This is a genomic window from Nocardioides fonticola (genome assembly GCF_039536805.1).
Classification (GTDB): Bacteria; Actinomycetota; Actinomycetes; order Propionibacteriales; family Nocardioidaceae; genus Nocardioides; species Nocardioides fonticola.
This window is the reverse complement of the sequence record NZ_BAAAZH010000008.1, coordinates 1-55,681: the sequence shown is the minus strand read 5'-3', so window position 1 is coordinate 55,681 and position 55,681 is coordinate 1. Positions and strand designations below refer to the sequence as shown.

59 protein-coding genes and 1 riboswitch (1 of these 60 cut by a window edge) are annotated in these 55,681 nt (G+C 72.8%); of the genes, 36 read left to right on the top strand and 23 right to left on the bottom strand.

The window, feature by feature from the left end:
• Together ABD671_RS04495 and ABD671_RS22310 are read left to right on the top strand one after the other, a co-directional pair.
• On the top strand, positions 1 to 576 hold the 3' portion of the coding sequence (locus tag ABD671_RS04495; RefSeq protein ID WP_344732044.1) for a GNAT family N-acetyltransferase. 6 nt of this gene lie to the left of the window's left edge; 576 of the gene's 582 nt are visible here — the last part of the coding sequence; its start codon lies beyond the left edge, outside the window; its stop codon occupies positions 574 to 576.
• Positions 577 to 651: 75 nt separating this feature from the next.
• On the top strand, positions 652 to 726 hold the full coding sequence (locus ABD671_RS22310) for a 50S ribosomal protein bL37 (RefSeq protein WP_369759046.1): 75 nt from the start codon (positions 652 to 654) through the stop codon (positions 724 to 726).
• Between the two features lie 2 nt (positions 727 to 728).
• On the opposite strand, the gene ABD671_RS04490 is transcribed toward ABD671_RS22310, so the two are convergent.
• From ABD671_RS04490 to ABD671_RS04470, 5 genes are all read right to left on the bottom strand, one after another.
• Entirely contained in the window at positions 729 to 1,799 is a 1,071-nt protein-coding gene (locus tag ABD671_RS04490) for an acyltransferase family protein (protein WP_344732043.1), read from the bottom strand.
• Positions 1,800 to 1,839: 40 nt separating this feature from the next.
• Complete coding sequence (gene rsrA / locus ABD671_RS04485) at positions 1,840 to 2,124, bottom strand: mycothiol system anti-sigma-R factor (protein ID WP_344732042.1); 285 nt, start codon at positions 2,122 to 2,124, stop codon at positions 1,840 to 1,842.
• Positions 2,121 to 2,789 (bottom strand): sigma-70 family RNA polymerase sigma factor, encoded by a 669-nt coding sequence (locus tag ABD671_RS04480; protein ID WP_344732041.1) that lies wholly within the window; start codon positions 2,787 to 2,789, stop codon positions 2,121 to 2,123. Before ABD671_RS04480 ends, rsrA begins: the two co-directional genes overlap by 4 nt.
• Before the next feature lie 168 nt (positions 2,790 to 2,957).
• Positions 2,958 to 3,620, bottom strand: a complete 663-nt coding sequence (locus ABD671_RS04475) for an alpha/beta hydrolase family protein (protein WP_344732039.1) — start codon at positions 3,618 to 3,620, stop codon at positions 2,958 to 2,960.
• A complete protein-coding gene (locus tag ABD671_RS04470; protein WP_344732038.1) occupies positions 3,617 to 4,396 on the bottom strand; it encodes an SOS response-associated peptidase in 780 nt (259 codons plus the stop codon). The genes ABD671_RS04475 and ABD671_RS04470 overlap by 4 nt, the downstream gene beginning before the upstream one ends.
• Positions 4,397 to 4,735: 339 nt before the next feature.
• On the opposite strand from ABD671_RS04470, the gene ABD671_RS04465 reads away from it, so the two are divergent.
• The 6 genes from ABD671_RS04465 (at position 4,736) to ABD671_RS04440 (ending at position 10,769) form a co-directional block, all read left to right on the top strand.
• Entirely contained in the window at positions 4,736 to 6,214 is a 1,479-nt protein-coding gene (locus ABD671_RS04465; protein WP_344732037.1) for a sigma-70 family RNA polymerase sigma factor, read from the top strand.
• A 102-nt stretch (positions 6,215 to 6,316) separates the two neighbouring features.
• Positions 6,317 to 6,835, top strand: a complete 519-nt coding sequence (locus ABD671_RS04460) for a DoxX family protein (RefSeq protein ID WP_344732036.1) — start codon at positions 6,317 to 6,319, stop codon at positions 6,833 to 6,835.
• Positions 6,836 to 6,908: 73 nt separating this feature from the next.
• A complete protein-coding gene (aroA, locus tag ABD671_RS04455; protein ID WP_344732035.1) occupies positions 6,909 to 8,195 on the top strand; it encodes a 3-phosphoshikimate 1-carboxyvinyltransferase in 1,287 nt (428 codons plus the stop codon).
• A gap of 10 nt (positions 8,196 to 8,205) precedes the next feature.
• On the top strand, positions 8,206 to 9,246 hold the full coding sequence (gene rsgA, locus ABD671_RS04450; protein ID WP_344732034.1) for a ribosome small subunit-dependent GTPase A: 1,041 nt from the start codon (positions 8,206 to 8,208) through the stop codon (positions 9,244 to 9,246).
• Positions 9,247 to 9,358: 112 nt separating this feature from the next.
• Complete coding sequence (gene hisN / locus ABD671_RS04445) at positions 9,359 to 10,249, top strand: histidinol-phosphatase (protein WP_344732033.1); 891 nt, start codon at positions 9,359 to 9,361, stop codon at positions 10,247 to 10,249.
• 85 nt (positions 10,250 to 10,334) lie between these two features.
• Entirely contained in the window at positions 10,335 to 10,769 is a 435-nt protein-coding gene (locus tag ABD671_RS04440) for a CBS domain-containing protein (RefSeq protein WP_344732032.1), read from the top strand.
• Positions 10,770 to 10,782: 13 nt separating this feature from the next.
• On the opposite strand, the gene ABD671_RS04435 is transcribed toward ABD671_RS04440, so the two are convergent.
• Genes ABD671_RS04435 through ABD671_RS04415 form a run of 5 tightly spaced genes read right to left on the bottom strand, consistent with a single transcriptional unit; the run spans position 10,783 to position 14,920 of the window.
• Positions 10,783 to 11,769 carry an ROK family protein gene (locus ABD671_RS04435; RefSeq protein ID WP_344732030.1) on the bottom strand — a complete coding sequence of 329 codons (987 nt, stop codon included), beginning with the start codon at positions 11,767 to 11,769 and terminating at the stop codon, positions 10,783 to 10,785.
• Positions 11,766 to 12,707, bottom strand: a complete 942-nt coding sequence (locus ABD671_RS04430) for an ROK family glucokinase (RefSeq protein ID WP_344732029.1) — start codon at positions 12,705 to 12,707, stop codon at positions 11,766 to 11,768. The genes ABD671_RS04435 and ABD671_RS04430 overlap by 4 nt, the downstream gene beginning before the upstream one ends.
• Before the next feature lie 16 nt (positions 12,708 to 12,723).
• The gene (locus tag ABD671_RS04425; protein ID WP_344732028.1) at positions 12,724 to 13,266 is read right to left on the bottom strand and encodes a hypothetical protein; all 543 of its coding nucleotides are present in this window, start codon (positions 13,264 to 13,266) and stop codon (positions 12,724 to 12,726) included.
• The gene (locus tag ABD671_RS04420; protein ID WP_344732027.1) at positions 13,263 to 14,471 is read right to left on the bottom strand and encodes an ArsA family ATPase; all 1,209 of its coding nucleotides are present in this window, start codon (positions 14,469 to 14,471) and stop codon (positions 13,263 to 13,265) included. Before ABD671_RS04420 ends, ABD671_RS04425 begins: the two co-directional genes overlap by 4 nt.
• Positions 14,472 to 14,479: 8 nt before the next feature.
• Positions 14,480 to 14,920: an SRPBCC family protein gene (locus ABD671_RS04415; protein WP_344732026.1), complete on the bottom strand. Its 441-nt coding sequence runs from the start codon at positions 14,918 to 14,920 to the stop codon at positions 14,480 to 14,482.
• Positions 14,921 to 15,073: 153 nt separating this feature from the next.
• Between ABD671_RS04415 and ABD671_RS04410 the strand changes: the two genes are divergently transcribed.
• From ABD671_RS04410 to ABD671_RS04365, 10 genes are all read left to right on the top strand, one after another.
• Complete coding sequence (locus tag ABD671_RS04410) at positions 15,074 to 16,864, top strand: AMP-dependent synthetase/ligase (protein WP_344732025.1); 1,791 nt, start codon at positions 15,074 to 15,076, stop codon at positions 16,862 to 16,864.
• 337 nt (positions 16,865 to 17,201) lie between these two features.
• On the top strand, positions 17,202 to 17,930 hold the full coding sequence (gene cpaB, locus ABD671_RS04405; protein ID WP_344732024.1) for a Flp pilus assembly protein CpaB: 729 nt from the start codon (positions 17,202 to 17,204) through the stop codon (positions 17,928 to 17,930).
• Positions 17,931 to 17,936: 6 nt separating this feature from the next.
• Positions 17,937 to 19,166, top strand: a complete 1,230-nt coding sequence (locus ABD671_RS04400) for a CpaE/TadZ family protein (RefSeq protein WP_344732023.1) — start codon at positions 17,937 to 17,939, stop codon at positions 19,164 to 19,166.
• 4 nt (positions 19,167 to 19,170) lie between these two features.
• Positions 19,171 to 20,688, top strand: a complete 1,518-nt coding sequence (locus tag ABD671_RS04395) for an ATPase, T2SS/T4P/T4SS family (protein WP_344732022.1) — start codon at positions 19,171 to 19,173, stop codon at positions 20,686 to 20,688.
• A complete protein-coding gene (locus ABD671_RS04390) occupies positions 20,688 to 22,640 on the top strand; it encodes a type II secretion system F family protein (protein ID WP_344732021.1) in 1,953 nt (650 codons plus the stop codon). The genes ABD671_RS04395 and ABD671_RS04390 overlap by 1 nt, the downstream gene beginning before the upstream one ends.
• A gap of 2 nt (positions 22,641 to 22,642) precedes the next feature.
• Complete coding sequence (locus ABD671_RS04385) at positions 22,643 to 23,566, top strand: type II secretion system F family protein (protein ID WP_344732020.1); 924 nt, start codon at positions 22,643 to 22,645, stop codon at positions 23,564 to 23,566.
• Between the two features lie 97 nt (positions 23,567 to 23,663).
• Entirely contained in the window at positions 23,664 to 25,304 is a 1,641-nt protein-coding gene (locus tag ABD671_RS04380; protein WP_344732019.1) for a sensor histidine kinase, read from the top strand.
• A 46-nt stretch (positions 25,305 to 25,350) separates the two neighbouring features.
• Positions 25,351 to 25,995, top strand: coding sequence for a response regulator (locus ABD671_RS04375; protein WP_344732018.1), 645 nt, complete (start codon positions 25,351 to 25,353; stop codon positions 25,993 to 25,995).
• Between the two features lie 220 nt (positions 25,996 to 26,215).
• Complete coding sequence (locus tag ABD671_RS04370; protein WP_344732017.1) at positions 26,216 to 26,431, top strand: Flp family type IVb pilin; 216 nt, start codon at positions 26,216 to 26,218, stop codon at positions 26,429 to 26,431.
• Positions 26,432 to 26,491: 60 nt separating this feature from the next.
• On the top strand, positions 26,492 to 26,710 hold the full coding sequence (locus tag ABD671_RS04365) for a Flp family type IVb pilin (protein ID WP_344732016.1): 219 nt from the start codon (positions 26,492 to 26,494) through the stop codon (positions 26,708 to 26,710).
• A gap of 216 nt (positions 26,711 to 26,926) precedes the next feature.
• Here the strand turns inward: ABD671_RS04365 and ABD671_RS04360 are convergent, their stop codons facing one another.
• The 5 genes from ABD671_RS04360 to ABD671_RS04340 form a co-directional block, all read right to left on the bottom strand.
• Positions 26,927 to 28,210, bottom strand: coding sequence for a M48 family metallopeptidase (locus tag ABD671_RS04360; RefSeq protein ID WP_344732015.1), 1,284 nt, complete (start codon positions 28,208 to 28,210; stop codon positions 26,927 to 26,929).
• The gene (locus ABD671_RS04355; protein ID WP_344732013.1) at positions 28,207 to 29,418 is read right to left on the bottom strand and encodes a hypothetical protein; all 1,212 of its coding nucleotides are present in this window, start codon (positions 29,416 to 29,418) and stop codon (positions 28,207 to 28,209) included. The genes ABD671_RS04360 and ABD671_RS04355 overlap by 4 nt, the downstream gene beginning before the upstream one ends.
• 91 nt (positions 29,419 to 29,509) lie before the next feature.
• A complete protein-coding gene (locus ABD671_RS04350; protein WP_344732012.1) occupies positions 29,510 to 30,493 on the bottom strand; it encodes a C40 family peptidase in 984 nt (327 codons plus the stop codon).
• Positions 30,494 to 30,518: 25 nt separating this feature from the next.
• Positions 30,519 to 30,659, bottom strand: a riboswitch (cyclic di-AMP (ydaO/yuaA leader).
• Between the two features lie 159 nt (positions 30,660 to 30,818).
• Positions 30,819 to 31,025: a hypothetical protein gene (locus ABD671_RS04345; protein WP_344732011.1), complete on the bottom strand. Its 207-nt coding sequence runs from the start codon at positions 31,023 to 31,025 to the stop codon at positions 30,819 to 30,821.
• 83 nt (positions 31,026 to 31,108) lie between these two features.
• Complete coding sequence (locus tag ABD671_RS04340) at positions 31,109 to 32,449, bottom strand: NYN domain-containing protein (RefSeq protein WP_344732010.1); 1,341 nt, start codon at positions 32,447 to 32,449, stop codon at positions 31,109 to 31,111.
• A gap of 142 nt (positions 32,450 to 32,591) precedes the next feature.
• On the opposite strand from ABD671_RS04340, the gene ABD671_RS04335 reads away from it, so the two are divergent.
• The 3 genes from ABD671_RS04335 (at position 32,592) to ABD671_RS04325 (ending at position 36,176) form a co-directional block, all read left to right on the top strand.
• Positions 32,592 to 34,364 (top strand): DEDD exonuclease domain-containing protein, encoded by a 1,773-nt coding sequence (locus ABD671_RS04335; protein ID WP_344732009.1) that lies wholly within the window; start codon positions 32,592 to 32,594, stop codon positions 34,362 to 34,364.
• Positions 34,365 to 34,445: 81 nt separating this feature from the next.
• Entirely contained in the window at positions 34,446 to 34,724 is a 279-nt protein-coding gene (locus tag ABD671_RS04330) for an Lrp/AsnC family transcriptional regulator (RefSeq protein ID WP_344732008.1), read from the top strand.
• Between the two features lie 9 nt (positions 34,725 to 34,733).
• Entirely contained in the window at positions 34,734 to 36,176 is a 1,443-nt protein-coding gene (locus ABD671_RS04325) for a hypothetical protein (protein ID WP_344732007.1), read from the top strand.
• Between the two features lie 57 nt (positions 36,177 to 36,233).
• Here the strand turns inward: ABD671_RS04325 and trpD are convergent, their stop codons facing one another.
• Together trpD and ABD671_RS04315 are read right to left on the bottom strand one after the other, a co-directional pair.
• Positions 36,234 to 37,268: an anthranilate phosphoribosyltransferase gene (gene trpD, locus ABD671_RS04320; protein ID WP_344732006.1), complete on the bottom strand. Its 1,035-nt coding sequence runs from the start codon at positions 37,266 to 37,268 to the stop codon at positions 36,234 to 36,236.
• A gap of 4 nt (positions 37,269 to 37,272) precedes the next feature.
• Positions 37,273 to 37,698 (bottom strand): Rv3143 family two-component system response regulator, encoded by a 426-nt coding sequence (locus ABD671_RS04315; RefSeq protein WP_344732005.1) that lies wholly within the window; start codon positions 37,696 to 37,698, stop codon positions 37,273 to 37,275.
• A 206-nt stretch (positions 37,699 to 37,904) separates the two neighbouring features.
• Between ABD671_RS04315 and ctaE the strand changes: the two genes are divergently transcribed.
• From ctaE to ABD671_RS04290, 5 genes are all read left to right on the top strand, one after another.
• Positions 37,905 to 38,543 carry an aa3-type cytochrome oxidase subunit III gene (ctaE, locus tag ABD671_RS04310; protein ID WP_486348165.1) on the top strand — a complete coding sequence of 213 codons (639 nt, stop codon included), beginning with the start codon at positions 37,905 to 37,907 and terminating at the stop codon, positions 38,541 to 38,543.
• A 49-nt stretch (positions 38,544 to 38,592) separates the two neighbouring features.
• On the top strand, positions 38,593 to 39,468 hold the full coding sequence (qcrC, locus tag ABD671_RS04305) for a cytochrome bc1 complex diheme cytochrome c subunit (RefSeq protein ID WP_344732004.1): 876 nt from the start codon (positions 38,593 to 38,595) through the stop codon (positions 39,466 to 39,468).
• The gene (gene qcrA / locus ABD671_RS04300) at positions 39,465 to 40,541 is read left to right on the top strand and encodes a cytochrome bc1 complex Rieske iron-sulfur subunit (protein WP_344732003.1); all 1,077 of its coding nucleotides are present in this window, start codon (positions 39,465 to 39,467) and stop codon (positions 40,539 to 40,541) included. The genes qcrC and qcrA overlap by 4 nt, the downstream gene beginning before the upstream one ends.
• Positions 40,538 to 42,253 carry a cytochrome bc1 complex cytochrome b subunit gene (gene qcrB, locus ABD671_RS04295; RefSeq protein WP_344732002.1) on the top strand — a complete coding sequence of 572 codons (1,716 nt, stop codon included), beginning with the start codon at positions 40,538 to 40,540 and terminating at the stop codon, positions 42,251 to 42,253. The genes qcrA and qcrB overlap by 4 nt, the downstream gene beginning before the upstream one ends.
• A gap of 128 nt (positions 42,254 to 42,381) precedes the next feature.
• On the top strand, positions 42,382 to 43,572 hold the full coding sequence (locus ABD671_RS04290; protein ID WP_344732001.1) for a hypothetical protein: 1,191 nt from the start codon (positions 42,382 to 42,384) through the stop codon (positions 43,570 to 43,572).
• 63 nt (positions 43,573 to 43,635) lie between these two features.
• Here ABD671_RS04290 and ABD671_RS04285 read toward each other — a convergent pair whose 3' ends face one another.
• The 4 genes from ABD671_RS04285 to ctaC all read right to left on the bottom strand — a co-directional run bounded on the left by ABD671_RS04285 (position 43,636) and on the right by ctaC (position 48,081).
• A complete protein-coding gene (locus tag ABD671_RS04285; protein ID WP_344732000.1) occupies positions 43,636 to 44,850 on the bottom strand; it encodes a L,D-transpeptidase in 1,215 nt (404 codons plus the stop codon).
• Positions 44,851 to 45,053: 203 nt separating this feature from the next.
• Complete coding sequence (locus ABD671_RS04280) at positions 45,054 to 45,470, bottom strand: cytochrome c oxidase subunit 4 (RefSeq protein WP_344731999.1); 417 nt, start codon at positions 45,468 to 45,470, stop codon at positions 45,054 to 45,056.
• Positions 45,470 to 47,215: an aa3-type cytochrome oxidase subunit I gene (gene ctaD, locus ABD671_RS04275; protein WP_425574878.1), complete on the bottom strand. Its 1,746-nt coding sequence runs from the start codon at positions 47,213 to 47,215 to the stop codon at positions 45,470 to 45,472. The genes ABD671_RS04280 and ctaD overlap by 1 nt, the downstream gene beginning before the upstream one ends.
• Positions 47,212 to 48,081 (bottom strand): aa3-type cytochrome oxidase subunit II, encoded by an 870-nt coding sequence (gene ctaC / locus ABD671_RS04270; RefSeq protein ID WP_344731998.1) that lies wholly within the window; start codon positions 48,079 to 48,081, stop codon positions 47,212 to 47,214. The genes ctaD and ctaC overlap by 4 nt, the downstream gene beginning before the upstream one ends.
• A 91-nt stretch (positions 48,082 to 48,172) precedes the next feature.
• Between ctaC and ABD671_RS04265 the strand changes: the two genes are divergently transcribed.
• Positions 48,173 to 49,330: a cysteine desulfurase family protein gene (locus ABD671_RS04265; protein ID WP_344731997.1), complete on the top strand. Its 1,158-nt coding sequence runs from the start codon at positions 48,173 to 48,175 to the stop codon at positions 49,328 to 49,330.
• Positions 49,327 to 49,584, top strand: a complete 258-nt coding sequence (locus tag ABD671_RS04260; RefSeq protein WP_344731996.1) for a sulfurtransferase TusA family protein — start codon at positions 49,327 to 49,329, stop codon at positions 49,582 to 49,584. Before ABD671_RS04265 ends, ABD671_RS04260 begins: the two co-directional genes overlap by 4 nt.
• A 192-nt stretch (positions 49,585 to 49,776) precedes the next feature.
• Here ABD671_RS04260 and ABD671_RS04255 read toward each other — a convergent pair whose 3' ends face one another.
• Positions 49,777 to 50,709, bottom strand: a complete 933-nt coding sequence (locus ABD671_RS04255) for a carbohydrate kinase family protein (RefSeq protein WP_344732216.1) — start codon at positions 50,707 to 50,709, stop codon at positions 49,777 to 49,779.
• Positions 50,710 to 50,782: 73 nt separating this feature from the next.
• On the bottom strand, positions 50,783 to 51,127 hold the full coding sequence (locus tag ABD671_RS04250; RefSeq protein WP_344731995.1) for a helix-turn-helix domain-containing protein: 345 nt from the start codon (positions 51,125 to 51,127) through the stop codon (positions 50,783 to 50,785).
• Positions 51,128 to 51,219: 92 nt separating this feature from the next.
• On the opposite strand from ABD671_RS04250, the gene ABD671_RS04245 reads away from it, so the two are divergent.
• The 8 genes from ABD671_RS04245 to ABD671_RS04210 all read left to right on the top strand — a co-directional run.
• Positions 51,220 to 51,408, top strand: coding sequence for a helix-turn-helix domain-containing protein (locus ABD671_RS04245; RefSeq protein ID WP_344731994.1), 189 nt, complete (start codon positions 51,220 to 51,222; stop codon positions 51,406 to 51,408).
• The gene (locus ABD671_RS04240; protein WP_344731993.1) at positions 51,405 to 51,830 is read left to right on the top strand and encodes a hypothetical protein; all 426 of its coding nucleotides are present in this window, start codon (positions 51,405 to 51,407) and stop codon (positions 51,828 to 51,830) included. Before ABD671_RS04245 ends, ABD671_RS04240 begins: the two co-directional genes overlap by 4 nt.
• The gene (locus tag ABD671_RS04235; protein ID WP_344731992.1) at positions 51,827 to 52,423 is read left to right on the top strand and encodes a hypothetical protein; all 597 of its coding nucleotides are present in this window, start codon (positions 51,827 to 51,829) and stop codon (positions 52,421 to 52,423) included. Before ABD671_RS04240 ends, ABD671_RS04235 begins: the two co-directional genes overlap by 4 nt.
• A 379-nt stretch (positions 52,424 to 52,802) precedes the next feature.
• Entirely contained in the window at positions 52,803 to 53,177 is a 375-nt protein-coding gene (locus tag ABD671_RS04230) for a hypothetical protein (RefSeq protein ID WP_344731991.1), read from the top strand.
• Positions 53,178 to 53,188: 11 nt separating this feature from the next.
• Entirely contained in the window at positions 53,189 to 53,602 is a 414-nt protein-coding gene (locus ABD671_RS04225) for a VVA0879 family protein (RefSeq protein WP_344731990.1), read from the top strand.
• Positions 53,602 to 55,113 (top strand): ParB/RepB/Spo0J family partition protein, encoded by a 1,512-nt coding sequence (locus ABD671_RS04220; RefSeq protein ID WP_344731989.1) that lies wholly within the window; start codon positions 53,602 to 53,604, stop codon positions 55,111 to 55,113. Before ABD671_RS04225 ends, ABD671_RS04220 begins: the two co-directional genes overlap by 1 nt.
• Positions 55,110 to 55,472, top strand: coding sequence for a hypothetical protein (locus ABD671_RS04215; RefSeq protein ID WP_344731988.1), 363 nt, complete (start codon positions 55,110 to 55,112; stop codon positions 55,470 to 55,472). The genes ABD671_RS04220 and ABD671_RS04215 overlap by 4 nt, the downstream gene beginning before the upstream one ends.
• Positions 55,469 to 55,681: hypothetical protein (locus ABD671_RS04210; RefSeq protein ID WP_344731987.1), on the top strand; the 213-nt coding region annotated here is incomplete at its 3' end. The genes ABD671_RS04215 and ABD671_RS04210, both read left to right, overlap by 4 nt.

Sequence of the window (55,681 nt, the reverse complement as noted above, 5' to 3'; positions counted from 1 at the left end):
GCCCCGATCGACGGGACGACGACCGGGCCCGACGTCGGCGGGCTCGTCGTCCGCCGGGTCCGCGAGGCCGAGCACGCCGCCGTCGGCGCCATCACGGTGGCGGCCTACGCCGACTTCACCGCCGGCCCCGAGGACCCCTACCTCGACCGGTTGCGCGACACCGGTCGCCGCGACCGGGAGGCGGAGGTCTGGGTGGCCCTCGATGCCGCCGGTGCGCTGCTCGGCTCGGTGACGCTGTGCCCGCCGGGCTCGAGCTGGCGGGAGGTCGCGGCCTCCGACGAGGGTGAGTTCCGCATGCTCGCCGTCGACCCGGGCGCGCAGGGCGGGGGCGCCGGGCGTGCTCTCGTGCACCACGCCCTCGCGCGCTTCCGCGCCGACGGTGCCCGCTCGGTGGTGATCTCCAGCCTGCCGACGATGACCACGGCCCACCGCCTCTACGCGGCCACCGGGTTCGCGCGGGTGCCCGAGCGCGACCACAGCCCGATGCCCGGCATCGCCCTGTGGGCCTTCGAGCACGTGCTGCGGCCGACGACGGCGGACGCGATTTCCGACCTGCACGCCGGTCTGGGAGACTGACCCTCGGCCTTCCGCCGGTTCGGTCGTACCCGCGCCGTCCGGCAGGCGCCGACATCGAACACGGAGGAGACCACCATGGGCAAGACCGGCCGCAAGCGTCGCGCTCGCAAGAAGAAGGGCGCGAACCACGGCAAGCGCCCCAACGCCTGAGCTCAGGCGCCCGCCGGGATCCCCCGGCGTCCGCTCGGACCCCCGACCTCCTGGTCGGGGGTTCGCGCATTCCCGGGCCGTCCGCGCCCCTGTAGGAACGGCGCCTCGACGAGCCGCCAGGACAGTTCCGCGAGCACGAACGAGGCGGCCACCAGCGCCACCGCGACCGGCCAGTGCGCCGAGCCGTGCACCCGCGGCAGCACGAGCACCAGCAGCGGGTGGTGCCACAGGTAGAGCGCGTAGGAGCGGCGTCCGACGTGCTCCAGGACGACCGAGCGGCGGCACGGCCGGGCGAGGATCGCGCCGAGCGTGGCCGTGACCGCGATCCACGGCGCCGCCACGAGCGCGACGACGCTGTACCGGTCGACGAACGCCGACCCCACGCACGCCAGCGCGGCGAGTGCCGTCACCACGGCGAGGGGGCGTCGCCACCGTGCCGCGACACGCTCGACACCGAGCAGCGCCAGCAGGCAGCCGGCGAGCAGCGCACTGGCCCGGGTGTCGGTGCCCGCGTAGATGCGGCGGGGCGCGGCGTCGTCGAGGGCCAGATGCACGGTCTGGGCGAGGGAGAGCGCCAGCAGCACCCCGGCGACCACGACCACCCGGCGTCGTCCGCGCGCGGCCGCCAAACCGGCGGCCACCAGCAGCGGCCAGGCCAGGTAGAACTGCTCCTCGACCGCCAGGGACCAGGTGTGGTGCAGGCCGCCGAGGTTGATGCCGGTCGCCGCGGGCCAGTTGTTGACGAACACCAGCGCGCCGAGCACGGTCGCCGGCCGGGCGACCAGCGGATCGCGGGTCAGCAGCCCGGCCACCGACATCGCCGCCAGGAACACCACCAGCGCAGGCAGCAGCCGTCGCGCACGGCGTCCCCAGAAGGCGCGCAGGTCGATGCGGCCGGCGGCGTCGTGCTCGGCCAGCAGCAGCCGGGTGATCAGCCACCCCGAGAGCACGAAGAAGACCGTGACGCCGATCGTTCCCGGGCTGCTCAGATGGGGCAGGCGCAGGTGGTCGAGCACCACGAGCAGGACCGCGAGACCCCGGAGGGCATCGAGATCGGGACGACGTGCGCTCACCCCCTCCCCATCGGCGGCCCGACGGGAGAGGTGAGGCGGGTCAGGACTCGCGGATGCGGACCTGGACCTCGCGGATGCGCAGCAGCACGCGCTGGCGCAGCTCGTCGGGCGCCGGCTCGCTGCACGAGCGGGCGACGATCTGCTTCACCGTGCGCTGGAGGTCGTACTTCGCCAGGCAGGGGTTGCAGGAGTCGAGGTGCAGCTGGACGGCCGCGCAGTCGGCCTCGTCGAGCTCGTTGTCGATGAAGTAGACGATCTGGTCGAGGTAGTCGGCGCAGTCGGAGGGCGCCGTGGCCCCGGCGTGGTCGTGCTCGTGCGTGGTCACGCGTCGGCCTCCTTGTCGGTGCTCGCCGGGATGAGGTCGTTGGCCCGGGCGTAGTCGGAGAGGAGGTCGCGCAGCTGACGGCGGCCGCGGTGCAACCGCGACATGACCGTGCCGATCGGGGTCTCCATGATCTCGGCGATCTCCTTGTAGGCGAAGCCCTCGACGTCGGCGAGGTAGACCGCCAGCCGGAACTCCTCGGGCAGGCGCTGCAGGGCGTCCTTGACCTGGGAGTCGGGCAGGTGCTCGAGCGCCTCGGTCTCGGCGGACTTCAGTCCGGTCGAGGTGTGCGACTCGGCGCGGGCCAGCTGCCAGTCCTCGACGTCCTCGGACATCGACTGCTGCGGCTGCCGCTGCTTCTTGCGGTAGTTGTTGATGAAGGTGTTGGTGAGGATGCGGTACAGCCAGGCCTTGAGGTTGGTACCCGGCTTGAACTGGTGGAAGGAGGAGAACGCCTTGGCGAACGTCTCCTGCACGAGGTCCTCGGCATCGGCGGGGTTGCGGGTCATCCGCATCGCGGCCGAGTAGAGCTGGTCGAGGTAGGGCAGGGCGTCGCGCTCGAAGCGCAGCGACCTCTCCTCCTCGGTCTCAGCCTCGTCGACGCGCACCTCGGCGTCCGGGTCGATCAGGAGGTCGGCCGGGTCGAGGTCGGTGGCGTGGTCGGTCATCGTGGTCAAGCCTACGGCCTCCTTCGTCGAGGGGGACGTCGCGGACGGGCCCGACGGGCCCGCGGCGGGGCGCAGCGCGCTTCCGCTCTCGGTCCTCTCCAGCAGTGCCATCACGCCAGGCACAACCCCCGGCGGCCGCCGGGGATTCCCGACGACGTCGCGACCGCCTCAGATCGACCCGACGAACTCGCCGACGGCCGTCGCCACGAGCTCGAGGACGGCGTCCTGGTCGGGGACGGCGCGGGCGCCCACCTTGAGGCCGTGATCGGCGCCGGGCACGGTCACCAGCCGGTGGCCGGCGGGCAGGTCGGGGAACTCCTCGGGACGGCCGAAGGGGTCGCGCTCGCCCTGCACGACCAGGGTCGGCACGCCCGAGCCGAGCAGTTCGGGCAGCCGCGAGCTCTCGGGCTTCCCGGGCGGGTGCAGCGGGAAGGCCAGCGCCACGCAGGCGGCGGCCCCGAGCGCGGACGCCGTGCGGCAGGCCGAACGCGCCCCGGCCGAGCGTCCGCCGACGACGAGGCGCACACCCGGCAGCAGCGCACCGACGCGGGCCGCAGCTGCGGTGAAGCCGACGTCGAGGGTGGCCGGTGGCGCGGCGACCGGACGACCGGCCACCCGCCACGGCTGCTCGAAGCGGGCCACGACGACGCCGCGGGCGGGCAGTGCCGCGGCGAGGGCCTCGAGGTCGCGGGTGTCGACGCCGTTGCCCGCGCCGTGGCTCACCAGGAGGACGGCGGACGGCGCTCGTGGGCCGGTCGGTCGATCGAGGTGGAGGCGACCGGGCCCGACCGGGGTCTCGACCTCGATCTCCGCGGTCGGCGGGCGCGTCACCGCACGACCTCGGCCCGCACGTCGTCGGGGACGCCCTCCAGCGGCAGCGGGGCGAGCAGCTCGGGCCCGTTGTTGCGCACGCTGTTGACCGCGGTGGAGACCGGGAAGGCCTCGAGCACGCCCGGCGCCGCGGGCGCGAGCAGGTCGAGCAGCTCGGCACCGGAGACCCGCGGGTCGAGCCACCGCTCGCGGGCCTCGGGGGTGACCATCAGCGGCATGCGGTCGTGGATGTGGCCGAGGGAGTCCTCGGCCTCGGTGGTGAGCACGGTGCAGGTCCAGCGGAACCGGGCGGGGTCGTCGTCGGCGCGGGTCGGGTCGCGCCAGATCTCGTAGAGCCCCGCCATCGCCAGCACGCCGCCGTCGCGGGGGCGGATGAAGAAGGGCTGCTTGACCGGCTTGCCGGCCTTCGTCAGCGCGCTCGTGGCGTACCACTCGAAGTAGCCGTCGGCCGGCAGCAGGCAGCGCCGGGCGGCGAAGGCGCGGCGGAACGCGGGCTTCTCGGCGACGGTCTCGCTGCGGGCGTTGATCATGCGGCTGCCGATCGAGGGGTCCTTCGCCCACGACGGCACCAGCCCCCAGGTCAGCACCCGCAGCTGGCGGCGCGGCTCCTCGACCCCGTGCTCGGGCGACGGCGGCCGCTCGAGCACGGCGTAGACCTCCTTGGTGGGGGCCACGTTGTAGTCGGGCGCGAGCGGTGCGGCGACCAGCGACTCGGCCACCTCGAACTCCTCGAGGAGATCCTCGGGACGACGGGAGGAGGCGTAGCGACCGCACATGCCGCGAAGCGTAGTGGCGTGTGTATGAAGTTCCTGGATGGTTCGCGTCGTCAGGGTGCGTGCATCGCAAGGCGGCGTCGCGAAGGGCTACCGGGCGTAACGCGAGCGATGCCAACGCTGCGAGGTGCGTGCCATGGCGGCGCCAACCGTCCAAAGACTTCGTGCACACGCCACCAGGACGCGCCGCCGACACCCGTGCCCACCCGTGCCCACCCGGGCGGACGAGGTGGGGACACCGGCCACGAGCGTCCCGGACGATGGGCCCGACCGGTACGGACCGGTGTCCGCTCTTCGGCGATTCGTCGACGCACCCTCGGCGGCGCGGGTTGGATTCCTCCCATGGGGACGGGGGTGCAGGAGCCGGTGGGTCCGGTCGGGAGCCTCGAGGCGGAGACCGCCTCGGATGCCGACCTGCTCGCGGCCGTGCGCGCCGGCGACACCGACGCCTTCGGCGTCCTCTACGAACGCCACGTGGAGGCCGCCCGCCGCCTGGCCCGCTCGCTCTCCTCCGACGGCGTGGATCCCGACGACCTCGTCGCCGACGCGTTCGCGCAGGTGCTGGGCATCCTCCAGCGTGGCGGCGGACCGGAGTGCGCCTTCCGCGCGTACCTGCTGACCACCCTGCGCCACGAGCACGCCCAGCGTCGTCGCGGCCTCTCCCGGGTCCGGCCGACCGACGACCTCGAGGCGCTCGACTCCGGCGTCCCGTTCGAGGACACCGCGGTGCTCTCCTTCGACCATGCCGCGGCGGCCGAGGCGTTCGGGTCGCTGCCCGAACGCTGGCAGCTCGTGCTCTGGCACACCGAGATCGAGCGGGAGCGGGCCTCCGAGGTCGCCCGGCTGCTCGGCATGTCGCCGGCCTCGGTCTCCGCGCTCGCCTACCGCGCCCGCGAGGGGCTGCGGCAGGCCTACCTCTCCCGCCACCTGGGCACCGGCGAGGACGAGCGGTGCAGCCGTGCCCGGGCCCTGCTGAGCGCCTACGTGCGCGGCGGGACGTCGCGGCGCGACGGACGCGCGGTCGAGGAGCATCTCGAGGAGTGCCGGCCCTGCACGGCCCTGATGCTGGAACTGCGCGAGCTCAACACCTCCCTTGCCGGACTCCTCGGACCCGCCGTCCTCGGTGCGGGGGCCGCCGCCTACCTCGCCGGGGGCAGCGCGATCACCGCCGGCGCGGGCCTGCCCGCCCTCTGGGCGGCACTGGTGGACCGGGTGCGGGCGTTCGTCACCGAGCACACCGCGGCGGCCGCGGCCGCCGGCACGGCCGTGACGGTCGCGATCGGCGGCGGACTCGTGGTCGTCGAGCAGCACCGCGACGATCCCGCACCGATCACCCGGGTGGCGCCCGCGCCGTCGACGCCGTCGGCCACCGCACCCACCGCGCTGCCGTGGAACGGTCCGCGCCGCGCCCGCGTGCTCGAGGCGCCGACCCTGCGCCGCGCACCGCAGCCGGCCCCGGTCGTGGAGGCCGGCCCGGTGCGCAGCGGTGTCAGCGCCCAGCGCAGCTCGCTGCGGGTGCGCGCCACCCGCACCCGCGCGGCCTTCGGCTTCCTCTACCGCGTCACCGTCAGCGTGTCCGGCCTGGCACGCGGATCGAGCGCCCTGCTGACGGTGGCCGCCGACCGCCCGATCGCCACCTTCACCCTCGCCCGCGGCTGCGGCTACGTCGGCATCGGTCGGGCGAGCTGCCGGATCACCCGGACGCCGACCCGCCTCACCTTCGCCGTCGTCCCCTTCCCCGGCCGGGTGACCCGGCTGCTGGTGCGCGCGACCGCGCCCCGCTCGCGCCCCGACCTGGTGCGCCTGCTGCTGCGCCGCTGACCGGCCGCCCGACGCTGTGACCGATCAGCGATGACGCAACCGGCCCGCTCCCTCACCCGTTCATGCGTGGGCCGACCAGGAGCCCCGACCTAGGTTGACGCCATGTCCCTCAGCCGCCGGCTCGCCCGCCCCCTGCTCGCCACCACCTTCGCCGTCGGAGCGGTCGAGGCCCTGCGCTCGGCCCGCGACCTGGCCCCGCAGGCCGCGCCCGTCGCCGACCGCGTCGTCCCGCTCGCCCGCCGGGCCGTGCCGCTGCCCGACGACCCCGAGACGCTGGTGAAGCTGACCGCCGGGGTGCAGCTGGCGGCGTCCCTCGCCCTGGCCACCGGACGCGCACCGCGGCTCGCGGCCGGCGTCCTGGCGGTCACGCTGGTGCCCGCGAGCCTGACCACGCACCCGTTCTGGTCGCACACCGGCGAGCAGCGCCGCAGCGACCTGCGCGGTGCAGCCGTCGACGCGAGCCTGCTGGGCGGCCTGCTCATCGCGGCCGGCGACACCGACGGCCGCCCGGGCGTGGCCTGGCGGGCGCGCCGGGCCGGCAAGGACGCGCGTCGCGAGGCGCGGCACCTGCGCCGGGTCGCGCGTCAGGAGGCGCGGATCGTGAAGGCCAACCTCGGCTGAGCGCCCCCACCGGACGCTCACCCGACCCCCACCGGACCCGGGGGCACCGGCGCCGTCTCGATAGGCTGCGCCGGTGACCCTCGACCTCTGGCCCGCACCGCATGCGCTCGCGCCCGTCGAGGTCGTCGTCTCGCTGCCGGGGTCGAAGTCGCTGACCAACCGCGCGCTCCTGCTCGCCTCGATCGCCGACGGCCCGTCCACGGTGGTGCGCGCCCTGCGCTCGCGCGACACGCTGCTCATGGCCGGCGCCCTCAGCGCATTGGGGTCCACCGTCGACACTTCCGGCACCGACTGGGCGGTCACGCCGGGCCCGTTCACCCGCGACGCGCAGGTCGACTGCGGCCTCGCCGGCACCGTGATGCGGTTCGTCCCGCCGGTGGCGGCTCTCTCCTCGGGCTCGGTCTCCTTCGACGGCGACCCGCACATGCGCACCCGGCCCATCGGCGAGGTGCTCGGCGCCCTGCGGGGCCTCGGGGCCGTGATCGCGGACGACGGCCGCGGTGCCCTGCCGTTCACCGTGTGCGGCACCGGCGCGCTGCGCGGCGGCACGGTCACCCTCGACGCCTCGGCGTCCTCCCAGTTCATCTCCGCGCTGCTCCTGGCCGGCGCGCGCTACGAGCAGGGCGTCGACGTGCGCCACGTCGGCAAGCCGGTGCCCTCGCTCCCCCACATCGACATGACGGTGGCGATGCTGCGCGAGCACGGCGTCGAGGTCGACGACGCCGACGCGAACCGGTGGGCGGTCGCCCCGGGCACCGTGCGGGCCGTCGACCACGTGATCGAGCCCGACCTCTCCAACGCCGCACCGTTCCTCGCGCTCGCTGCCGTCAGCGGCGGCACGGTGCGGGTGCGCGACTGGCCCGCCGAGACGACCCAGGCGGGCGACGCACTGCGCGACATCCTCCAGCGCATGGGGTGCGTCGTCGTCCTCGACGCCGAGGGTCTCACCGTCACCGGCCCCGAGCAGCTGGAGGGCATCGACATCGACCTGCACGACGTCGGCGAGCTCACGCCCGCGGTCGCCGCCCTGTGCGCGGTGGCGGCCAGCCCCTCGCACCTGCGCGGGGTCGGCCACATCCGCCACCACGAGACCGACCGGCTCGCGGCGCTCGCCGCCGAGTTGGGCGGGCTCGGCGCCGCGGTCACCGAGCATCCCGACGGGCTGAGCTTCGCCCCGGCGTCCCTGCACGGCGGGGTGTTCCACACCTACGGCGACCACCGCATGGCCCATGCCGGCGTGATCGTCGGGGCCGCGCTCGGGGCCGATGAGACGGTCGAGGTCGAGAACATCGCCACGACGTCGAAGACCTTCCCCGACTTCGCGGGGTTCTGGTCCGGCCTGTTCCCGAGCGGCGACTGAGGCGCGGCGCGTGGCGGGCCGAGGGGCGGGGCGGTACTCCGAGCACGACCACGAGCACTACGAGCGACCCCGCCGGCGCACCCGCCCGCGCACCAAGGACCGGCCGACCTACGACGACGCCGTCGACGCCGTCGTCGTGACCGTCGACCGGGGCCGGTTCACCCTGATCCTCGACGCCGATCCTGCCGACCCTGCCGTCCCCCGCGAGGCCGACGCGCCCACGCAGATCATGGCGATGAAGGCCCGGCCGCTGGGCCGCAAGGGGGTCGTCGTGGGCGACCGCGTGCGGGTCGTGGGCGACGTCTCGGGCGAGGACGGCACGCTGGCGCGCATCGTCGAGGTCACCGACCGCAGCACCGTGCTGCGGCGCACCGCCGACGACGACGATCCGGTCGAGCGGGTGATCGTCGCCAACGCCGACCAGCTGGTCGTCGTCACCGCGCTGGCCGATCCCGAACCTCGCCCGCGTCTGATCGACCGGGCTCTGGTGGCGGCCTACGACGCCGGCATGTCGCCGCTGCTGTGCCTGACGAAGAGCGACCTCGCCGACCCCGAGACGCTGCTCGCGACGTACCGCTCCCTCGGCGTCCCGTGGGTCGTCACCCGGCGCGGGGGCGACCTGGCCGAGGTGCGCGAGCGGCTGGCGGGGCGCACCAGCGTGCTCGTCGGGCACAGCGGTGTGGGCAAGTCGACCCTCGTCAACGCGCTCGTGCCCGATGCGCGTCGCGAGGTCGGGCACGTCAACGCCGTGACCGGCCGCGGCCGGCACACCTCCACCTCGGCCTACCTGCTCGCGCTGCCGGACGGCGGCTCGATCATCGACACCCCCGGCATCCGCTCCTTCGGCCTGGCCCACGTGCGGCCCGAGAACCTCATCGAGGCGTTCCCCGACCTCGACGAGATGACCGAGGAGTGCCCCCGCGGCTGCACCCACGGCGAGGAGGAGCCCGAGTGCGCCCTCGACGACGCGGTGGCCGCCGGCCAGGCCGACCCCGATCGCGTCGCCTCCTTCCGGCGGCTGCTCGCCGCACGCAGCGGACCGGAGTACTAGCCCGCAGCACGGGGCCGGCGCACGGGGCCGGCGCACCGGGCCGGAGCACTGGCGCCGCCGGGCGCGAGCGGGCTGATCCTCCGATGAGGGGCGACCACTAGGGTTACCAGGCGTGAGCGCCACCCCCGACTACACCGACGACCTCCGCCTGGCCCACGTGCTCGCGGACGACGCCGACTCCCTGACCATGGCGCGCTTCAAGGCGCTCGACCTGCACGTCATGAGCAAGCCCGACCTGACGCCGGTGACCGACGCCGACCAGGCCGTCGAGGAGGCGATCCGCCGCACCCTGGGCCGGGTCCGCTCGCGCGACGCCATCACCGGCGAGGAGCAGGGCAGCACCGGGCAGGGCCAGCGCCGCTGGATCGTCGATCCGATCGACGGCACGAAGAACTTCGTGCGCGGGGTGCCCGTCTGGGCCACCCTCATCGCGCTGGCCGTCGACGAGGAGATCGTGGTCGGGGTCGTCTCCGCCCCCGCACTCCAGCGCCGCTGGTGGGCCTCGGCCGGCGGCGGCGCCTGGACCGGCCGGTCGCTGCTCAAGGCCACCCGCTGCCAGGTCTCCGACGTCCGCCGGTTGGAGGACGCCTCGCTGTCCTACGCCTCCCTCGACGGCTGGGACGAGCGCGGACGGCTCGAGGACATGATCGCGCTCATGCGCCGCTGCTGGCGCACCCGCGCCTACGGCGACTTCTGGTCCTACATGCTGGTGGCCGAAGGGGCGGTCGACCTGGCGGCCGAACCGGAGCTGGAGGTCTACGACATGGCCGCCCTCGACATCATCGTGCGCGAGGCAGGCGGCCGCTTCACCTCCCTCGCCGGCACCGACGGCCCCTTCGGCGGCAACGCGGTGGCCTCCAACGGCCACCTGCACGAGGCCGCACTGTCCTTCCTCGGTGCGCTGCCCGACGACCCCGACGACCCCGACAGCTGGGATCCCGACCAGCCGCGCACCGGGCCCGGCACCGTCTCGGACCTGCGGGCCCACCGCTCGCGGGAGTGAAGGACGCCGGGTGCGTGACGCCCGGCCCTTGTGACCCGGGTCACCACCGGGCTAGCGTCGGGATCCCCTGCGAGGAGGTCCCACGATGAACGTCTCCGACATCCTGCGCGGCAAGGCCGCCGGTGTGCACACGATCGACGCGGCCAGCGGGGTGCGCGATCTGCTGGCCCGACTGGCCGAGCACAACATCGGCGCCGTGGTCGTCAGCTCCGACGGCGTCGCCATCGAGGGCATCGTCAGCGAGCGCGACGTCGTCCGCCATCTCCACCACGACGGCACGGTGGTCAACAACACCGTCGGCGCGATCATGACGCCGGCCGCGGAGGTGGCCTCCTGCTCCCCCGACGACGACCTGGACGCCGTCCTGGCGGTGATGACGCAGCGGCGCATCCGGCACCTGCCGGTCGTCGCCGACGGCGCGGTCGTCGGCATCGTCAGCATCGGCGACCTGGTGAAGGCCAAGATCGACCAGCTCCAGTTCGAGCGCGACCAGCTCGACGCCTACGTGATGCAGGGCTGAGTCGAGAGCTGACTCAGCCCACGATCGCGCGTCGAGCCAGCACCGCTCCGCCGACGACGCCCGCCTCCGGCCCGAAGCGCGCGCGACGCACCGGGGGCACCCGGCGGTGCGAGGCGCCGACCAGAGCCCGGGTGAGGGCGGCGCGGGCCGGGTCGAGCAGCAGCGCGTCGGCGGCCGAGACGCCGCCGCCGACGACGACGACCTCGGGGTCGAAGGCCGCCACCAGGTTGGCGATGCCGACACCGAGCCAGTCGCCCACCGAGGCGAAGGCCTGGAGCGCGACGGCGTCGCCGTCACGTGCGGCGTCGGTGACCATCGGGCCGACGAGGCGCTCGGGGATGCCCCCGCACATGCGCTCCAACGAGGTGCGCTCGTGACCGATCCGCTCGCGGGCGAAGCGGGTGAGCGCATTGCCGCTGGAGTACTGCTCCCAGCAGCCCCGGTTGCCGCACTCGCACGGCAGGCCGTCGGGCACGACCTGCATGTGCCCGAACTCCCCCGCCATGCCGTTGCGGCCGCGGTGCACCCGCCCGCCGATGACGACGGCGCCGCCGATGCCGGTGCCGAGGGTGATGACCAGCGCGTCGCCACCGGCCTCGCCGTGGGCGATCTCGGCGTGGGCGGCGCAGTTGGCGTCGTTGTCGAGCACCACGGTCGTGCCCCAGCGCTCGGCGAGGCGGTCGCGCACGGCCTCCCCGCGCCACGGCAGGTGCGGGGCGAACATCACGCGCTCGCCCTCGCGGTCGACGAACCCGGCGGCCGCCAACCCCACCGCCGCGATCGGGCGACCGTCGGCGACCTCGAGCACCGCCTCGGTCAGCGCGGCCTCGAGCAGGCCGACCTCGACGCGGCGTCCGGGGGTCGAGCGGGCTGCGGTGGCCAGCACCCGGCCCGCGGTGTCGACCTCGGCGGCCAGCACCTTCGTGCCGCCGACGTCGACCCCGAGCACCACCGGCTCGGTCGCCCGGGCCGAGGCGCGGCCCATCGGACGTCCGCTCATCGGCGGGCGAGGTCGGCGGCGCCGATGAGGCCCGCCCGGTTGCCCAGCCGCGCGCGCCGCACCTGGGCGAGCGGGCGGTGGCCGCGGCCGGTGAGGTTGGCGCCGAAGCTGTCGCGCACGGGGTCGAGCAGCAGGTCGCCGGCCTCGCTGACGCCGCCGCCGAGGACGACGACCGCCGGGTCGAGGACGGCGGCGAGCGAGGCGATGCCCTCGCCCAGCCAGCGTCCGAGGTCGCGCAGCTGCTCGATGCAGAACGGATCGCCGGCGCGCGCGAGCTCGGTGATCATCGGGCCGGTGATCGCGGCGGCGTCGCCGCCGGCACGGTCGAGGAGGTGGCGGGCGAGCAGCGAACCGCCGGACGCCGCCCGGCGGGCCTCGCGCACCAGCGCGGACCCGCTGCCGTACTGCTCGAGGCAGCCGTAGTTGCCGCACCCGCAGAGCAGGCCGCCGGGCACCACCCGCAGATGGCCGATCTCGGCGCCGACGCCGAAGGCGCCGCGGAACAGCTCGCCGTCGAGCACCACGCCGCCGCCGACACCGGTGCCGACGGTGACCAGCAGCAGATCGTCGACGTCGTGGCCGGCGCCGAAGCGGAACTCGCCCCAGGCGGCGACGTTGGCGTCGTTCTCGACGACCACCGACAGGCCGGTGCTCTGCTCGAGCTCGGCCTTGAGGTCGACGTCGCGCCAGGCGATGTTGGGCGCGAACATCACCCGGGCCCGGGCCTTGTCGACGTAGCCGGCGGCACCGATGCCGACCGAGGCGATCTCGTGGCGGCTCCCGAGCTCCTTCACCAGACCGGTGACGGCCTTCTCGATCGCCTCCACGTCGGTGGCCGGCGATTCGACCCGCAGCTCCTCGACGATGCCGCCGTCCTCGTCGACGACGCCGCCGAGGATCTTCGTGCCGCCGATGTCGACTCCACAGGTGAGCGTCACGGTGGTGCTCCTCGGATCAGGGGGACGGTGGTCCGTCGGTGGCGGGATCGGCGCCCGGGTCGGCGCCTGGGTCGGCCTCGGGCTCGTCGAGGTCGATGCGCTCGACCCCGGCCGACCGGGGAGCACCGGCGCCGTCGCCGGCCCCGGACTGCTCGGCGACCGCCGCCAGGATGCCCGTCGCGGCCTGCAGGAGCGAACTCGCCGCGCTGGTCAGGTGGTCGCGCACCTCCGGGCTGAGCTCGCGGACGAGGTGCACGGTGCGGCAGATCGGGCAGTAGCGGCACTCGGGCGCGCCGGTCGCGATGCCCTCGTCGAACTGCCGCGCCAAGCCGTGCACGTGCTCGGTGGCCGCGCCGGCGACCCCGGCGAGGCCGTGGGTCCAGTCGGTGCCCTGGTCGCTGGCCCAGCCGGCGAGCGCACCGAACAGCTTGGCGGCCTCCTCGGCGACCGAGCCGACATCGTCGGGTCGACCGGGCCCGCCAGGACCCTCGGGATCACCAGGACCCTCGGGCCCCCCAGGGCTGTCGGGCTCCTCGCCCTGCGGCGGCTCGGTGCTCATCGCGCGCCCCCCGTCGGCGTCGGAGCGGGCTCGGGCTGCTCGACGAACCGCACCCGCAGGGCGCCGTCCTGCACCCGGGCACCCGCCACCCGCAGCCGCGCGAGGCCCGCTGGCAGGGCGAGCAGCCGTCGATAGGAGCCGACCGTGACGACGAGCTCGTCGGCGTGCCGGGCGAGGTCGACGTCGCTGCGCTGCGCGCCGGGGAGGTCGAGCACGAGCACCGCGCCGGCGTCGTCCGCGGCGCGCTCGACGCGGAAGGGGCCCTCGCCCACCGGCGGCGCCCACGGGTCGGGACCCTCGGCGTAGACCGCGGCGGCGACGTCGCGCAGCGCCTCGACGCCCACCGGCTCGCCGCTGCGGTAGACCGATCGCCACACCGGCAGGCCGGCGAAGGACTCCTCGACCTCGGCCAGGACGGCGTCCTGCGCCACGACCCAGCCGGCACGCCAGTCGTCGGCCCCCTCGGCCGGGAAGACCCGGTTCGCCACGACGCCGTCGACCCGGTAGCCGAACAGCGAGAGGGTCGTGTGGCTGCGGCGCGCCTCGGCGACCACCACCTGCTCGGGGGTCAGCACGAGCCGCACGCTGGCCTGCGGGCCCGACAGCAGCGCCTGCACCTCGGCGAGCTCGGCGTGCAGTCGTTCGACCGCATCGAAGACGGAGTCACCCGGCATCGGCACGCCCATGGTGCGCGTCAGCACGGGCTTGAGGGCCTTGATGATGCGGCGCTCGGCCGGGAAGACCCGCTGCATGTACCAACCCAGCGCCTCGGGCAGCGCCAGCAGCCGCAGGGTCTCGGCGGTCGGCGCGCAGTCGACCACGATGGTGTCCCAGCGCCCGGAGAGCACCTGCTGACGCAGCTCGAGCAGCGCCAGCACCTCCTCGGCGCCCGGCAGCACGGTGAGCTCCTCGGCCGCCACCGGGTCGACGCCGGCGACGTCGAGCACGGAGAGCAGGTAGCCCTGGATCTCGGCCCACGACTGCTGGAAGCGCAGCTGCGCGTCGACCTGCTGCACGAACAGGGACGGCGCGACCTCGGTCGGCTCGGCACCGACCGGAGTGCCGAAGGCGTCGGCGAGGGAGTGCGCGGCGTCGGTGCTCAGCACCAGCGTGCGCCGCCCGGTGGACGCCGCGAGGGCGGCGGTACCCGAGGCGATCGTCGACTTGCCGACGCCGCCCTTGCCGGTGAAGAGGAGGATGCGCACGCGGCCGCTCAGGCGAGGGACTCGACGCGCTTCTTCAAGCCCTTGAGCGCGGTGTCGATGAGGATCTTCTCGCCCTTGCGCTTGAGCATGCCGATGAGCGGGATGCTGACGTCGAGGGCGAGCCGGTAGGTGACCTCCGTGGTGCCGTCGCCCCGGTCGCGCAGCAGGTACGCGCCGTCGAGCGCCCGCAGCATCTTGCCCTCGGCGAGGGTCCAGGTGACGCCGCGGTCGCCGTCCCAGACGTAGGCCAGGGTGTACTCGTCCTTGATGGGCGCCACGTCGAGGGAGAAGAAGACCTTCTCGGCGCGGCCGTCGGGGTGGGAGGCGACGACGTCGGCGACCGTGACGCCCTTGGCCCAGGCGGGGTAGGCGGCGAAGTCGGCGATGACGGCCATCACCGCGGCCGGCGCTGCGTCGACGACGATCGACGACGTGGTCTGCTCGGCCACAGGACCTCCTGGAGAGTGCGGGCGGGGGCGGGCGCTGACACCCGGATCGCCCGGGCAGCGTACCGGATGGGGAGGGTCGATGTTCCTCGGCGGTAACCTGACCGGCGGCCCTCGACCGCACACCGAGGTCGGAGCGGGCCCGAAGGAGGAGCAGTGCGCGAGTTCGCCACGCCGACGACCGTCGAGATCCCCACGATCGGCAACCTCACCGACGACGTCGTCCGCAACGGTGCCGAGGCCCCCGAGGCCGTCGTCTTCAACCGTCCCGCCCCCGGCGGCGGCTGGGAGGAGGTCACCGCGGCCGGGTTCCTGGCCGAGGTCCGCGGGGTCGCCAAGGGGCTGGTCGCGGCCGGAGTCGAGCCGGGCGACCGCGTGGCCCTGATCTCCAAGACGCGCTACGAGTGGACCCTGCTCGACTACGCGATCTGGTTCGCCGGCGCGGTGACGGTGCCGGTCTACGAGACCTCCTCGCAGGAGCAGATCGCCTGGATCCTCGGCGACTCCGCCGCCGTCGCCGTGATCACCGAGACCCCCGACCACCTCGCGCGGGTGACCGCCGTGCGCGCCGACCTGCCCGAGCTGCGCCAGGTCTGGTCGATCGGCGAGGGCGCGGTCGACGTCCTCACCCGGCTCGGCGCCGAGATCGCCGACGACGATCTGGAGAAGCGCCGCACCCAGGCCGGGCCTCAGGACCTCGCGACCCTCATCTACACCTCGGGCACGACCGGGCGCCCCAAGGGCTGCATGCTCACCCACGGCAACTTCATGACCGAGCTGGGCGTGGCCGTCGACGAGCTCGAGCGCCTCTTCGAGACCGAGGGCGCCTCGACGCTGCTCTTCCTCCCGTTGGCGCACGTGTTCGCGCGCATCATCCAGATCGGCTGCGTGAAGTCGCGGGTGCGCCTGGGTCACAGCGCCGACATCAAGAACCTGCTCGACGACCTCCAGGGGTTCAAGCCCACCTTCATCCTCGCCGTCCCGCGGGTCTTCGAGAAGGTCTTCAACACCGCCTCCCAGCGGGCGACGGCCGACGGCCGCGGCGCGATCTTCGACCGCGCCGCCGACGTCGCGATCGCCTACTCCCGGGCCCTGGACGCCGGGCGGGTGCCGCTGCGCCTGCGCGCCCAGCACGCCGTGTTCTCCCGCCTCGTCTACGCCAAGCTGCTGGCCGCCCTGGGCGGCGAGTGCACGTTCGCCGTCTCCGGCGGCGCGCCCCTCGGCGAGCGGCTCGGCCACTTCTACCGCGGCATCGGCCTGACGATCCTCGAGGGCTACGGCCTCACCGAGACCACGGCCGCCGTGACGGTCAACCTGCCCGACGCCCTCAAGATCGGCACCGTGGGCCGTCCCATCGGCGGGACGACGGTGCGCATCGCCGACGACGGCGAACTGCTGTTCCGCGGCGGCCAGGTCTTTGCCGGCTACTGGGGCAACGAGGAGGCCACCGCCGAGGCGCTCGAGGGCGACGGCTGGTTCCACACCGGCGACGTCGGCGAGATCGACGACGAGGGCTTCGTGCGCATCACCGGGCGCAAGAAGGAGATCCTGGTGACCGCGGGCGGCAAGAACGTGGCCCCCGCCGTCCTCGAGGATCGGCTGCGCGCGCACCCGCTGGTCGACCAGTGCATCGTGGTCGGCGACGGCGAGCCCTACATCGGCGCCCTGGTGACCATCGACCGCGAGTCGTTCGCGGCCTGGGCGGCCACGCACGGCAAGACCGGCGGCGTGGAGGCCCACCTCGACGACCCCGACCTGCGCGCCGAGATCGAGGCCGGCGTCGAGGAGGCCAACAAGGCGGTCTCGCGGGCCGAGTCGATCCGTCGCTTCGCGATCCTCGCCGAGGAGTGGACCGAGGAGGGCGGCCAGCTCACGCCGAGCCTGAAGCTCAAGCGCCAGGTCGTGATGCGCGAGCAGCGCGCCGAGGTCGCCGCGCTCTACCGCTGACCCTCCCGCGTCCGGGGGCGTCGCCGAGGGTCGCTGGGGGTCGGGACGAACGACCTGCCCGGCCCGGCGACTCGCCTGATGCGGAATCGGTCGCCGATCAGGTGCTCGACCTTCGGATCCGGTTCTCACGCGTCACAGACGCACGCGATCGGTGCGGGAGGAAGCCTTAGGGAAAGCTCTCAGGTGGGCGCGACTTTGACCGAAACAGACCACGACCGACCCCTGCGATCCCTAGCATGGTCGGCGGAGGGGGCACCGGCCCCGCAGGCGTGACTCATGGCGCCGGCATGTGGAGTTGGGAGGCTCCACGCGTCGGCCGACGCAGAAAGGTACGGCGTTGGATCGACGCAGAGTGCTGCTGATCGCGGCGGCCGTGGTCGCCGCTCTCGGCACGGTGCTGGTGTTCCTGTACGTGCGCGGTGCCGACAACCGCGCCGAGGACAAGTTCGCGACCACGCAGGTGCTGGTGGCCAAGGCTCAGATCAACCAGGGCGAGACCATCGCCTCGGCCGCCGCCAACGGCAAGCTGGCCCTCGAGCCGATCGCCGCGGGCCAGGTGCTGCCGGGCGCCGTCACGACCACCACCGGGCTCGACAGCCTCGTCGCGCTCACCACGATCTACCAGGGCGAGCAGATCATCCCCCAGAAGCTCGGGGACGACGCCGCCGCCAGCTCGGCGCTCCCGATCCCCGCCGGCAAGCTCGCGATCTCGGTCAACCTCAGCGACCCGGCCCGGGTGGCCGGCTTCATCAACCCCGGCGCCGAGGTCGCGGTCATCTACACCGGCACGAACCCCACGAGCGGCACCACCTACACCCGCACGCTCCTCGACCGGGCCACTGTGCTCGGCGTCGGGTCGAGCACGCCCACGCCGGTGAGCGGTCAGACCGCCCAGCAGCCCGCCGAGACGGTCTCGCGCACCCTGCTCACCCTCGCCGTCTCCCAGCTCGACGCCCAGCGCATCCTGTTCGCGCAGGGCAACGGCGAGCTCACGTTCGCGCTGCTGACCAAGGACGTCAAGGTGAGTTCCCAGGTCAGCGTCGACGCCACCAACCTCTTCAAGTAGCCGCTCATGCCGATCGTCGTCGATCCCGAGGGCCCCTCGGTCACCGCGCTGCTCACCGCGCTGCCCACCGGCACGCAGGGTGTGGAGTCGGCCGACCGCGTGCGCGCCTGGCTGGGCCAGCACCACGACGAGTACGTCGTCGTGGTCGGTCCGCACCTCCCCTTCGCGGAGGCCGCCGCGCTGTGCGAGGAGCTGCGCATCTCGCGGCCGACCGTGAGCGTGATCCTCGTCCGCGACCAGCTCGACACCGAGGTGCTCACCGGCGCGATGAAGGCCGGCGCCCGCGACGTCGTGGCGACCCAGGACGTCGCCGCGCTCGGCGCCGCGGTCGCGCGCGCCCACCAGCTCTTCGTGGCTCTGCGCGGCCCGGGCGGGGCGACCCAGATCGGGTCGGTCGTGACGGTGTTCTCGCCCAAGGGCGGCGTCGGCAAGACCACGATCGCGGTCAACCTCGCCCTCGCGCTCAACCAGGGCGGTGCGCGCCGGGTCTGCCTGGTCGACCTCGATCTGGCCTTCGGCGACGTCGCCATCACCATGCAGCTCTTCCCGAGCCACTCCATCGAGCACGCGATCGGCTCGGAGAGCACCCTCGACGGCGACCAGCTCGACGCGCTGCTGACCCGGCACGTCGATTCGCTGATGGTGCTCGCCGCTCCCGCCCACCCCGACGTCCGCGAGCGGGTGACGCCGGCGCTGGTCTCGAAGGTGCTGCGCACCCTGCGCGAGAGCTTCGACTACGTCGTGGTCGACACCGCGCCCGCCTTCGACGAGCAGGTGCTGACCGCGCTGGACGAGACCGACGAGTGCGTCATCGTGGCCACCCTCGACGTCCCGACGCTGAAGAACGTCAAGGTCGCCCTGGAGACCCTCGACCTGCTCGACATCGCGCAGGGCCACCGCCACCTGCTGCTCAACCGCGCCGACGACGCGGTGGGGCTCTCCACGGAGAAGGTGGAGGCGATCTTGGGCATGAAGGTCGCAGCGCAGGTGTCGACGGCGATCGAGATCGCGGCGTCCACCAACTCCGGCACCCCGATCGTCGCCGAACGGCCGTCCCACCAGGCGAGCACCGCCATCTGCGCGCTGGCCGCCACCATCAGCGGCGACACGGTCGCGGCGCCGGGTGAGACGCCGAGCCTGGGCGTGACGACCCACGCTGCCACCCCGCCGTCCGCGCGCCCCGACGCCGACGGCGAGGCCGGCAAGGTGCGTTCCCGCTTCCGGATCCGGAGGTAGCCAGATGAGTTCCCTCTCCGACCGGCTCGCCGCAGCACGCGCGGCCTCGGGCGAGACCGAGCCCGCCGACGCCGCCGCGGCCGGCACGACGCCGTCCACCGACGCCCCCGGCAGCCCGGGCGCGCACGCGGCCCGCGAGCGCGCCGAGCAGCCCGCCGAAGCGCCGGTCACCACGACCGCCGGACGCCGCCGGGCGCAACCGACCGAGTCGGCGTTGAGTTCGCGACGCGCGGCCGCCCAGCAGAGCGGCGACCGCATCGAGGAGCTGAAGAGCAACGTGCACGCCGAGCTGCTCAAGCAGCTGGGCCCGCACCTCTACGACTCCGACATGGACCAGAACGAGCTCGACCAGCGGGTGCGCAGCGTGCTCGCCGACGTGCTCGGCTCCCAGGAGCGGCCGCTCTCCACGAGCGACCGCGCCCGGGTCACCCAGGAGATCAGCGACGACATCCTCGGCTACGGGCCCATCGAGCCGTACCTGCGCGACCCCGACGTCTCCGAGGTGATGGTCAACGGCCACCGCAGCATCTGGCTCGAGCGCCGCGGCCGTCTGGTGCCTGCCGACGCCCAGTTCGCCGACGAGGGCCACCTGCGCCGCACGATCGACAAGATCGTCTCGCGCATCGGCCGTCGCATCGACGAGTCCTCGCCCATGGTCGACGCCCGCCTGCCCGACGGCAGCCGCGTCAACGCCGTCGTCCCGCCGCTGGCCGTCGACGGGTCGGCGCTGACGATCCGCAAGTTCGCCACCGACCCGCTCGGCGTCGAGGACCTCATCGGCTTCGGCAGCCTCACCCCGCAGGTCGCGGAGTTCCTCGACGCGTGCGTGCGCGGTCGGCTCAACGTGATCGTGTCCGGCAGCACCGGCGCCGGCAAGACCACCACGCTCAACGTGCTGTCGTCCTTCATCCCCGACGACGAGCGCATCGTCACCATCGAGGACGCCGCGGAGCTGCAACTCAAGCAGGAGCACGTCGTGCGCCTGGAGTCGCGCCCGGCCAACATCGAGGGCAAGGGCGCGGTGACGATCCGCGACCTGGTGCGCAACTCGCTGCGTATGCGTCCCGATCGCATCATCGTCGGCGAGGTCCGCGACGCCTCCGCGCTCGACATGCTCCAGGCGATGAACACCGGTCACGACGGCTCGATCTGCACCCTGCACTCCAACGGCCCGCGCGACACGCTCTCCCGCATGGAGACGATGGTGCTGATGGCCGGCATGGACCTGCCGATCCGCGCTATCCGCGAGCAGGTGGCCTCCGCCGTCGACCTCATCGTGCACCAGACCCGCTTCAAGGACGGCTCGCGCCGCATCACCCACGTGACCGAGGTGGAGCGCATGGAGGGCGACGTCATCACGCTCCAGGACATCTTCGTCTTCGACAACTCCCTCGGCTTCGACCGCGAGGGTCGCAGCCTGGGTCGCCTGCGCCCCACCGGCCTGCGGCCGAAGTGCGTGGAGAAGCTGGCCTACGCCAACGTCACCGTCGACCCGATGCTCTTCGCCACGGACCGGTTGTGATGCCGCGCCGCTCCCCCGCCGTCCTCACCCGGCTCGCCGGCGCCGCGGCGGTGCTCGCGACCCTGGCCGCGCCGGTGGCGGCTCCGGTGGCCGCTCAGGCGGCCGACGACGCCACGCCCGGCGCCGCCATCAGCCACGTGCAGACCGTCGACGGCGGTCTCGACGTGCTCGTGTCGGTGCCCGCCGGCAGCGACGTCGACCTCGCGTCGGTCGCGATGACCATCGACGGGGTCGAGGCCGACGCCACCGCGCAGCAGGCCAGCGGCTCCGACGCCGTCCGCCGCACCACCGTGCTCGCGATCGACACCAGCAACTCCATGCGCGGAGCACGGTTCGACGCCGCGAAGCAGGCCGCCGAGACCTTCCTCGACAGCGTCCCCGACGACGTCTACGTCGGCATCGTCAGCTTCGCCGGCGACGTCACGACCGCCCAGACGCCCACCCTCGACCACGAGGCGGCGCGGTCGGTGCTCGACTCGCTCACCCTGAGCCGCGAGACCCGGCTCTACGACGGCGTCCTCTCCGCGATCACGGTCGCCGGCACCGAGGGCCAGCGCAACCTCCTCGTGCTCTCCGACGGCGCCGACACCACCGACACCCGGCTCAGCTCGGTGCTCGACGCGGTACGGCGCTCCGACACGCTCGTCGACGTCATCAGCCTCGACACCGCCGGCGCCGCCACGAACCCCGACCTCGAGGAGCTCGCGAAGGCCGGCGACGGCGCGGTCATCCCGGCCACCAGCGACGCCCTGCGCGCCGCCTTCGCCGACGAGGCCGACGCCCTGCAGCGGCAGATCCTGGTGACCGCCCCGCTGCCCGCGGGCCTGACCTCCACCGAGGCCACCGTGGCCGTCACCCTGCCCACCGCCACCGGCACCCTGGAGGCCGACGCGTTCGCCACCGTCGCGAAGGCCGCGGCGACCTCCGCGCCGCTCGCCGTCCCGACGATCGACGCCGGCGGCCGGTCGCTGCCGTCGTGGGCGCTCTACGCGGGCGTGCTCGCGCTCGGCGCGGGCCTGGTCGGCGTCCTCATGCTGCTCGTGCCCCGTCCGCCGCCGCCGATGTCGGCAGCCGACAGGGTCACCGCCTACACCGCGAGCACCGCCGGCATCGGGGCCGAGCGCCCGCACCTGCGCATCGACACCGACCAGGCGCTCACGCAGGCCAAGGACGCCGCCGCCACCATGCTGCGCCGCAATCGCGATCTCGAGAGCCGCATCGCACGGCGCCTCGACGCCGCCGGCAGCGAGCTCAAGCCGGCCGAGTGGCTGCTCCTGCACGTCGGGATCTTCCTCGGGGTCGGCCTCATCGGGGTGCTGCTGGCCGCCGGCAACATCGTGCTCGGCGTCTTCGTGATCCTGCTCGGCGCGATCATGCCGTGGGTGGTGCTCGTCGTCCGCGGCTCGCGTCGCCGGCGCAAGTTCGACTCCGTGCTGCCCGACACCCTGCAACTGATGTCGGGGGCGCTCGCGGCCGGTCTCTCCCTCCAGCAGGCCGTCGACACGATCGTCAAGGAGGGCTCGGACCCCATCGCCTCGGAGTTCCGGCGGGTGCTGGTCGAGACCCGGCTCGGGGTGCCGGTCGAGATCGCCCTCGACGGCGTGGCCGAGCGGTTCGGCAGCAAGGACTTCGAGTGGGTCGTCATGGCGATCCGCATCCAGCGCCAGGTCGGCGGCAACCTGGCCGAGCTGCTCGACACGGTGGCGGCCACGATGCGCGAGCGCGAGTACATGCGCCGCCAGGTGGCCTCCCTGTCGGCCGAGGGCCGGCTCTCCGCGTGGGTGCTCGGCCTGCTGCCGCCCCTGTTCCTGCTCTACCTCGTCGTCACCCAGCGCAGCTATGTCGAGCCGCTGTTCACCGACCCCCGGGGCTGGTTCATGCTGGCCTTCGCCGGCCTGTGGCTGGGCATCGGCGTGTTCTGGATGAGCCGCCTGGTGAAGGTGGAGGTCTGAGCATGATCCTGCTCTTCGTGCTCGGCGTGCTGCTCGTCGTCGCCGCGCTCGTGCTGATCTCGCTGGCGCTGAAGCCCGAGGACCCCAACGCCGGCGTCAACCGGTCGCTCGAGGTGCTCGAGGCGATGACCGCGGCCCCGCAGGAGCTGCGCCAGGAGGCCGATCGGCCCTTCAGCGAGCGGGTGGTCGAACCCCTCCAGGCGCGGGCGCTCTCGCTCGGACGCCGGCTCAGCGGATCGGACTCCACCGAGCGCATCCGGGCCAAGCTCGAACTGGCCGGCAACCCCGAGGGCTGGAGCATCGAGCGGGTCGTCTCCGGGAAGGTGATCATGGGCGTCAGCGCGCTCCTGGTCGCCCTCGCGATCTCCTTCGTGCTCGGCACCTCCCTGCCGGTACGGGTGGTCATCGTGCTCGTCGGCGGCGTGCTGGGCTTCTTCGGCCCCGACCTGTTCCTCTACCAGCGCACCTACGAGCGCGCCGAGAAGATCCAGCGGGCCCTGCCCGACGCCATCGACCTGCTGACCATCTCGGTGGAGGCCGGCCTCGGCTTCGACGCCGCCGTCCAGCAGGTCGCCCGCAACACCCAGGGGCCCCTGGCCGAGGAGTTCGCCCGCGTGCTGCAGGAGATGCAGCTGGGGCAGGGCCGGGCCGCCGCGCTGCGCGCCATGGGCGACCGCTCCCCCGTCGAGGACCTCCGCTCGTTCGTCGGGTCGATGGTGCAGGCCGACTCCTTCGGCGTGCCGATCGCGCAGGTGCTGCGGGTGCAGTCGGCCGAGATGCGGGTCAAGCGCCGCCAGCGGGCGGAGCAGAAGGCCCAGCAGGTGCCGGTCAAGATGACCGTCCCGCTGATCTTCTTCATCCTCCCCACGCTCTTCATCGCCGTCATGGGACCCGCGGTCCTCACCGTGCTGGACAGCTTCGGCTGATCCCACGGCGGCACGCCGTACGTGCGCGAGGCCCCCGACTCGCCGATAATCACTCCCGCGGAGACCGACTCCGAGGGGCGCATCGGAAGGGGGCAGGGTGACCATCGCGGAACGGCAGTTCTTCCGCCTCGCCGCGGCTGCCCGCACCTTCGTGTTCGTCGCCCTGGTCGGCAGTGCCGCCTACGCCCGGGACGAGGCGGCCATCCGGGCCCTCGGCCTGGTCGGCCTGTTCTGGGTGCTCCTCCAGCTCGTCGAGCTGCGGCCCCGACCGCTGCTGGGTCTGAGCTCGGTGCTCGAACCTCTCGTCGTCGGCACGGCCTGCGGTGTCGCCCTGCACGACAGCACCGCCGCGGTCGGCGTCCTGGCGGTGCCGGCGTTCACCGGCGGTCTCTACCGCGGCCTGCGCGGCATGGGCCTGGCCCTCTCGGCCCAGCTGACCGCGATCGTCGCGCTGTCCTTCCTCGTCTTCGACGGCATCTCCCCCGACCAGAGCGTCGCGGTCTTCACCTGGACCGTCACCGGCCTGGGCCTCGGCCTGGTGGCCTGCTTCGTGCGCAGCGCCGTCCTGCGCAGCCATGACCCGCTGACGCCGTACTACTTCGCCCAGACCCTCATCCGCCAGCTGATCGGCCTCAGCGGCGAGCTGCGCTCGGGCCTCGACCCGGCGATCCTGGGCGGTGCGATCCTCGGCAGCGTGGGCGACGAGGTGCCGACCTCGGCGCTCGCGCTCTACGTGCCGCGTGACGACGAGCTCGTCCCCCTGGTCACCAAGAGCCTCGACGACGCCGCCGACCTCGGGCCCCACCTGGCGCTGGCCGAGCGCGCGTGGGCCGGCCAGGAGACCCTGCTCGAGGACGCCGACCACTTCGCGCTCGTGCTCGTCACCGGCGCCGGCCGGGTGGGTGTCGTGGCGGGCAGTCGCGTGCTCACCTCCGGGAGCGAGCCGCGGCTCCCCCGCGACCTCCACCGCCGTCTCGACCGGGCCCTGCATCCGCTCGCCGTCCAGCTCGACACCGCGCTGCTGTTCTCCCGCTTCCGCGACTCGGCGACCGCCGAGGAGCGTCGCCGGCTCTCCCGCGAGATGCACGACGGCGTCGCGCAGGACATCGCCTCGCTGGGCTACCTCGTCGACATGATCGCGGCCACGCCCCCCGGCCCGCGGCACGACGAGCAGATCGAGCTCCTGCGCCAGCGGATCTCCGCGGTGGTCGCCGAGGTCCGGCGCACCGTCATCACGCTGCGCACCAGCGTCGGCAGCAGCGAGAGCCTGGGCAGCGCCATCGGCTCGATCGCGCGCAACCTCAGCCAGGTCTCCGGCATGCCGATCACGGTCACCCTCGACGAGCAGCCGACCCGGCTGCGCCCCGAGATCGAGGCGGAGCTGTTCCGCATCACCCAGGAGGCGCTCAACAACGCCGTCAAGCACTCCGGGTGCACCCAGATCACCGTGCACTGCCAGGTGCAGCCGCCCTCGGCGTCCATCACCGTCACCGACAACGGGCGGGGCATGGGCATCGGGCGCTCGGACTCCTACGGGCTGGGCATCATGCAGGAGCGGGCGCACCTCATCGGCGGCATACTCAGCATGGCCGAGACACCCGGCGGCGGACTCACCGTGCGCTGCGTGCTCGGCAACGGTCTGCGCGAGGTCCCGGTCGACGCGACGGACGCCGACACGGCGGACGCCGAGGACGCCGTGGACGCCGAGGTGGCCGAGGCCGTGGAGGTGGAACGGTGACCGGGAACGTCCCCGAACGGGGTCCGGCAGGGCGAGAGGACGCACGATGACTGACAAGACCCGGGTGGTGCTGGTCGACGACCACGAGCTCATCCGCAACGGCCTCTCGGGGGTCTTCGACCTCCAGGACGACATGGAGGTCGTCGGGGTGGCGGCGAGCGTCGCCGAGGCGCTCACCCGCTGCGCCGAGCTGCGTCCCGACGTCGTCGTCACCGACCTCCAGCTCCAGGACGGCACCGGCCTGGACATCGTGCGCGCCCTGCGCAAGCAGAGCGACACCATCGGCCTGGTCGTGCTGACGATGCACTCCGGCGACGACCAGATCTTCGCCGCCATGGAGGCCGGCGCCTCGGGCTTCGTCGGCAAGGACGCGCCGTCCACCGAGGTCGTCAAGGCCGCCCGCCATGCACGGGTCTCGCCCCGGTCCTTCGTGTGCGCGGGCCTCGTCCAGGCGATGATGCGCCGCTCGGCGGCGGAGTCCACGCGGCTGACCGACCGCGAGCACGAGGTGCTGCTGCTCCTGGCCGACGGCCTGGGTGCGGCGCAGATCGGCCAGAAGCTCTACCTGAGCGAGTCGACGGCCAAGTCGCACATCGCGAAGATCTACCAGAAGCTCGGTGCCACGAACCGCGCCCAGGCCCTGGTCACCGCGATGCGCATCGGCCTGCTCTCCAGCATCAAGCCCGCCTAGGTGTACCCGGCCAGGGCGGAGCCGTCTCGTCTCCCTCGCCCGAAGGGGTAGTCCGAAGTGACTACGCGTCTCGGGGCCTTCACCTGATCCTGCATCGGTGGACGGTCCGGCAGGATTCTTCTCGTGAGGTCCTCCGGGGCCTGACCGGCCGGGGACCGAGCCCCCACCATCAGGGGCAGGAGCCCCAGCACCACTGCCTCGTCACCATGGGAGAACTCTGATGATCGAATACCTGCGCCTGCTGCTCAGCGGCCGCCGCCCCTCCGCCGACGAGCGCGGCGCCTCCGCCGTCGAGTACGGCCTGCTGATCGCCGGCATCGCCGCGATCATCGTCGTCGCCGTCGTCGCGCTCGGTCCGGTCGTCAAGAAGGCCTTCACGACCACCTGCTCCAACATCACCAGCGGCAACTCCGCGATCGCCACCGGCACCTGCTGACGTGAGGAGGGGCTCGGGCCCCTCCGCCGTCATCCGCCACGAGATCCGCGAAGGAACCGCATGACCGAGTACACCGACCCGACCACGTCGAGCGAGCGCACCCGCAGCGAGCGCGGCGCCTCCGCCGTCGAGTACGGCCTGCTGATCGCCGGCATCGCCGCCATCATCGTGGTCGCCGTCGTCGCCCTCGGCCCCGTCGTGAAGAACGCGTTCACCGGCACCTGCTCGGCCATGACCGGCGCGGCCACCGCCGTCGGCGCCGGCAACACCTGCTCCTAGCACCACCCGCCGTCAGTCCCCGAGCGGCCACGCTGCCGCCGGACGAGGCCACCAGACCACTTCCTGGGGAGGGAGTGCAGGCCCTCGCCGAGTCGGACCTGCTGGTGATCGACACCCGGTTCTCCGGGTCGCGACCACCGGCCGGATCCTCTCGGCGAGGGCCATCCTCCATTTCCGGGCATCCTCACCCGCCGCCGCCCGACCGGGCGCCGAGGCTCAGCGGGCGGCCGGCTCCTCGGCCGGCTCCTCGGCCGGCTCCTCGGCCCTCTGCTCGAACCGCTCCGCGATCGCGATGCGCTGCATCGTCGTGGGATGCGACCCGAACCAGAACTGCGACCACGCCGGCGGCGTCGGGTCGGAGACGGCATGCAGGTTGAGCTCCTCCTGCATGGCGATGAAGGACGCCGGATCGCGGGTCGCCTCCAGAGCGCCGACGTCGGCACGGGTCTCGATGAGCCGGCTCAGCCCGTTCTGCACCGGGCTGGCCAGGAAGCTCGCGATCGCGAACAGCGCCAGGAGTCGCGGCACCGAACCGGGCTCCCCCACCTTCCGTCTCCCGAGCACCAGACCCAGCAGGCCCACGCCGAGCGCCGCACCCGACGCACCGAGGAGCGAGCCGGTCAGCACGTCGTCCCGGCGGGCGTGGGTGAGCTCGTGGGCCACGACCGCGAGCACCTCGTCCTGCGGGAGCTCGTCGACGAGGTTGTCGTAGAGGACGACCCGTCGGGTGTCGCCGAAGCCGGAGACGTAGGCGTTGAGGGTGGTCGTGCGGCGGGAGGCGTCGGCCACCAGCACGTCGTCGATGTGCACGTGCTCGGTGTCGGCCAACTGGAGGATCCCGGTGCGCAGCGAACCGTCGGGCAGCGGTTGGAAGGAGTTGAAGAGCGGCTCGACCACTACCGGGTAGACGAAGGAGCCGGCCATCACCAGCGCCGCGAACAGCCCGCCCGCGACGGCGGGCCAGCGGCGCGGGAAGCGGCGGATGCAGGCGAGGAGCACCACCACTGCCAGCGAGGTGGCGACGATCTGCACCAGCTCGCCGACCGCCAGGTCGCGCGCGAAGCCGCTCCAGGACTGGCGGGTGATGCCGTAGTCGCGGGCGTGGATGCGGAACGCGACGGCGAAGGGCAGGGTGATCAGGCGGCCCAGGAGCACCGTGATCGCCACGGCGAGGGCCGCGCGCGCCCACCAGCGCCCGGGCAGGCGGTCGACGACCCGGCGTCCGGTGTCGGTCAACCCCCACCAGGCGGCGACGGCGAGGGAGACCGCCAGCGACCCCCAGCTCCACACCCGGGCCCACCGGGAGTACTGCTCGGCACGGTCGATCTCGGCGAGGGAGAGGAAGCGGGTCGGGTCGGCGGCCGCCACCGACCCGCCGGGGACCGGATGCCAGGGGATGCGCCACCACGCGACGAGGGCGAAGACGACGCCGGCCAGGAGGACGACGACGAGGGCGGTGCTCCGAGCCGGCCGGGGCTCGCTGGTCCGAGAGGAGCTCACGACGCCAAGTCTGACAAACGCTCCCGCCAGGTCGAGGTGAGCTGCGCCAGGGTCAGTCCGGTGACCTGTCGCAGCGTGGCCGCGAAGGGCGCGCCGGCGCCCGCCCGGTCGTAGAGCCGCTCGAGCCCGACCGTGCCGACCCGCTCGCCGATGATGACGCAGGCGATCCACGCGCTCTCGTAGGTGGCGTCGAGCCCGGAGGCCTGCACGGAGAAGTCGGCGGTGCTCGGCAGGGCCCGGGGGACGCCGGACCGCCGGGTGCGCGCGATCAGCTCGGCGGCGGTGGTGGTGATCGGGAGCGCGACGTTGCGCAGCGCGACGTAATCGGCGAAACCCTCCACCAGCCACAGCGGCGCCCTGCTGGTGACCGCGCCGGTGGCGGCATGGGTGGTCTCGTGCGTCATCACGACCTGGGCGCCGGCGCGGCGCAGCTGGTCGAACTGCTCGGGGTTGACGAACACGTGCACGGGGGCGTCGGCGGCGTCCGAGCCGTCGACCGGTGCCGTGACCGCGGCGATCCCGGCGTAGGTGCCGCTGGAGGCGTCGAGCATGCGGTCGAGCTGGGGCTCGGTGGCCGGCACCTCGACGACGAGCCGGCTCTGGGGCATGTCGAGGGTGCGGGCCACGCTGGCGATCGCGACCCGCGCCAGCCGCGCGTACCGGTCGGCCCGTGCCGACACCGCGACCTGCACCAGTGCCTCGCCGGCCCGCCGCACGGTGATCGGACCGCTCAGCCACAGGGGGGACCGGTCGCCTCCCCCACCCGCGGAGACGATCCCGACGCCGGAGGCATCGGACTGCAGGACGAAGGAGACCTCGGCCTGGGCCGAAGTCGGGTCGAAGCCGGCGATGCGCCATCGCACGTCGGCGACAGCGCGCCAGCGTCCCTCGGCGTCCGGTGCGGTGCTCTGGTCGACGTAGCGGATGTCGAGGTCGGTCAGGGAGAGGTCGCGCGCGTTGGCGGCGATCCCGGCCAGCCGACGGGCCGCAGCCGGGTCGTCGGCGGGTGCGAGCCGGGCGGCGGCCTCCGGATCGCCGGCCCGCAGCGCGTCGGCGAACCGGGTGAGGGCGGCAGCCGCGAGGCCCGGCGCGACGTCCTCGGCCGCTCCGCTGGGCTCGGTCGAGGACGGCGGACGGGCGACGTAGGTGTCCTGTCCGCGGGTGAGCACCAGGAGGACGGCGACCACCGCGACGACGGTCGTCAGCACCAGCCCGCGCAGCAGCCAGGGGCGGCGCGGGCGCGTCGGGATGTCCGGGGCCGTGCCCGGATCCGAGGGGACGACGACCCCGGTCAGCGGCTCAGCCCGGTCGGACGGCGCCGACGTACGGCATCGAGTGCAGGCTGGAGACGGTGACGCCCGTGCCGGGGTTGGCGGCGTGGACGATCATCCCGTTGCCGATGTACATGCCCACGTGGCTGATCGGCGAGTAGTAGAAGACCAGGTCGCCCGGGCGCAGGTCGCTCTCGGCGACGTGCGGACCCGAACCGAACTGGGCGCTCGAGGAGTGCGGCAGCGCCACCCCCGCCTGCGCCCAGGCCATCATCGTCAGACCCGAGCAGTCGAAGGCGTTCGGGCCGGCCGCGCCGTAGACGTAGGCGTCGTGCACCTGGGCCATCGCGTAGGCCACCGCGGCGGCGGCACGACCGCTGGCCGGCACGTCGCTGGGGATGCGGATCTCGCCGCGGGAGAGGATCGCGGCGCGCTCCTCCTCCTTCAGGTCGGCCAACAGCGCCTGGGCCTGGCTCAGCTTGGAGTCGATGGTCTTCTTCGCCGACGCCAGCTCGGAGCGGGTGGCCGCGACCTGGGCGGCCCGCTTCTCGGTGGCCTCGGTGCGGATCGCCAGCGCCTTCGCCTGGTTGGCGTAGGTGTCGTACATCTGCTGCTGGAGCTCGTCGTAGGACGACAGCGTGGCCAGCTTCTGCAGGAAGGCCGACGGGTCGTCGGCGATGACCATCTCGCCCACGGCGGAGAGGTTCTGGCCCTCGTACTGGCTCACGACCGAGTCGCGGACCCGCTCGCGGACCTGCTCGAGCGCCTTGTCCTGACGCGCCTGGTCGGCCCGCAGGACGCCGAGGTCGCGCTGCAGGTCGGCGAGCTCGAGGCGCGCCTGGTTGTACCGCTCCGAGGCCTGCTCGGCCTGGCGGTAGAGGGAGTCGACCCGGGCCTGGACCGACGAGATGTCGGGCTTGGCCGACGCGGGGCCGGAAGGGATGAGTCCAGCGACGGCCACGAGGGCCAGACCGGCAGCTGCGCTGCCGAGTCGTTTCCGTCCGAGGTGCACGAGCGGGCGGTCTCCTTGGTGTCGTACGCCTACCGGGTGAGCTGACGGGTTCGGGCACGACTTGCCCTACCCCCGCTCCTCGGCCGTCGGCCGCCTTGCGAGGGATTCACCCCAGAGTGGTTGGTTCCCCGGCTCCCGGATCCCCCGATGGATCCGGAACTCAGCGCGGTGTCCGCGTGGACCGGTGCGGCCCACTGCGACGGACACCTGGCAGGTGAGGCTAATCGCGACCGGAGGGCCCCGCCAATTCGTCCCGGCATGTCGCGCCGTGAATTTGGTCCCCTCTCAGCCCCGTGCGCCTCAGGCGTCACGTACGTCACACGCGTCACGCCGATTCGACCTCGGGTGCCGTCACCGCCTGCACCAGACGCAGCGGCGGCACGAGTCCGCCCGCGGCCAGCAGGTCGAGCGCCCGGCGCTCGTCGTCGTCGAGGCACAGCTCCGGCGGCGGGCCGAGGAGCACGGTCACCACGCAGTCGTGGCAGGCCAGGCTCCGCACCACGCAGGTGTCGCAGTCGATTCGCGTCGTCATGGGAAGGACGGTGACAGCGACCACCGACAAACCGTCGAGCGGCGTGTCGCGGCGTGTCGGCGCGAACCGCCGCGCCGCGACGATCAGCGGGCGAGCAGGTCGAGCAGGGCCCGGGCGCCGACGGGCCGTGCGGCGGCCCGGGCGGCCCGGTCGGCGACCTCGCCGTCATCGCTCACGACGAGGACGACGCGCCCGGCCGGCTCGGCCTCCGCGAGGCGGCCGACGACCTCGTCGGCGATGACGCCCCGCGGGCTGAAGACCACCCGCAAACCCCGGGGCGGGTGGACCGGCGGCCGCGAGCCGGCCTCGGCGGCATCGAACACGACGGTGGTCTCCGCACCCGTGCGGGCCACCAGCGGCGCCAGCGCGGTCAGCAGGCGCTGGCGCTGGACCTCCAGCGAGGACGCGGGCCACGCGGCCTTGCTGACGTTGTAGCCGTCGACGATCAGCCGCGAGCGCGGCATCGTGAGGTACCGCTCGAGCAGGGACGCCGTCACGGCGACGCGGCCCGCCGTCGCGCCGCCGACGGCGCTCGAGGCGGCGTCCTCGGCCTCCAGGGCGGCCTCGACGCGGGCGGCGGGAGTACCGGCCACCGACGGCAGCGCCAACTCGCGGCGCAGACCGCTCGCCGCCTCCAGGACGGTGTCGAGGAGCAGCCGCGCCCGCACGCTCGCCTCCTCCCGCTCGGCGCGGGCCGCGCGTGCGGCCCGGCGTGCGCCGGCCTCGGCTCCCCCGTCGCGCTCGGCCGTCTCCAGCCGGGCGCGCAGATCGGCGGCCTCGGCCGCGGCCGCCCCGGCCCGGGCCTCGGCCCGGGCACGGTCCGCGGTCGCGGTGGCGATCTCCTCCTGCAGGGCCGCCATCGCGGCGGCCGCCTCCTGCTCGGCGCCGTCGCGCGCCTCGCGGCGCAGTTCGCCGACCCGGCGCCGCAGGGTCGCGACCTCGGCCTTGAGCTCGTCGACCTGCTGTCGGTGGGCGGCGCGCGCCTCGCGCAGCGCCTGCTCGGCCTGCTCGGCCCGGGCGCGCCACCGCTCCTCGCGCGCCCGCTCCTGCTCGGGCGAGGGGGCCTCCCGGTCGGCGACCTCGGCGATCTCGACGCGACAGCGCTCCTCCCAGCCCTCCGGACGCACGAGCCAGTCCAGGGCGGCGGCCTCCGCGGGGTCGTCGAGACCGCCGCTCTCGAGGGCGGCGATCCGTGCCGAGCGGCGCGACTGGACCTGGGTGGCCACCCGCTCCCGGACGGCGTCCTCGCCCAACCCCTCGACGATCGCCGTGGCGCCCAGGCGCGCACGGCGGGCGGGGGCGAAGGCGGCCACCCGGCGCAGCGCGGGCGGCAGGGCGGGGACGTCGGGCAGCACCTCGGCGGCGAGGGCGACCACCCGGGTGCGAACGGCGCCGGGCAGCTCGTCGAGTCGTGGAGCCACCATGCCGCCTCCCCTCCGATCGCCGCGCCGACGGGCACGACCGGGGCCCTCGCCCGGTCCTTCCAGCCTAGTGGCGCGGGCGGGATCGGACGCCGTCGTGCGCGTCGCCCGCGGATTGTCGGCGGCCCCACCTAGCGTGCCGATCATGACCATGACCGCCGAGAACCGCTGGGAGGTCCAGCGCAGCTTCGACGAGCTCGGCCGGCCGCTGCGCGAGGTCACCTTCTGCGTCGTCGACCTCGAGACCACCGGGGGATCGGCGGCGGGCGGCTCGATGATCACCGAGATCGGCGCGGTGAAGGTGCGTGGCGGCGAGGTCCTCGGCGAGTTCCAGACGCTGGTGAACCCGCGCTCGGCGATCCCCCCGTTCATCGCGGTGCTGACCGGCATCTCCGATGCGATGGTCGCCGGCGCGCCGTCCATCGAGACCGTGCTGCCCGCGTTCTTGGAGTTCGCCTCCGGCTGCGTGCTGGTGGCCCACAACGCCCCCTTCGACGTCGGCTTCCTCCAGCACTTCGCCCGCGAGCAGGGGCGCGCCTGGCCGCGGTTCGAGATCGTCGACACCGCCCTGCTGGCCCGACGGGTGATCACCCGCGACGACGCCCCGAACTGCAAGCTCGCCTCCCTCGCCCGCGCGTTCGGCTCGGCCACGACCCCCGACCACCGGGCGCTCACCGACGCGCGGGCCACCGTCGACGTGCTGCACGGGCTCATCGGCCGGCTCGGCACGCTCGGGGTCTCCACGCTCGAGGAGCTGCAGACCTTCTCCTCCCGGGTCAGCGCGGCCCAGCGCCGCAAGCGCCACCTGGCCGAGGGCCTCCCCCACGCGCCGGGCGTCTACCTCTTCAAGGACCCCCGCGGCCGGGTGCTCTACGTGGGCACCTCCCGCGACGTGCGCACCCGGGTGCGCAGCTACTTCACCGCCTCCGAGACCCGTTCGCGGATGGGCGAGATGATCAAGCTCGCCGACAGCGTGGAGGCCATCGCCTGCGCGACCACCCTGGAGGCGGCGGTCCGCGAGCTGCGCCTGATCGGCGAGCACAAGCCGCCCTACAACCGGCGATCGCGCTTCCCCGAGAAGGTGCACTTCGTCAAGGTGACCCCCGAGCCGTGGCCGCGGCTCGCGCTGGTCACGCGGGTGCTCGACGACGGCGCCGACTACCTCGGCCCCTTCTCCTCCCGCGCGGCGGCCGAGAAGTGCGTGGCCGCCCTCCACGAGTCGTTCCCGGTGCGGCAGTGCACCGACCGGTTCGGACGCCGTCCCCGCCGCACCCCCTGCGTGCTGGCCGAGATGGGCCGCTGCCTCGCGCCCTGCGACGGGCGGGTCGATGCGGAGACCTACGGCGCGGTGGTCGAGCGCCTGCGCGAGGCGGCCTTCCGCGACCCCGACGCCGTCGTCCACGTGCTCGAGGCGCGCATGGAGGGCCTGGCGCAGGGCGAGCGGTTCGAGGAGGCCGGCGTGCACCGCGACCGGTTGACCGCCTTCCTCCGGGCCGCCGCCCGGCATCAACGCCTGCGCGCGCTCACCGCGTGCCCCGAGGTGGTCGCCGCGCAGCGCGACGACGACGGCACGTGGTCGGTGCATGTGGTGCGGCACGGCCGACTCGCCGCGGCCGGGGTGATCCCCCGCGGCGCCGACGCCCACCGCTACGTCGCCGAGCTGCGGGCGAGCGCTGAGACCGTGCGCCCCGCCCTGGGCCCGGTCCCCGCCGCCGCACCGGAGGAGACCGAGAAGGTGCTGCGCTGGTTGGAGGCGCCCGGCGTCCGGCTGGTCGACATCGACGGCGAGTGGACCTGCCCGGTCCGCGGGGCGCACCGCCACCTGCCCCGCCACGACGCCGTGGAGGAGTCGCGGCGCTCGCTCGTCCCGTTCGGCGAGCGTCGACCGCTGCGTCCGATCGGCCCCACCGTCGGCTGATCCCGGCGCGGCGCGCGCGGCGCCCGCGACAGGTTCAGCTGGAACGGCCGACGACCGGCGCCGATGGCCTAACCTCGGCCCATGATCACCGCGATCGTGTTCGTGCACGCCGATGTCGCCCGCATCCCCGAGGTCGCCGAGGAGATCGCCTCGCTCGACGGCGTCTCGGAGGTCTACTCCGTGACCGGCGAGATCGATCTGATCGCGATGGTGCGGGTGCGCACGCACGACGAGATCGCCTCGGTGGTTGCCGACCGCCTGAACAAGGTGCCGGGCGTCGTCTCGACCCAGACCCACATCGCCTTCCGGGCCTACTCCCAGCACGACCTCGAGAGCGCCTTCTCCCTCGGCCTGGACTGACGCCGCGCCATGGTGACCCGACTGGTGCGCGGGGTGATCCCCGCGATCCTGCTCGCGGTGACCCTCGTCGTGGTGGCCCTGCGGCAGCTGCGCCAGCCGATCAACCTCGACACCTTCTTCCATCTGCGCATCGGGCAGGAGTTCCTCCACGGCTGGACGCCGTGGGACCCCGGCAGCCTGACGCCGTACGCCACCCGGTCCTGGTTGCCGACGCAGTGGCTGAGCCAGATCGTCCTGGCCTGGGCCGAGGACGTCGGCGGGCTGCGCGGCGTCCTGTGGCTCGCGGCGGCGGTCTCGGTGGTCTACGTCGCCGTCCTGGTGCGGGCCTGCCTCCAGGAGGCGCCGCTGCTGGTGGCGGCGCCGTTGGCGGCGGTCACGCTGCTGGCCTCGCTCACGGCGCTGTCCGCTCGACCGCAGATCGTCAGCTACCTCCTCGCCGTCGTCACGCTGGCGGCGTGGCTGCGCACGGCGCGCGACGGCCGCCTGCGGTGGTGGCTCGTGCCGCTCACCTGGCTATGGGTGCTGCTGCACGGCATGTGGCCGGTCGGCATCGCCACCAGCCTCGTCGCCGCGGCCGGCCTCACCCTCGACGCCCCGCCCGCGCAGCGGCGCATCCGCGCCCGCGCGTTCGGCGTGGGGCTGGGCTCGGCCCTGGTCGCCGGGCTCACCCCGGTCGGGCCGGGCGCCTACGGCGCCGTGCTGCTGGTCGGCAGCCGCGCCAACTACTTCTCCGAGTGGGCGCCGCCGGACTTCACCCGCTTCCCCGCCCTCGCGCTGGCCGGCCTGCTGCTGCTGACGCTGGCGGTGCGGGTGCGATCGGGGCGCGACACCTGGACTGCCGACCTGCTGCTGCTGACGGCTGTCGGATGGGCGCTCTACTCGAACCGCACCACGCCCATCGCCACCGCGATGCTCGCCGTCCTCCTGGCCCGCCTGCTGGGCCGGCTGCGCACCGCCACGGGCACCGACGCCGACGCCGGCACGGCAGGCGCCGAGGGAGCCGGCTCGCCCCGCGCCCGACGGATGCTCCTCGGCGGTGCGGCGGCGACGATCCTGGCCGCGGCCGGGTTCGCGGCGGTGATGCCCGATCCGCACCCGGTCGAGCCGGACTGGCTGGCGCCGACGGCGGCCGCGCTGCCCGACGGGACGCCGATCCTCACCCGGATCGAGTTCGGCAGCTACCTCGTCTGGGCCTACCCCCGCCTCGACGCCGCGTTCAACGGGTACGCCGACGCCTACACGACCGACGAACTCGATGACATCTTCACCCTCCAGGACGTCGGCGACGGCTGGGAGGCGATCGTGAGGCGCGACCGGTTCGACTACGCGCTGCTGCCCGACGACGACGCGTTGGCCTACAACCTGCGGCTGGCGGGCTGGCGGGTCCTGCACCACTCCCAGGACGTCGAGTTCCTGGTGCGCCCCGGCGCCCCCGACCCGGCCGCGAGCTGAAGCCGGCCAAGACGGGCCGATACGAGCCGGGACGAGCCGAGACGGGACGGCCGAGACTCAGGCGGTCGCGGCGATCCAGCGCTCCAGCGTGGCCGCCGCGTCGCCGCCGTCGATGGCGGCGGCGGCGCGCTCCATCCCGGTGCGCAGCGAGGCGACGACATCGGCCCCCGGCTCGGCGTGGATCGCGAGCGCGGCGCCGGCGTTGAGCACGACGGCGTCGCGCACCGGCCCGGCCTCGCCCGCGAGCACCCGTCGGACGACGTCGGCGTTGAACGCGGCGTCGCCGCCGCGCAGGCCCTCGGCCGTCCCGGGAGCGAGGCCCAGCTCCTGCGGGTCGACCACCGCGGTGGTCACCTCCCCCTCGTGCACGACCCAGACGTCGGAGACGGTCGTGGTGGTGAGCTCGTCGAGACCGTCGCGACCGCGGAACACCCAGGCGTCGACCCCGCGGGAGGCGAAGACCCCCGCCATCACCGGTGCGGCGACCGGGTCGGCGCAGCCGATGGCCTGGGCGCCGGGGCGGGCTGGGTTGGTGAGCGGTCCGAGCAGGTTGAAGCTGGTCGCCACCCCCAGCTCGCGGCGGGGTACCGCCGCGTGCCGCATGGAGGGGTGGAAGGCGGCCGCGAAGCAGAAGGTGATGCCGGCCTCCTCGGCGACCGGGCCGACCCGGTCGAGGGGCAGGTCGAGCCGGACGCCGAGCGCCTCGAGCACATCGGCGGCGCCGGACTTCGAGGACGCCGAGCGGTTGCCGTGCTTGACCACCCGCGCGCCGGCGCCGGCGGCGACGATCGCGGACATCGTGGAGATGTTGACCGACATGGAGCGGTCGCCGCCGGTGCCGACGACGTCGAGGAGCCGGCCGGGCACGCTCAGCGGCTGGGCGTGGGTCAGCATCGTGTCGGCCAGCGCCGTGAGTTCGCTCACCTGCTCGCCCTTCGCGCGCAGCGCGATCGCGAAACCGGCGATCTGCGCCGGGGTCGCCTCACCGGCGAGGATCTCCCCCATCGCCCAGGAGACCTGGTCGGGGGTCAGGTCGGTACCGGCGACCAGGCCGCCGATGACATCGGGCCAGGTCGTCGTCGTGGCGGTCACCGGATCAGCCGGTCGCGACCGAGCCCGAACGCGCCGGCCGCAGCAGGCCCACGACGGTCTCGGCGAGGTGGATCGGGTCGATGGGGTGCGAGACCGCGGCGTCCGCGCGCGACCAGGTGGCCAGCCAGGCGTCCTGCGGCCGCCCGGTGAGCACCAGGAGCGGCGGGCAGCGGAAGATCTCGTCCTTCAGCTGCTTGGCGATCCCCATCCCGCCCGCCGGCACGGCCTCGCCGTCGAGGATCGCCAGGGCGATGCCCCCGGCGTCCATCGTCGCGATGACGACGGGCTCGGTGGCGACCTCGACGTACTCGAACTCCGGGAGCTCGGGATGCGGGCGTCGCCCGAGGGCGAGGATGACCTGCTGGCGGGTGGTCACGTCGTCGCTGTAGACGAGGACGCGCAGCGTCTGGTCCGAGGAGGTCTGGCTCACGGGCGCGATGCTAACGCGGTCCGTCCCCGGCGGCCACGGAGCCGGGACGATCGTGGTCCTCGAACCGTCCGGATCCGGTCCGAGGACCCCTGCGGGCGCCGCCCCCGGGCCCTCCGACCCGGGCCCTCCGACCCGATGACACGGTCACCTGTGAGACAGATGGGGGTCGGCGTGGCTTCGGCCATGCGGCAGGCCATAATGGGTCTGTGGCGACCACGGCAACCATCCCTGCATCCCGTCTGCACGGGCACCATGACCGACCGAGCATGGTGAGCGTCGGAACCATCATCTGGCTCTCCAGCGAGCTGATGTTCTTCGCGGCGCTCTTCGCGGCGTACTTCACGATCCGGTCGGTGAGCCCGGAGCTGTGGGAGGTGAACACGGAGGCGCTCAACGTCCCGTTCGCCGCCGCCAACACCACGATCCTGGTGCTCTCCTCGCTCACCTGCCAGCTCGGCGTCTTCGCCGCCGAGCGCGGCCAGGTCGGCCGGTCCGGTTCGCTGCTGAACTTCCGCGGCTGGGGCCTGCGGGAATGGTTCATCCTGACCTACCTCATGGGCGCGGTCTTCATCGGCGGCCAGGCCGTCGAGTACACCGAGCTCGTCCACGAGGGCATCACGATCCAGGACTCCGCCTACGGCACGATGTTCTACCTGACCACCGGCTTCCACGGCATCCACGTGACCGGCGGTCTGATCGCGTTCCTGCTGGTGCTGGGCCGCACCTACCTGGCCCGACGCTTCACCCACGAGCAGGCGGTCAGCGCGATCGTCGTCTCGTACTACTGGCACTTCGTCGACGTCGTGTGGATCGGGCTCTTCGCCACGATCTATCTCGTCAAGTAGTCCCGCCGTCGCCCGCCGCTTCCTTCAAGCAACGAGGACAAGTCACATCGTGCGTCTTTTGAATCGATCCGCCGGCCGGCTCTCCCGGCACCGTCGGGGTCCCCTGGCCGGGCTCTTGCTGCTCGTCATCGGACTCGGTCTCACCGGCGGTCTCTACGCGACGTTCTCCCCGGCCCAGGCGGCCAAGGAGGACTCCCAGTCCATGAAGGTCGAGGAGGGCCGCAAGCTCTTCCTCGTCGGCTGCTCGTTCTGCCACGGCCAGAACGGCCAGGGCATCTCCACGATCGACGGCAACCAGCTCGGCCCGTCCCTCGTCGGCGTCGGTGCCGCGGCGGTCGACTTCCAGGTCGGCACCGGCCGCATGCCGATGGCGCAGCCGGGTGCCCAGGCGCCGCGCAAGAAGGTCGTCTACACCCAGGACGAGATCGACGCGATGGCCGCCTACGTGGCCTCGCTCGGCCCCGGCCCGTCGGTGCCGAACGCCTCCGACTACAGCCTCGACGGGCTCTCGGAGGAGGAGCGCCAGGCGGCGATCGTCCGCGGTGGCCAGATCTTCCTCACCAACTGCACGGCGTGCCACAACTTCGAGGGCTCCGGCGGTGCCATGCCGCGCGGCGGCTACGCCCCGAAGATCCGCGGCGTCGAGCCCCGCTACATCTACGAGGCCCTCCTGACCGGTCCGCAGAACATGCCGAGCTTCAGCAACGGCAACCTCTCGCCGGAGGAGAAGCGCGACGTCATCGCCTACCTCGGCTCGCTCAACGACGAGACCGGCTACGGCGGCTTCAGCATGGGCGGCCTCGGCCCGGTGGCCGAGGGCCTGTTCGCGTGGATCGTGGGTATCGGCGGTCTGGTCGGCTTCGCCGTCTGGATCGCGGCCCACACCACGCGCTCCTCGAAGAAGAAGAAGGAGGTCGCGGCGTGATCGACCACAGCGACAAGCTCCCCGAGCTCGCGGCCGAGGAGCCGATCCCGAACCCGGGCCTGCCCGAGCACCAGTGGCGTCCCACCGACGTCGACGAGAAGGCCGAGAAGCGCGCCGAGCGCCAGGTCGCGGCCCTGTTCGGCCTCTCGGCCGTGTGCACCGTGCTGTTCGTGGTCTCCTACCTGGCCTTCAAGGTCGGGGACGAGTGGGACTCCTCGCTCGGCCTGGGCGCCTCGAACGTGGCGCTCGGCCTGACCCTCGGTGGCGCACTGCTCTTCATCGGCGTCGGCGTGATCCAGTGGGCCCGCAAGCTCATGGGCGACCACGAGATGGTCGAGATGCGCCACCCCGCCGCCTCCTCGCAGGAGGACCGCGAGGCCACGATCGCGGCTCTGCAGGCAGGCCTGGAGGAGTCCGGCATCGCCCGGCGACCCCTCATCCGCAACTCGCTCCTCGGCGCGGTCGGCCTCCTCGGCGCGCCCGCGATCGTCCTGCTGCGCGACCTCGGTCCGCTGCCGGGCGACAAGCTGAAGAGCACGATCTGGACCAAGGGCATGCGCGTCGTGCGCGATGTCGTCGGTACCCCGATCAAGGCCGCCGATCTCGAGATCGGCGACCTCGTGAACGCAGCACCCGAGGCCCTCTTCCCGACGGAGGAGAACGGCTACCCCGAGATCGAGGGTGTCGAGCTCAACCAGCAGAAGGCCAAGGGTGCCGTCATCGTCGTCCGCATGGAGCCGACCGAGCTGAAGCCCGGTCGGGGCCGTGAGAACTGGGACGTCGACGGCATCGTCTGCTACTCCAAGATCTGCACCCACGTCGGGTGCCCGATCTCGCTCTACGAGCGCACCACGCACCACGTGCTGTGCCCCTGCCACCAGTCGACCTTCGATCTGGCCGACTCCGCCCGGGTGGTCTTCGGGCCCGCTGCCCGCCCCCTGCCCCAGCTGCCGCTTGCAGTCGACAGCGAGGGCTACATCATCGCCCAGAGTGACTTCCTCGAGCCGGTCGGCCCGAGCTTCTGGGAACGAGACAGCAAGGACATCGGCGACCAAGGCGAGGCTGATCTATGAGCATCGACACCAGCAGGGTCGCGTCGAGCAACCGCACGACGCCGGCCAGCGCCAGCAAGCCGAACCGAGCCGGAGCCGTGGCCACCTGGGCCGACGAGCGTCTGGGCCTCGGTACGGCGATGAAGAAGAACCTGCGCAAGGTCTTCCCCGACCACTGGTCCTTCATGTTGGGCGAGATCGCCCTGTGGAGCTTCGTGGTCCTCCTCCTGTCGGGCATCTTCCTCACGCTCTGGTTCACCCCGAGCATGGGCGAGGTCACCTACCAGGGCTCCTACGACCAGCTCCGCGGCATCCCCATGTCCGAGGCGTACGCCTCGAGCCTGCACATCTCCTTCGATGTGCGCGGCGGACTGCTGATGCGTCAGATGCACCACTGGGCGGCCATGCTCTTCGTCGCCTCGATGATGGTGCACCTGCTCCGCGTGTACTTCACCGGCGCCTTCCGCAAGCCGCGTGAGCTCAACTGGGTCATCGGCTCGCTGCTGCTGCTGCTCGGCACCCTCGAGGGCTTCACCGGCTACTCGCTGCCCGACGACCTGCTCTCGGGCACCGGTATCCGCGCCGCCGACGGCTTCATGAAGTCGATCCCGGTCGTGGGCACCTACCTGTCGTTCTTCCTCTTCGGCGGCGAGTTCCCCGGCGAGGCGATCATCCCGCGGCTCTACATCATCCACGTGCTGCTGATCCCGGGTCTGCTGCTCGCGCTCATCGCGGCCCACATGCTGCTGCTCGTCTACCACAAGCACACGCAGTGGCCCGGTCCCGGCCGCACCGAGGAGAACGTCGTCGGCTACCCGATGCTCCCGGTGTACGCCGCCAAGGCCGGTGGCTTCTTCTTCATCGTCTTCGGCGTCACCGCGATCATGGGCGGTCTGCTCTCGATCAACCCGGTGTGGAAGTTCGGCCCCTACGACCCGACCAAGGTCACGGCCGGCTCGCAGCCCGACTGGTACATGGGGTGGCCCGACGGCGCGCTGCGCATCATGCCCGGCATCGAGTCCCACTTCTGGGGCCACACGATCGCCTGGAACGTCTTCCTGCCGATCATCATCCTGCCGGGCCTGATGTTCACGATCCTCATGCTCCTGCCGTTCCTGGAGTCCTGGATCACCGGCGACAAGCGTGAGCACCACCTGCTCGAGCGTCCGCGCAACGCCCCCACCCGCACGGCCCTGATGGTCTCGCTGATGACCTTCTACGGCCTGCTGTGGGCGGCCGGCGGCAACGACATCATCGCCATCAAGCTGCACGCCAGCATCAACGCGATCACCTACTTCATGCGCGTGGCCGTCTTCGTCGGCCCTGCCCTGGCGTTCGTGATCACCCGTCGCTGGTGCATCTCGCTGCAGCGTCACGACGAGCAGAAGCTGCTCCACGGCTACGAGACCGGCATCATCATGCGCTCGGCCGAGGGTGGCTACAGCGAGCGTCACCTGCCCCTGTCGGAGGAGGCTGCGTACAAGCTCACCGCGCGCGACCGCGACGAGGTGTACGTCCCGCAGCTCAAGGTCGACGAGAACGGCGTGGCCGCCCCGGTCACCCGCCTCGAGGCCCTGCGCGGCAAGCTCTCCGAGCTGTGGTTCGCCGACACCGTGCAGAAGCCGACCACCGAGGAGATCGAAGAGGCCAAGCACCACTTCGAGCACGAGCTCCACGGGGCCGACGAGCACGACACCGTCGAGGCGATCGAGGGCGGCAGCCGCAGCCACTGACACCTCGTGCGACCATAGGGGGCCGATCCGGAAGGATCGGCCCCCTTTCGCATGTGCGCGGCACGATCTGAGGGGGCCGCCTCCGGTCCACCTGCCCCACCCACGCCCTACTCGGAGGGTCCTCACCCATGCGCGTCCTGCGCTGGGCGCCAGCGACGGCGCTCCTCGTGTTCTTGTCCATCCGGCTGCTCGACCTGGCGCTGTTCGCCTACTTCGGCCACCACCAGGCGCCCCTCCAGGCGGGAAGCGGCGCCGTCTTCCCGGCCCAGCGCAGCGGTGACGGGCTCGCCGACATCCTCACGAGCTGGGACGGCCAGTGGTACCGCCGAATCGCGGAGGAGGGCTACCCGCGGACGCTTCCGACGGATCACGGTGTCGTGGTCCAGAACGCCTGGGCGTTCTACCCGGCCATCCCCCTGCTCGTCGGTGCGACGACTGCGCTCACCGGCCTCCCCTTCGCGTGGGCGGCCTGCGTGCTCGATCTGGCCTGTGCCTGCGCCGCCGTCGTGGTGCTGCACCGCATGGTCGCCCGGCACTCCTCCCCCACCGCCGCCACGTGGACCGTCATCGGGCTCGCGATCGCTCCCGCCGCCCCGGTCGTCCTCATGGCCTACACCGAAGGGCCGGCCCTCCTGGTGCTGGCGCTCGCCCTGGAAGCGCTCAGCAGGGAGCGGTACCGCAGCGCCGCCGCCTGGACCCTCGTGCTCGGGCTCGTACGTCCGATCGCCCCCGCGATCGGTCTGACTGCGGTCGGGCTGGCGCTCATACGTCGGCGGAGGTCGACATCACCAGAGCCGGACTGGCGTGGTGCGACGCTCGTCGCGGGAACCTCGCTCGTCTCCTTCGCGGTCTGGCCGCTCACGGCCGCTCTCGTGACCGGCCGCGCCGATGCCTACACCGCCACGCAGGCGAACTGGCTCGCCGACTCCGCGGCGCTCGTGGACCGCTCCTGGCTGCTCAGCGCCGTGTCCCTGCAGCGACCGGCGCTCAGCCTCGCGGTCGCCCTCGCCGCCGTGACCCTCATCTGGCTGGTCTCGCGCCGGGCGGCGCGTGCGGCGTGGCCCGCCGAGCTGCGGGCCTGGGCGGTCGCCTACGCCTTCTTCATCGCCCTCAGCACGCGCCCCGTCTCCAGCATCACCCGCTACCTGCTGCTGACCGTCGTGCCGTGGTGGCCCGCACCCGAGATCGCGACGCGACCGCGAGCGATCCAGGTGCTGGGGATGATCCTCGCGGTGCTGGTCGCGGTGCTGGGGCACACGTGGTGGATCGCGATCTACGTGCGATCGACGGTCACGGGCCCCTCCCCCAGCTTCCCCTGAACCCGCAAGGCCGCCCGGCAGGCGCAGCCGGTCAGGGCGTCGTGGACGGCCGGGGAGGGAGGCTCAGCCCAGCGCCGAGGCCTTCTGGTAGGCCGCGAACGACTCGTTCCAGTCGCCGTAGCCGTTGTCGAGGGTCATCGGACGGTCGGTGCCGGTGGTCTCCACGACGTCGCCTCGACGACTGAGGTCGTAGAGCCACTTCGCGTTGTCGGTGCTCATGCCGGTGCAGCCGTGGCTGACGTTCGCGTAGCCCTGGGAGCCGACCGACCACGGAGCGGCGTGGATGAACTCACCGGAGTAGGTCAGTCGCATCGCCCACTGCACGTTGTCGAGGTCGTAGGCCTCCGAGCCGGTGATGCCGACGGTCTCGGAGTTCATGCGCTTGGAGGCGAACTTCTCGATGATCACCTTGACCCCGGAGCGGGTGGTGAAGCCGGGCTTGCCGGTGGTGATCGGGATGGTGCGCACGAGCTTGCCGTTGCTGAAGACCTTCATCTGGTGGGTCTGCGCGTCGACCTTGTAGATGTGGGCGTCGCCGACCTGGAAGTTGACCTCGCGGTCCTCCTGGCCGTAGATGCCCCCGCCGGCCGGCACGCTGTTGACGTCGACGGCGACGTGCACGTCGGTGCCGGCCTTCCAGTAGGTGCGCGGACGCCAGTGCACCTCGGTGTCGCTGAGCCAGTGCCAGGATCCGGCCTGGGCCGGGGTGGAGGTCACCGTCATGTGCTTCTCCATGGAGGCGCGATCGGTGACCGGGACGTCGAAGGTGACGATGACGGGCATGCCGACACCCACGGTCTCGCCCTCGAGCGGCGCGATGGAGGCGTAGGTCTGCTGGTCGAGGGTGAGTGCCTGGGTGCGGAACCGGGTGAGGGTGCGCACCGGCGTGCCGTCCTCGGAGTCGGCGAGGGTGCGGACGCGGTAGGTGGCCCCCGGCTCGAGGAGCTGGTCGGCGGTCCAGGTGCTGCCGTTCACCGTCCCGGTGATCGTGCCCGCGCTGGAGGCGACGCTGACCTGCTTGAGCGTGCCGCCCTTCGCCACGGCGGTCAGCCGGGTGTCGACCCGCACGTCCTCCTCGCCGTCGCCGACGTTGAGGGTGACCACCGGAGCCGAGGTCTCGGCCGCGGCACCCGTGGTCTGCGGCGAGGCGGCGGGATCGGACTCCTGCGAGGCCGCACCGGTCGAGCCGCCGAAGTCGCAGGAGGCGAGGGAGGCCGCGACGGGAACCACGGCGAGTGCGAGCGCGAGACGCTGCAGGCGGGTCAGGTGCGTGGACATCGGTACGGGCTCCCGGGATCTCGGTGTCGGTCGGTCTGCTGCGGAGACGTCGCGCGGCGGCGGTCGGTTGTCGTCGACGAGGATCGCTTCCGGAGCGGTGACCCGTCTCCAGGGTAAAGGTCCTCGAGGACATTCCCCGACTCGGCATGCGACGAGGGCCCCCCGGAACTCCGGAGGGCCCTCGTCGGGGACGTCAGCAGTACTCAGTGAGCGTGCTCGCCCCGGTAGTACTCGAACACCAGGCCGCAGACGGCGATCGCGCCGATGACGCCGCCGATGATCGCGAGCCACCAGGCCTTCATCGCCAGCGCGAACACGATGACGCCGAGCGTCAGCGCCGCCCAGAGCGGCCACCACGAGTAGGGCGGGAAGAAGCCCAGCTCGCCGGCGCCGTCGGCGATCTCGGCGTCCTTGCGGTCCTCCGGACGGGGGTCCATCCGGCGGGCCTGGAAGCCGAGGTAGAAGGTGACCATCGCGGTCAGCAGGGTCGTCATCGTCAGGGCCGAGGTGCCGGTCCAGTCGCCTCCGTGCTCGGAGGAGTCGGTCACCAGCCAGTAGGCCGGCGTGACCAGCACCAGGAAGACGGTGCAGACCGCGAAGATCCAGGTCTCGGACTTCATCAGGCGTCGCCCTCCCGCTCGTTCTCGTTGAGGAGGTCGTCGATGTGCTCGGCGCGACCCTCCATGTTGGGGGCGTCGACGCCGACGCCGTCACCGTTCTCCTCCAGGTCCAGCGCCGCGATCTCCGGGTGGTGGAGGTCGAAGGCCGGCGACTCCGAGCGGATGCGCGGGATCGTGTGGAAGTTGTGGCGCGGCGGCGGGCAGGACGTCGCCCACTCCAGCGAGCGGCCCCAACCCCACGGGTCGTCCATCTCGACCAGCGGGTTCCGCCGCGAGACGTAGACGTTGTAGAAGAACGGCAGCATCGAGAGGCTGAGCAGGAACGCGCCCACCGTCGAGATCTGGTTCAGCGTGGTGAAGCCGTCACCGGGCAGGTAGTCGGCGTACCGCCGCGGCATGCCCTCGACACCCAGCCAGTGCTGGACCAGGAAGGTCGTGTGGAAGCCGATGAAGAGCAGCCAGAAGTGCAGCTTGCCCAGGCGCTCGTCGAGCATCCGGCCGGTCATCTTGGGCCACCAGAAGTAGAAGCCCGCGAACATCGCGAACACCACGGTGCCGAAGACGACGTAGTGGAAGTGGGCCACCACGAAGTAGGAGTCGGAGACGTGGAAGTCCAGCGGCGGGCTGGCCAGGATGATGCCGGTGAGACCACCGAAGAGGAAGGTCGTGAGGAAGCCGATCGACCACAGCATCGGGGTGTCGAAGCTCAGGGATCCGCCCCACATCGTGCCGATCCAGTTGAAGAACTTCACGCCGGTGGGCACCGCGATGAGGAAGGTCATGCCGGAGAAGAACGGCAGGTCGACCGCGCCGGTGACGAACATGTGGTGGGCCCACACGGCGACCGAGAGGATCGCGATGCCGAGCGTGGCGCCGACCAGGCCGATGTAGCCGAAGATCGGCTTGCGGCTGAAGACCGGCAGGATCTCGGTCACGATGCCGAAGAACGGCAGCGCAATGATGTAGACCTCCGGGTGGCCGAAGAACCAGAACAGGTGCTGCCACAGGATCGGGCCGCCGTGGGCGGCGTCGAAGACGTGCGCGCCCAGCTGGCGGTCGGCCTCGAGGGAGAGCAGCGCGCCGGCGAGCACCGGGAACGCGATCAGCACCAGGAGGCTGGTGATGAGGGTGTTCCAGGTGAACAGCGACATCCGGAACATGGTCATGCCCGGGGCACGCATGCAGATGATCGTGGTGATGAAGTTGACCGCACCGAGGATCGAGCCCAGACCGGCCATCCACAGACCCATGATCCACAGGTCACCGCCCACGCCCGGGCTGCGGACGGCGTCCGAGAGCGGGGTGTAGGCGAACCAACCGAAGTCGGCCGCGCCCTGCGGGGTCAGGAAGCCGGAGGCCGCGATGAGGCCGCCGAACAGGAACAGCCAGTAGCTGAACATGTTGAGCCGCGGGAACGCGACGTCGGGCGAGCCGATCTGCAGCGGCATGATCACGTTGGCGAAGCCGAAGAACAGCGGCGTCGCGAACAGCAGCAGCATGATCGTGCCGTGCATCGTGAACAGCTGGTTGTAGACCTCGTCGTTCACGACCTGCTGGCCCGGGTAGGCCAGCTCGCTGCGGATGAGCAGCGCCATGATGCCGCCGATGATGAACCAGGCGAACGAGGTCACCAGGTACATCTTCCCGATCAGCTTGTGATCGGTCGTCGTCATCATGCGGACGAGCTGCTGGCCGAGCGGCTTGCGCCGCTCGATGGTCACGGTGGGACTGGCGACGGCGGTCACTCGGTCTCTCCCTCGGTCGGAAGGCCTGCCTGGGTCGTGGCGTCGGATCCGCCCAGCAGGGGCTGGTCGGACACGTAGCCATCGGCGACGCGCTCCTGGAGGTAGGCGTCATAGTCGGCGGGCGAGACGATCTTCACGTTGAAGAGCATCCGCGAGTGGTAGACGCCGCAGAGCTCGTAGCACTTGCCGGCGAAGGTGCCGGTGCGCTTCGGCGTCACCTGGAAGGAGTTCGTGCGGCCCGGGATGACGTCCATCTTGATGAGGAAGCCCGGGACGCCGAAGTCGTGGATCACGTCGGGAGAGGTGAGCTGGAACCGGGTGATCTCGCCGACCGGGAGCACCAGCGTCGGGATGTAGGACGCCGTGCCGCTCTCGTAGGCGAACTTCCCGTTCGGCAGCGGGTAGTTGAAGGTCCAGCTCCACTGCTGGCCGACGACCTGCACGATCTGGTCGGGCTTGGCGTCCTCGTCGAGCACGATGTTCTGCACGCGCACCGTGTGGGCGAAGAACACGATCACCATCATCACCGGGGCGATCGTGTAGAAGATCTCCAGCGGGAGGTTGTAGCGCGTCTGGACGGGGATCTCGTCGTCGCTGCGACGGCGGTACTTGACCACCACCCACGCGATGAGGCCCCAGACGATGACGCCGGTGACGAGGGCGGCGATCCAGGCGCCGCGCCACAGGTCCAGCGTGCTCTGACCCTGCTCGGTGACGGGGTCGGGCATCGCGAGACGCTTCCATTCGCCCGTGGTCTCGGACGAGCATCCGGCCAGGGCCAGGATGCCGATCAGCACGGCGGGCAGGGCGACGAGACGACGGACGCCTCGGTTACCTGCGGCGCGCCGGGGGAGCTGCAGACTCAACGGCTGAGCCTTCCTCTCAAGCGTTCTTAACGGCTTTCACAGTACCGGAGCCGGGGCGGGCGGAAGGCAGCGGGGCCGGTACCGTTCCAGTGTGCGGTCATCGCAGGACGTTAGGCCAGGGCCCATAGGCCCGACGGGGCCGTCCGATCTGGACGCCGCGGCCTCCACAGCCCTCCATCCGGCCGCCCGCGAGACCCTGCTCGCAGCCCTCGATCACGGCTGGGCCGACCCCCGCAGGCTGCACAAACAGGCGCGGGACGCCCGCCTGCTCCTCGACAACGCGCGCGAGGTCGTGGCCGCGGAACTGGGCCTGCGACGCGACGATGTGACGTTCACCTCATCGGGCACCGACGCCGTCCATCGGGGCCTCCTCGGCCTGCGGCTGGCGCGCTCGCGGGTGGGCCGGCACGCCCTCGCGAGCGCCGTCGAGCACTCCGCCGTCCTGCACGCTCTGGAGTGGGCCGCGGCGACCGACGGGGGGTCGCACGACCTGGTGGCGGTCGACCGGCACGCCCGGGTCGACCCCGACGCCGTGCGCGAGGCCCTCTCCCCCACCACCGCCGTGGTCGCGGTCCAGGCCGCCAACCACGAGGTCGGCACCCTGCAGCCCGTGACCGCCGTCGCCGAGGCCATCGGCGACGTCCCGCTCTTCGTCGACGCCTGCGCGGCGGTCGGACACGTCGACCTGCCCGCGGGCTGGGCGGCGGCGGCCGCCTCGGCCCACAAGTGGGGCGGGCCCGCGGGCGTGGGTCTGCTGCTCCTGCGCCCGGGCACGCGCTGGCGTTCGCCCTTCCCCGCCGACGACCGGGTCGACCCGCGATCGAGCGGCTTCGAGAACGTGCCGGCCGCGCTGGCGGCCGCCGCCGCGCTCCGGGCGGTCGGCACGGAGCGCGCCGAGGTCGCGGCCCGGCAGCGGCGGCTCATCGACCGCGTGCGAGGGGTGGCGGCCGGCATCGAGGACGTCGACGTGGTCGGCGACCCCGACGAGCGGCTCCCCCACCTCGTCACCTTCTCCTGCCTCTACCTAGACGGCGAAGCGCTCGTGACCGCCCTCGACCGGCGCGGGTTCGGCGTGGCGAGCGGATCGGCCTGCACGGCCTCGACGCTCGAGCCGAGCCACGTGCTGGCCGCGATGGGCGCGCTCACCCACGGCAACGTGCGCCTCTCGCTGCACCGCGACACCGACGAGGAGACCGTGGAGGCCTTCTGCCGGGCGCTGCCGGAGGTCGTCGCGGAGCTGCGGCGATGAGCGGGTCGACCGGGCTGCCGGCGACCGCCGATCTGGAGCTGGACTGCCGCGGGGAGCCCTGCCCGCTGCCGGTGATCCGGCTCGGGCGCCGCTACACGGAGTTCGCGCCGGGGGCGGTGCTCGCGGTCGTTGCCGACGACGTCGCCGCCCGCTACGACGTCCCGGCGTGGTGCCGCATGCGCGGCCAGGAGTACCTGGGCGAGGACGTCGCCGAGGACGGTGTCGCGCGGTACTGGGTGCGGCGCACCCTCTGAGCCGTCAGCGCGGGATCGCCCAACCCCGGCTCAGCCTGGATCCACCGGTGCGCCGCGTAGCGAGCGGCACCAGGCGGGTGGCCTGGCAAGGCGCCGGCGCGACGGCGGTCTGGTTGCACCATCAAGCGTCGGCAACGAAGCCAGGGCGCCCGGATGGTGTCGCGCAGTAGCGGGGAACCGGTGGATTCAGGCTCAGCCCAGGTGCGGCGCGATCTCCTCGGCGGCGGCGTCCCCGTAGGAGGCGCGCACCCGGGCCACGAACTGCTCGGCGGTGAAGGAGTACTCCTGGGTGCCGACGGTCTCGACGACGTAGGCGGCGAGCACGCAGCCGACCTGGGCGGCACGCTCCAGGCCCAGACCCCAGGCGGTCGCGGCGAGGAAGCCGCCGCGGAAGGCGTCGCCGACGCCGGTCGGCTCGACCGCGGTCACCCCGGCCGCGGCCGCCACGACGACGTCGTCCTCGCCCGCACGGCGGATCCGCACCCCCGCGGCCCCCAGCGTCGTCACCTGGACGCCGACCCGCGCGAGCACCTCCTCGGCGCTCCATCCGGTCTTCTGCTCGATGAGGTGCGACTCGTACTCGTTGGAGAACAGGATCGCCGCACCGTCGACGAGCGGGCGGATGAGGTCGCCGTCGCTGAACGCGAGCTGCTGGCTGGGGTCGGCGATGAAGCGGTATCCGCGCTGCCGGCACTCCTCGGTGTGGCGCAGCATGCCCTCGGGGTCGTCGGCGCCGATCAGCACGTAGGCCGGCTCGCCGACCTTCGCGACGATGGGGGCCAGCTCGATGAGCCGCGCCTCGCTCATGGCGCCCGCGTAGAACGAGGCGAACTGCGCCATGGTCGTGTCGGTGGTGCACACGAACCGGGCGGTGTGCTTGGACTCCGAGACCCGCACGTGGTCGCACACGACGCCGTGGCGCTCGAGCCAGGAGCGGTACTCGACGAAGTCCTCGCCGGCCGCGCCGACCAGCACCGGGCGCAGGCCCAGCCGGGCCAGGCCGAAGCAGATGTTCGGGCCGACGCCGCCGCGTCGGATCTCCAGGTCGTCGACGAGGAAGGAGACCGAGAGCTTGTCGAGCTGCTCGACGACGAGGGACTCCTCGAAGCGTCCGTTGAAGGTCATGAGGTGATCGGTGGCGATGGAGCCGGCGATCAGCAGCGGGGCGTGCGGTGTGGGTTCGGACACCCGGCGAAGACTACCGACCGATACGGCGGTGGCCCCTGTTGACCTTCTGCTCGGTGAGCTCGGCGAGCGCGGCATCGGAAGCGCCGGCGGCCGCGCCGCCGTCCGGCCCGCTGGGGTCAGTGACCCCACCTTCGAGCCACGCGAGATCGACCCCCGTAGCGAGCGCCCACGCGATCAGTGCAGGTCGGCGGGGCTTGTACCGGTCGCCCTCGTAGTTGTTGATCGTCTTCTCGGAGATGCCGGCGGCCACTGCGAGCTCGGCGACGGTGTAGCCCGCCGAGACGCGGGCCTTGCGTAGAAGGTCGCCCTGAGTCCAAGTCGGGATGCGACCGCTGATTGTCGGCTGCGTGGTCATATGTCGAAGTTACGACAAGTTGCGCGGTTGCGCAAGAAAATCCGGGCGCGCCCCATTGCAGACAACTTGCGTAATCACGTAACTTCCCCGCCATGCCGACCAACTTCGCCGAGGAGCAGTTGAACGTCGCAGAGGCCGCCAAGGAGCTCTGCGTGTCTCCGCGCACCGTGCAGTACCGCATCGCCAACGGCAAGCTCAAGGCCACCAAGGTCGGCGCCGGCAAGACGTCGGCCTACCTCATCGCCCGCTCCGAGGTCGACCGCGCGAAGGCCGCGTCGTGAGCGCCTTCGACGCCTCCGGGCTCCCGGTCGGGAACGACTGCGACGAGCGCCACCCGGCGACCGGGCGCCGTTGCATCCGGCTCGCTGGCCACACCGATCCGCGGCACTACGCGATCGGGACCTCGAACTCCCTGGAGTACTTCACCCCCGCGGCCGTGGTCGCGGCGGTGTTCCAGCCTCCGGTTGACCGAGCCGTCGACGTCGTCCCCGAGAACGTCGCGGCTACCGGCGGTCCCGGAGTGGGTGCGGCGGCGCTGGAGGGCGCCGCCGCACCCTGCATCCCGGTCCACGAGTGGACTCCCGCGCCGGGCTGGAAGATCACCCCGTTCGGCGCGATCGCGATCGTCGCGCCGGCCGCGGCCGCGGTGCTGTGGTGGGTCCTCGACGTCGCTCGCGGCCTGGTCTCCGGAGCGATCCGATGACCGCCCGCACCCTTGTCGTCGGCCTGGTCGGCGAGGCCACCGCCGAGCAGCTCGACGTCCTCCGCCAGCTGGGCGACCGGCTCGGCGTCGAGGTGGCCGTGATCGACGGTTGCTCAGCCCTCGCGCTGTTCGAGGGCGTCGACGCGGTCAGCCAGGGCCGCGAGACGTTCGGTGAGCGCATCGAGGTTCTCAAGGACTCGTTGCAGCGTTCCAACGATGACCTTCGTGTTCTTCACGGTGAGCTGGGTCGTCTCGCTCTGCTCCTCGAGCAGCGCCAGGAGCTGCTCGACGTCACGCGCACTGATCTCCGCCATGGGGATCTCCTGTCTTCGGTTGTGGGGACTTCCGAAGGTACGAGCGTGGCGGGACCCGAGGGTCCCGCCACGCCGTTCGGTCCCTCGCCGCACCCGAGCCGCCCAGTCCCGGCGTCGCTCGCGCAGTGGCTCGACCAGTTGCTCCCGGACGGGGAAGCGATCGAGCGCCGCATGCGGGAGCTCGAGGAGCGCTTGGAGCGACTGCTCGAGCGCAGGTCCAAGGCGATCAGCGATGCCATCGCCGCGAACGCTGACCGCCGCCTGGGACGGCGCCAGTGAGCGCCCGCGAGCTGGTCCGTCGGGGTTCACGTCACCGGCCCGCGCTGCTGCTGGCGCGGCCGGAACGAAGGACGCCGTCCACTGCCGGTGACCTCCGTGCACCGGTGCGCGTCCTGCCCCGGCGGACCTTCCCCACCTCGAGCTCCGTGCGCCCGATCTCGGGGACGCACGGCACAGCGGCCGCGGCCGCCGTCCGGCTGCACCGACCCGCACGCCGCGCAGCGTGCGCCCGCAGACCGGCACGACCCGCGGCCACCCCCGGCCGGCACGGCGGCGCCTCCCTCCCTCCCGCGTCGCCGTGCCGGCCACCCCACGACCTCCAGCTGTGAGGCCTGAACCGCCCGCACCGCAGCACCCGCTACCGATCAAGGAGCCCCCCTTGAGCATCGACATCCAGACAGGCCCCGACGCCGGCGTGACCGCTGGCGAGGCGGCCCGCGACGAGGGCATGGCGACCGCCGTGTACGCCGCCGACCCGCGGGTGATCCTGGCGATCGACGCCGCGATCGCCCGCGCGAACGCCTCCGCACGCCCCTGGTCAGCCAACACGATCCGGAAGGCCTGCCCTGAACCGGGCTCGCAAGGCCTGATCGGCGCCCGGGTCCGCGCGGCCGCGACCCGCCGCCCGGTCGAGCAGATGCCCGTGGGCTACGAGCCCTCGGACCTGCCCTCGACCCACGCCCACCCGATCCGGGTGTGGCTCGGCGTGGAGGCCTACCGCGCCGCCTACCCCAACCGTCCGATCCCGGAGTGAGGAACACCGCCATGACCGACTACACCGCCGAAGAGCTGGTGGACACGATGATCGCGCGATTCGGCCGCGACGAGGACACCTGGTCCTTCACCTGCCCTTCCTGCGGGGACCGCGCGACCCTGGTCGACTTCCGACGAGCGCTGGCCGAGCACCCCCGCACTAGGTCCGGCACGCCGGTCGCCGCGGAGGACATCCACGGCCAGGAGTGCATCGGCCGAACCCTCGGCGCGCTGAACCGCACCGACGAGTCCCAGGCCCGGCTCCGCAACCAGGGCAAGGCCCGCGGCTGCACCTGGGCCGCCTACGGCCTGATCCCCGGCCCCGACTTCCTGATCCGCCCCGACGGGCGCCGGGTGCCGATGTTCGCGCCGTCCACGGTGCTCGCGCCGGTCGAGACCGTCGTCCCGATGGGCGGTGTCCTCTGATGGCCACGCCCGCGAAGAACACCACCCCGGCGAAGCGCACGACGTCCCGGCCGACCCCGGCCGAGCTGCCGGCCGAGTCCCGGTCCGCGCACCACACCGCCTACGACTCGATGCTCCTGCTCGACGACGTCCACCCGCACCCGAAGAACGTGCGCCGCGACGCGGCCGCGGACGCCGAGCTGGTCGAGTCGATCCGCGAGCAGGGCCTCCTCCAGCCGCTCGTCGTCGCACCGGTGTCCGACAGCGCCGGCTACGTCCTGATCGCCGGCCACCGGCGCCTCGACGGGCTGCTGAAGGCCGGGTACACCCACGGCCCCGCGGTGATCCGGCACGACCTGGTCACCGAGGCCGACCAGGTCGCCGCGATGCTGGTCGAGAACGGCCGCCGCAAGGACCTCACCCCGCTCGAGGAGGCCGAGGGCTACGGCCAGCTCCGTTTCGACTTCGGCTGGAAGCCCGGCGACATCGCGAAGGCGTCCGGCCACCACGTCGACACCATCAACAAGCGGCTGCGGCTGCTGAAGCTCGACGACAAGGTCAAGACCAACCTCCACCAGGGGCAGCTCACCCTCGACGACGCCCTCAAGGTCGCCGAGTTGCCCGCCGCCGAGCAGACGAAGGTGGCGAAGGCCGCCGGCACCAGCAACTTCCGGTGGGAGCTTGAGCAGGCCAAGAACCGCGCGAAGAACAAGGCCGCGTTCGACAAGAGGGTCGCGGAGCTCAAGGCCGACGGGATCCCCCAGGTGAAGCTCCCGGCCGGCTGCTCGGATGCCTGGTCCCCGCAGGCCCGCGAGGCCGGCATCACCCCGCTCAGCTCGACGTTCTCCGCGAACCACGCCGACCACCCCGGCTGCCTGGGCTGGTACGAGCGCAAGACGTGGGCCGGGTCCGAGGTGTCCTACGTGTGCACCAACAACGCCTCCCACGACCAGCAGCTCGACGAGCGCCGCGCCGCCGAGGCCGCCGCCGCGGACACCGCTCGCCGTGAAGCCGCCGAGGCCGAGGCCGCCAAGACCGTGGCCCGCAACCTCCGGGTCGACACCGTGCTGGCCGCGATCAAGCCCAGCACCAAGCTCGACCCGAGCCTGGTCGGTCTGCTCCGCGTCGTCACCCTGCACCTGCTCGACGACGCGGCCGCGGGCGCCTCCTGGCCGTATCGGATCGGCGAGCGGTACTTCGAGGTCGCCGGCATCCCCGACGACCAGCGATGGGGCATCGACCGGCTGTGGAAGGGCGAGGACCGCGACCTCTACCGGCACCACGTCGCGACCGCGATCCACGGCACCACCCAGGCGCTGCTGCGCACCTTCGCCACCCTCGCCGTGCTGATGGTCGAGGACGACGTCGACGCCACCGAGACCGCCGCCGGCACCCGGACGATCCAGCCACGGGAGAAGCTCGCCACCGTCACCGCCTACCTCGACTACCTCGAGCAGCTCGGCCACGACCCCACCGAGGACGACAAGGCCCACCGCGCGGCCGCCGAGCAGATCGACGAACTCCCCTCATGACCGGCCTCATGACCGGCCACCTCGACGGCCTGCTGCAGCTCCTCAGCGACCAGGTCGACCGGCACGGCCTCTACCTGATGTTCGCGACATTCGTCGGGTTCATCGTCCTCGCCGCCGTCATGTGGGGCGGCACCCCGCTCCTCCCCCACGACCACGACGACCTGGCCGACCACAGGGCCGACGAGCTGGCGCCGACACCCCTCGGTGGCCGTTCGCGCCGCTACTTCCAGTGCCCGTCCTGCGGCGCCCGCTCCCACCACCCCGCCGACCTGCGCCACGGCTACTGCGGCCGCTGCAAGGCCTACACCGGCCGCCCCGACGGCCTCGACATCCACACCGACCACCGGAGGACCGCATGACCACCGACCAGCCCACCGACGCCGACGCGCCCACCGACGAGGAGGTCGTGGTCCCCGACGAGGGGGTCGTGGTCCCCGACCACGGCCCCGACAGCGCCCTCTTCGACGAGACCGACCTGCCCCCGATCGAGGAGGCCGAGCTCGGGAAGCTGCTCGGGATCTTCTGCTGTGGCTGGATCTCCGGCTTCGTCTCCTCCGCCCTCACTGCC

What these genes read in the sequence shown, in the direction of transcription:
- ABD671_RS04480 (WP_344732041.1), bottom strand. Translation starts at nt 2,789, where the DNA reads ATGACCGACCACGCCACCGACCTCGACCCGGCCGACCTCCTGATCGAC.
- ABD671_RS04470 (WP_344732038.1), bottom strand. Translation starts at nt 4,396, where the DNA reads ATGTGCGGTCGCTACGCCTCCTCCCGTCGTCCCGAGGATCTCCTCGAG.
- ABD671_RS04465 (WP_344732037.1), top strand. Translation starts at nt 4,736, where the DNA reads ATGGGGACGGGGGTGCAGGAGCCGGTGGGTCCGGTCGGGAGCCTCGAG.
- ABD671_RS04460 (WP_344732036.1), top strand. Translation starts at nt 6,317, where the DNA reads ATGTCCCTCAGCCGCCGGCTCGCCCGCCCCCTGCTCGCCACCACCTTC.
- ABD671_RS04440 (WP_344732032.1), top strand. Translation starts at nt 10,335, where the DNA reads ATGAACGTCTCCGACATCCTGCGCGGCAAGGCCGCCGGTGTGCACACG.
- ABD671_RS04435 (WP_344732030.1), bottom strand. Translation starts at nt 11,769, where the DNA reads ATGAGCGGACGTCCGATGGGCCGCGCCTCGGCCCGGGCGACCGAGCCG.
- ABD671_RS04425 (WP_344732028.1), bottom strand. Translation starts at nt 13,266, where the DNA reads ATGAGCACCGAGCCGCCGCAGGGCGAGGAGCCCGACAGCCCTGGGGGG.
- ABD671_RS04400 (WP_344732023.1), top strand. Translation starts at nt 17,937, where the DNA reads ATGCCGATCGTCGTCGATCCCGAGGGCCCCTCGGTCACCGCGCTGCTC.
- ABD671_RS04395 (WP_344732022.1), top strand. Translation starts at nt 19,171, where the DNA reads ATGAGTTCCCTCTCCGACCGGCTCGCCGCAGCACGCGCGGCCTCGGGC.
- ABD671_RS04390 (WP_344732021.1), top strand. Translation starts at nt 20,688, where the DNA reads ATGCCGCGCCGCTCCCCCGCCGTCCTCACCCGGCTCGCCGGCGCCGCG.
- ABD671_RS04385 (WP_344732020.1), top strand. Translation starts at nt 22,643, where the DNA reads ATGATCCTGCTCTTCGTGCTCGGCGTGCTGCTCGTCGTCGCCGCGCTC.
- ABD671_RS04375 (WP_344732018.1), top strand. Translation starts at nt 25,351, where the DNA reads ATGACTGACAAGACCCGGGTGGTGCTGGTCGACGACCACGAGCTCATC.
- ABD671_RS04370 (WP_344732017.1), top strand. Translation starts at nt 26,216, where the DNA reads ATGATCGAATACCTGCGCCTGCTGCTCAGCGGCCGCCGCCCCTCCGCC.
- ABD671_RS04365 (WP_344732016.1), top strand. Translation starts at nt 26,492, where the DNA reads ATGACCGAGTACACCGACCCGACCACGTCGAGCGAGCGCACCCGCAGC.
- ABD671_RS04345 (WP_344732011.1), bottom strand. Translation starts at nt 31,025, where the DNA reads ATGACGACGCGAATCGACTGCGACACCTGCGTGGTGCGGAGCCTGGCC.
- ABD671_RS04340 (WP_344732010.1), bottom strand. Translation starts at nt 32,449, where the DNA reads ATGGTGGCTCCACGACTCGACGAGCTGCCCGGCGCCGTTCGCACCCGG.
- ABD671_RS04335 (WP_344732009.1), top strand. Translation starts at nt 32,592, where the DNA reads ATGACCATGACCGCCGAGAACCGCTGGGAGGTCCAGCGCAGCTTCGAC.
- ABD671_RS04330 (WP_344732008.1), top strand. Translation starts at nt 34,446, where the DNA reads ATGATCACCGCGATCGTGTTCGTGCACGCCGATGTCGCCCGCATCCCC.
- ABD671_RS04325 (WP_344732007.1), top strand. Translation starts at nt 34,734, where the DNA reads ATGGTGACCCGACTGGTGCGCGGGGTGATCCCCGCGATCCTGCTCGCG.
- qcrB (WP_344732002.1), top strand. Translation starts at nt 40,538, where the DNA reads ATGAGCATCGACACCAGCAGGGTCGCGTCGAGCAACCGCACGACGCCG.
- ABD671_RS04290 (WP_344732001.1), top strand. Translation starts at nt 42,382, where the DNA reads ATGCGCGTCCTGCGCTGGGCGCCAGCGACGGCGCTCCTCGTGTTCTTG.
- ABD671_RS04285 (WP_344732000.1), bottom strand. Translation starts at nt 44,850, where the DNA reads ATGTCCACGCACCTGACCCGCCTGCAGCGTCTCGCGCTCGCACTCGCC.
- ABD671_RS04280 (WP_344731999.1), bottom strand. Translation starts at nt 45,470, where the DNA reads ATGAAGTCCGAGACCTGGATCTTCGCGGTCTGCACCGTCTTCCTGGTG.
- ABD671_RS04260 (WP_344731996.1), top strand. Translation starts at nt 49,327, where the DNA reads ATGAGCGGGTCGACCGGGCTGCCGGCGACCGCCGATCTGGAGCTGGAC.
- ABD671_RS04255 (WP_344732216.1), bottom strand. Translation starts at nt 50,709, where the DNA reads ATGACCTTCAACGGACGCTTCGAGGAGTCCCTCGTCGTCGAGCAGCTC.
- ABD671_RS04250 (WP_344731995.1), bottom strand. Translation starts at nt 51,127, where the DNA reads ATGACCACGCAGCCGACAATCAGCGGTCGCATCCCGACTTGGACTCAG.
- ABD671_RS04245 (WP_344731994.1), top strand. Translation starts at nt 51,220, where the DNA reads ATGCCGACCAACTTCGCCGAGGAGCAGTTGAACGTCGCAGAGGCCGCC.
- ABD671_RS04235 (WP_344731992.1), top strand. Translation starts at nt 51,827, where the DNA reads ATGACCGCCCGCACCCTTGTCGTCGGCCTGGTCGGCGAGGCCACCGCC.
- ABD671_RS04225 (WP_344731990.1), top strand. Translation starts at nt 53,189, where the DNA reads ATGACCGACTACACCGCCGAAGAGCTGGTGGACACGATGATCGCGCGA.
- ABD671_RS04220 (WP_344731989.1), top strand. Translation starts at nt 53,602, where the DNA reads ATGGCCACGCCCGCGAAGAACACCACCCCGGCGAAGCGCACGACGTCC.
- ABD671_RS04215 (WP_344731988.1), top strand. Translation starts at nt 55,110, where the DNA reads ATGACCGGCCTCATGACCGGCCACCTCGACGGCCTGCTGCAGCTCCTC.